The following is a 48,963-nucleotide window of genomic DNA, read 5'->3' on the forward strand; positions in this document are numbered from 1 at the left end:
TATGTTGCGGCGGAGTTTTTTTTTTTTACACTCCCCCCCGCCCCGCCGCCCCCCCCCCCCCCCCCCGCCCGGGGGGGGCGGGTTTCACCCCCCCCCCCCCGCCCCCCCCCGGCCGTTTTCTGCCTACCGTGCAGCATGCCCACCGACTCCCTGCCCCGCAGCCTCGCCCGGACCCGGCGGTTCACCCTCGGCGCCCCCACCCGGCCGCGACCGAGCACCGACGGCACCACCGTCCTGTTCCTGCGCAGCCGCGGCGGCACCGATCCACTGGACTGCCTCTGGGCCCTGGACACCGCCACCGGCGCGGAACGGGTGGTCGCCGACCCGGCCGCCCTCGGCGCCGACAGCGGCATCACCGCGTACGACACCGACGCCACCGGTCGGCTCGCCGCCTTCACCCTGGGCGGTGCCCTGTGGATCGCCGGCACCACGGCCGACACCACGGCCGACACCACGGCCCCCGCCGACGGCCCCGCCGAGGCCGCCGTCCGCGCCGTCCCGACCGCCGCCCCCGGCCCGCCACAGGACCCCCGTCCGGACCCGACCGGCCGCCGGATCGCCTACGTCACGGCCGGCGCCCTGCGGGTGGTCTCCGTCGACGGCACCGACGACCGGGCACTCGCCGAACCCGAGGCCGAGGACGTCTCCTACGGCCTCGCCGAGTACGTCGCCGCCGAGGAGATGTACCGCACCCGCGGCCACTGGTGGTCCCCCGACGGCACCGCGCTGCTCGTCGCCCGGGTCGACGAACGCCCGGTCACCCGGGTCTTCGTGGCCGACCCCTCCGACCCGCACCGCCCGCCGCGCGCCCTGCGCTACCCACTGGCCGGCACCGCCAACGCCGACGTCTCGCTGTGGCTGCTCGGCCTCGACGGCAGCCGCACCGAGGTCCGCTGGGACCGCACCGCCTTCGAGTACCTCACCGCCGCCGGCTGGGACGCCCACGGCCCGTACGCCGCCGTGCAGAGCCGAGACCAGCGCACCGTCCGCACCCTGGCGGTCGGACCGGACGGCACCACCCGGGTGCTCGCCGAGCAGCGCGACGAGCACTGGGTCGAACTCCTCCCCGGCCTGCCGGCCCGCACCGCCGCCGGCGCGCTGGTCGGCTCCGCCGACCTGGCCGACACCCGGCACCTGACCGTCGACGGCGAGCCGGTCACCCCGGCCGGGCTGCAGCTGCGCGAGGTGCTCGGCACCGACGGCGAGCAGGTGCTGTTCACCGCCTCCGACGAGCCCACCGAGACCCACCTCTGGACGTACCGGCCGGACACCGGCCTCCGTCGGCTGAGCAGCGGCCCCGGTCTGCACACCGGCGTACGGAACGGCGGCACGCTGGTACTCACCACCCGGGCCGACGGCCACCCCGCCGGTCGCAGCACCGTCCTGCGCGAGGGCCGTCCGGAGCTCCCGCTCGTCTCGCACGCCCGGCCGCCCGCGTCCGCCGCCCGGCCCGAACTGCTCCGGCTCGGCCCGCGCGAACTGCGCGCCTCGCTCTTCCTGCCCACCGGCCACCGCCCCGGCGCCGGCCCGCTGCCCGTCCTGCTCGACCCGTACGGCGGGCCCGCGATGCAGAAGGCCACCTCCGGCGGCCTCTGGTGGGACCTGGTCTCGCAGTGGTTCGCCGACCAGGGCTTCGCGGTCCTCGTCGTGGACGGCCGCGGCACCCCCGGGCGCGGGCCGCGCTGGGAGAAGGCGGTGTACGGCGACAAGGCCGGCCCGGTGCTGGAGGACCAGATCGAGGGCCTGCGGGAGACCGACCGGCTACGGCCCGGGCTGCTCGACACCGGCCGGGTCGGCATCCGCGGCTGGTCCTTCGGGGGGTACCTCGCCGCCTACGCCGTCCTGCACCGCCCGGACGTCTTCCACGCGGCCTCGGCCGGGGCCGCCCCCACCGACTGGCGCACCTACGACACCCACTGGCAGGAACGCTTCCTCGGCCACCCCGACGAGCACCCCGCGCACTACGACGAGGGTTCGCTGATCACCGCGGCGCCCGGCCTGCGCCGGCCGCTGCTGCTGGTCCAGGGCCTCGCCGACGACAACGTCTTCCCCGCGCACGCCCTGCGGCTCTCCCGGGCCCTGCTCGCCGCGGGCCGCCCGCACGAGGTCCTCCCGCTCGCCGCCACCGGGCACCGGCCGGGCGACGAGTCGGTGGTGGAGAACCTGCTGGGCCACGAACTGGACTTCCTGCGGCGCTCCCTGGGCCCCGCGCCGCGGACGCCGGCGTAGCGGGAAGCACCTGCCCGGCCGGACGCGAAGACATGGCGGGAGGCTCCCGCAGACCGTCGGTCAGACCTCGCGGACACCCGCGCGCCAGACCGCGGCCGTCAGCGGCACGCCCGGCCGGTAGGCCAGGTGGACGTGCGAGGGCGCGTCGAGCAGCAGCAGGTCGGCCCGGGCGCCGGGGGCGACCACGCCGACGTCGGTGCGGCGCAGCGCGCGGGCGCCGCCCGCGGTGGCCGCCCAGACCGCCTCGTCCGGCGTCATCCCCATCTCCCGCACCGCGACCGCGATGCAGAATGCCATCGAACTCGTGAAGCTGGAACCCGGGTTGCAGTCGGTGGACAGCGCCACCACGGCCCCCGCGTCCAGCAGCCGACGCCCGCTCGGGTACTCGGCCCGGGTGGAGAACTCCGCCCCCGGCAGCAGGGTCGCGACCGTCCCCGAGCCGGCCAGCGCCGCCACGTCCTCGTCCGTGAGGTGGGTGCAGTGGTCCGCCGAGGCGGCCCCCAGCTCGACGGCGAGCTGCACGCCGGGACCGTACGTGAGCTGGTTGGCGTGCACCCGCGGGGTGAGCCCGCGCTCGATGCCGGCGGTCAGGACCGCCCGTGCCTGGTCGCCGTCGAAGGCGCCCTTCTCGCAGAAGACGTCCACCCACCGGGCGTGCGGGGCGCAGGCGTCCAGCATCTCGCCGGTGACCAGGTCGACGTACCCGGCCGGGTCCTCGGCGTACTCGGGGGCGACCACGTGCGCGCCCAGGTAGGTGGTCTCCGGGGTGTGCCGGGAGGCGATCCGCAGGGCCCGGGCCTCGTCCTCCACCGTCAGCCCGTAGCCGGACTTGCACTCGATGGTGGTGGTGCCCTGGCGCAGCGCCTCCCGGACGAACCGGTCCAGGTTGGCGTCCAGTTCGGCGTCGGTCGCGGCCCGGGTGGCCGCCACCGTGGTGCGGATCCCGCCCGCCGTGTACGCCTGCCCGGACATCCGGGCGTTGAACTCGGCGGTGCGGTCCCCCGCGAACACCAGGTGGGCGTGCGAGTCGACGAAGCCGGGCAGCAGGGCCCGGCCCGCGGCGTCGACGCGCTCGTCCGCGGCCGGGGCCCGGTCCGCCGGGCCGACCCACGCGACGGTGGCGCCGTCCAGCACCACGGCCGCGTCGGTCAGCAGGCCGAGCGGCCCGGTGCCCCGCCCGGGGTCGTTGGTGACCAGGCTGCCGATGCCCGTGATCAAGGTGCTCAAGACAAGGCCTTCCGATGGGGGTTGGACGGGGGTTCCCGCGGCGGGCGGGGGTCCCGCCGCGGGGGTCGGCGGGGTCAGCAGTCCAGCGCGCCGATGGCGGACCGCAGCGCGCCCGGGACGTCGGCCACCAGCTGGTGCGCACCGTCCCGGACGACGTGCCGGCCGCCGACCACGACGTGCCGCACGTCCGCCGCCGAGGCCGCGAAGACCGCGATCTCGGCGCCGAGCCGGGGCGGCGGGCCCGCGGTGCGGACCGAGTCCAGCGCGATCACCGTGAAGTCGGCGAGCGCCCCGGCCTCGATCCGCCCGGCCTCCGGCCAGCCGAGCGAGGCGTGCCCGTCCTCGGTGCCGGCCCGCAGCAGGGCGCCCGCCGTCCAGTGGCCGCGGGTGCGGGTGCGCAGCCGCTCGTCCAGCTCCAGGGCGCGGGCCTCCTCGAACGGGTCGATGACCGCGTGGCTGTCGCTGCCCAGGGTGATCGGGCAGCCCGCCGAGGCGAGCCGGCGGGCCGGGCCGATGCCGTCCGCGAGGTCCCGCTCGGTGGTGGGGCACATGCAGACGGTCGTGGAGGAGTCGGTGAGGAGCTTGACGTCCTCGTCGGTGAGGTGGGTGGCGTGCACGGCCGAGGTGAGCGGGCCGAGCGCGCCGTGCTCGGCGAGCAGCCGGGTCGGGGTGACGCCGTGTGCGGCGAGGCAGGCGTCGTTCTCGGCGGTCTGCTCCGAGAGGTGGACGTGCAGCGGCGCCCCGCGCGTCCGCGACCACTGCGCGACGGTGCCCAGCTGCTCGGCCGGGACGGCCCGGACGGAGTGGATGGCGGCGCCGATCCGGGCGTGCTCGCGCGGCTTGAGCGCGTCCGCCCGCTCGGCCCAGGCCTGCGCGTCGCCGTCGCTGAACCGCTGTTGCGGCCTGGTCGGCTCGGCGCCGAAGCCGGCGGACAGGTAGCAGGTGTCCAGCAGGGTGATCCGGATGCCGGCCCGGGCGGCGGCCTCGATCAGCGCCTCGCCCATCGCGTTCGGGTCGGTGTAGCGGGCGCCGCCGGGCGCGTGGTGCAGGTAGTGGAACTCGCCGACGGCGGTGATCCCGGCCAGCGCCATCTCGGCGTAGACGGCGGTGGCGAGCTCCAGGTAGCTGTCCGGGTCGAGCACGCCGGCGAACCGGTACATGGTGTCGCGCCAGGTCCAGAAGGTGCCGGAGCCGACCTGCACGTGCCCGCGCAGCGCCCGGTGGAAGGCGTGCGAGTGGGCGTTCGCCTGGCCGGGCAGCAGCAGCCCTTCGAGGCGGACGGCGCCGGACGGGCAGGGCCCGCTGTCCGGCGTCACCGCGGTGATCAGGCCGCCGGGGCCGGTGGCGATCAGCACGTCCCGCTCGACCACCGGCCCGTTGGGGTGCGGCAGCCAGGCGTAGGGCGCCCAGTAGCTCACTGCGGTCACTGACACGCCAGGTCCTCCAGTACGTCGGCGAGGGCGGTGACCCCGGCCAGGCAGTCGGCCACCTCGGCGTGTTCGGCCGGGGAGTGCGAGACGCCGCTGGGGTTGCGCACGAACAGCATGGCGGTCGGGATCGCGGAGGCCAGGATCCCGGCGTCGTGTCCCGCGCCGGTGGGCAGCACCGGGGCGTCCAGGAGCTTGGCGAGCCGGTCGCGCAGCGGACCGTCGAACTCCACCACCGGGGTGTAGGACTCGCGGGTCAGCTCGACCCGGACGCCGTCGCGCTCGCCGCGCTCGGCGGCGGCCCGCTCGATCTCGGCGACCAGTTCGGTGAGCGTGCGCTCGTCGGCCGCCCGGGAGTCGAGCCAGCCGCGGACCAGCGAGGCGATCGCGTTGGTGCCGTTGGGCTCGACCGCGACCTTGCCGAAGGTGGCGAGCGCGCCCGCGTGCTTCGCCTTCTTGCGGGCGGCGAGCACGGTGTTGGCGTAGGTCAGCATCGGGTCGCGGCGGTCCTCGATCCGGGTGGTGCCGGCGTGGTTGGCCTCCCCGTGGAAGTCGAACCGCCAGCGGCCGTGCGGCCAGATCGCGCCGGCCACGCCGACCGGCTGCCCCTCGGCGAGGTAGCGGCCCTGCTCGACGTGGAGTTCGACGAAGGCGCCGACCCGGGCCAGCCGGTCGTCGTCCGCGCCGATGGCGGTCGGGTCGTAGCCGGCCTTCTCCATCGCGTCGGGCAGCCGGACGCCGGTGGCGTCGCGCAGGTCGTACGCGGCCTCGCGGGAGAGCACCCCGGCGGTCAGCCGGGAGCCGATGCAGGCCACGCCGAACCGGGCGCCCTCCTCGTCGCCGAAGTTGACGATCGCCAGCGGCCGGGTGAACTCGGTTCCCCGGGCGCGGAGTTCGTCCAGCGCGGCGAAGGAGGAGACCACCCCGAGCGGGCCGTCGAAGGCGCCGCCGTCCGGGACGGAGTCCAGGTGCGAGCCGGTGACGACGGCCCCGCCGGCCTGCGGGTCGCCCAGCCAGGCCCACTGGTTGCCGTTGCGGTCCAGCTCGTAGGTCAGGCCGCGGCTGCGGGCCTGCTGCTCGAACCAGGCGCGGCACTCCGCGTCTGCGGAGTTCCAGGCGAAGCGGCGGTAGCCGCCGGAGGCGGCGGAGCGGCCCACGGGGAGCAGCTCCGCCCACATCTCTTCGAACGAAGGTGCTGTCACAGCTCACCCATCGGGACGCGCACCCCGCGCTCGGCGGCGACCTCGTCGGCGCGGTCGTAGCCGGCGTCCACGTGCCGGATGACGCCCATGCCCGGGTCGTTGGTGAGCACCCGGCGGATCTTCTCCCCGGCCAGCGCGGTGCCGTCGGCGACGGTGACCTGGCCGGCGTGGATGGAGCGGCCGATGCCGACGCCGCCGCCGTGGTGGATGGAGACCCAGGAGGCGCCGGAGGCGACGTTGACCATGGCGTTGAGCAGCGGCCAGTCGGCGATCGCGTCGGAGCCGTCCAGCATCGCCTCGGTCTCCCGGTACGGGGAGGCGACCGAGCCGCAGTCGAGGTGGTCGCGGCCGATGACGAGCGGCGCGGACAGCTCGCCGGAGGCGACCATGTCGTTGAAGCGCTCGCCGGCCTTGTCGCGCTCGCCGTAGCCGAGCCAGCAGATGCGCGCGGGCAGGCCCTGGAAGTGCACCTTCTCCTGGGCCATCTTGATCCAGCGGTGCAGCGACTCGTTCTCCGGGAAGAGGTCGAGCACGGCCTTGTCGGTCTTGTGGATGTCCTGCGGGTCGCCGGACAGGGCCGCCCAGCGGAACGGGCCCTTGCCCTCGCAGAACAGCGGGCGGATGTAGGCGGGGACGAAGCCGGGGAAGGCGAAGGCGCGGTCGTAGCCGGCCAGCTGGGCCTCACCGCGGATCGAGTTGCCGTAGTCGAAGACCTCGGCGCCGCGGTCCAGGAAGCCGACCATGGCCTCGACGTGCTTGGCCATCGACTCGCGCGAGCGGGTGGTGAACTCGGCGGGCTTCTCGGCCGCGTAGGTGGCCATGTCGTCGAAGGAGACGCCGATCGGCAGGTAGCTCAGCGGGTCGTGGGCGCTGGTCTGGTCGGTGACGATGTCGATCGGCGCGTCCATCGCGAGCAGCTGCGGGAAGAGCTCGGCGGCGTTGCCCAGCAGGCCGATGGACAGCGGCTGCTTCTTGTCGCGGGCGGCGGTGGCCAGCTCCAGCGCGTGGCTGAGGTCCTTGGCCTCGACGTCCAGGTAGCGGTGCTCGATCCGGCGGGAGATCCGGGACGGGTCGCAGTCGATGCAGATCGCCACGCCGCCGTTCATGGTGACGGCCAGCGGCTGGGCGCCGCCCATCCCGCCGAGGCCCGCGGTGAGGGTGATGGTGCCCTCCAGCGTGCCGTTGTAGCGCTTGTTGGCGACGGCGGCGAAGGTCTCGTAGGTGCCCTGGAGGATGCCCTGGGTGCCGATGTAGATCCAGGAGCCGGCGGTCATCTGGCCGTACATGGTGAGCCCGAGGCTCTCCAGCCGGCGGAACTCCTCCCAGTTGGCCCAGTCGCCGACCAGGTTGGAGTTGGCGATGAGCACGCGCGGCGCCCACTCGTGGGTCTGCATCACGCCGACCGGGCGGCCGGACTGGACCAGCATGGTCTCGTCCTGCTTCAGGCCCTGCAGCGTCTTCACCATGGCGTCGAAGGAGCGCCAGTCCCGCGCGGCCTTGCCGGTGCCGCCGTACACGACCAGCTTCGACGGGTGCTCGGCCACCTCGGGGTCGAGGTTGTTCATCAGCATCCGCAGGGCGGCCTCCTGCTGCCACCCCTGCGTCGTGAGCGCCGTTCCGCGCGCCGCGCGAACCTCGCGCGGACCGCTCGCCTGCTGCACCATAGTCCCGGCCTCCCTGCGGATGGATTCATTCAAGCCTTGCTCGACTGAATATAACTAAACAACGGGCTTTCGACCAGACCCCGAAACCGATCGGTCCCATCCGATCAACCGTGCCGCCGACCGGCTCCGGGCGCTAGCCTGAACCCGGCGAACACCAGCCACTCGGCCCAGTACCAGGGAGCGGAGGGCACCATGCCGGCCATCACCGTGCGGCCCGGCAGACTCCGGGACGCGGCGGAGCAGATCGAGCAGAGCACGGGGCTTCGCGTCCAGATCATCGGAGGAGCCCTGGTGATGTCCCCGCCGCCTCGCGGCAAGCACGCGGGAACCGTGCGACGGCTGCGCATCCAGCTGGATCCGAAGCTGCCGGCCGACCTCGGCTCCTACGAGGTGTCGTCCATCGGCATGCCGGGCAACGACGAGGACTACGTCACCCCCGACCTGATCGTCCTCCCGGTGGACTGGGATCAGGACGACGAGTGGTTGTCCGACCCGCACGAGGTCGCCCTGGCCGTCGAGGTGATCTCCAACTCGGAAGGCGTGAGGAGCGTCGCCACGAAGACCGACTGGTACGCCGTCGCCGGCGTGGCCCTCCTCCTCGCCATGGACCCGCGCAAGGGCACCTGGACGCTCTACACCCACCCCCGCGACGGCGCCTACCAGGGCGTGCTGCACGGCAAGTACGGCGAGCACGTCCCGCTGCCCTCGCCGCTGCCCTCCGAGTTGGACACCTCCGAGCTTCCGCTGTACGCGCCCCGGAGCTGAGTCAGGCCGCCGCGCCGCCGTCCCAGTCGATGCCGATCTCGGCGAGCCAGCGGCGGTCGTCCGCGTCCGGCGTCGGCGGGGACGGCGGCCGGGGGACGTCCTGGACGGGACCGAGGCCGTACTTCTCGGCGGCCGCGGCGGCGCGGGCGTCGGGTTCGATGACGCCGACGTGGACGGCGGACTCGTCGCCCGGGTCGAGGACGGTCAGTTCGGGATCGGGCAGCCGCCGCAGGGTGACGCGGCGTCCGCAGGCGGGGCAGGACCATTCGTCGGCACCCGAGGACAGCCGGGCGACGAACTTCATCTCGTGGATCACGCGCATGGGCGGCACCCCCTGCAGTAGGGGATGCCCGGGTTCGTGACGACTATTCCCGGCCACGCCCGGTCCGGGCCGCACCGGTTCCGGCCCGCCGCTACTCCAGGAACAGGCCGCGCGCCGTCGCCGACTGCTCGATCGCCTCCAACCGGGCCTCGGCGCCCGGGATTTCGTCGCACATCGCCTGCAGCAGCACCCGGCCGAGCATCATCGGCGCGCACGCGGTGTCGAAGACCAGGCCGGTGCCGACGGCGGCCGGCAGCATCAGGTCGGACAGCTTGGCGACCGGCGCGAAGGCGCTGTCGGCGACGGTCAGCACCGTCAGCCCGCACTCGCGGGCCACCGCCAGAGCGTCCATCAGCTCCCGCGGGTAGCGCGGCAGCGCGAAGCAGAGCAGCGCGCTGGCCCCGGCCGCGGTGGCCTGTTCCAGACGGTCGGCGAGCATGCTGCCGCCCTCGTCCAGCAGCCGGATGTCCGGGTGCACCTTGGCGGCGAAGTAGGCGAAGCCACGGGCCTGCGCCGAGGCGGCCCGCAGGCCGAGCACCGGCAGCGGGCGGGAGGCGGCGAGCAGCCGGGCGGCCCGGATGATCGGTTCCGGGTCGGCGAGGAGCTCGGCGAGGTGGCGCAGGTGGGCGATCTCCGCGAGCACGGCCTGCTGGTGCTCGTTGCGCACCGCGTCGTCCGGGGTCTCCGGCGCGGCGGGCTCTCCCCCGCCGAGCTCGCGCAGCTGCCTGCGCAGCGCCGGGTAGCCGTCGTACCCGAGCGCGACCGCGAACCGGGTGACGGACGGCTGGCTGACGCCCGCGAGTTCGGCGACCTCGACGCTGGACAGGAACGGGGCCTCGGTGGCGTGCCGCACCAGCGAGTGCGCGATCCGGCGCTGGGTCGGAGTCAGCCGGTGACCCTCGAACAGCTGGAGCAGCCGGGCGGAGGGGCCGACGCTGCCGGTCTCGTCGAGGGCGGTCATCAGCGGTACCTCCGGGTGCGAGCGGTTCGGACGACGACTGTGCAGCAGCGGGCCCCGCCTGGCAAAGACGTCTCGTACGGCGGAACGCTCCGTGAGACGTCCCGAGGATCGGACGGAAAAGATCGGTATGCGGACAGTCGGAGAAGGGGCGGAGTGCGGCCGAATTACGGCCGGAGGAGAGTCGCGCCCCGGTCCGCGGACGGCCGGGGCGCGCTCGCGGGGCGCCCGGCGGGTGACGGCCCGTCGGCCGCCCCGCACGGCTCGGGGTAACCCTGATTTGTCCCTGAGCCCGCCCGGATTCCCCCCGCGAACGGATGGACCGGGCGCCCCGTCGGCGCCACGCTGTACTCCATGGACACTCGCCAGGACGATCTGCGGCGCGACCTCGACGCCACCCTGCAGGCCCGCAAGGAGCTCGGCAAGGAGTACGAGGACGAGCTCGTCGACTCCTTCATGAAGCGTCTCGACGCCCGCCTGGACGCGCGGGTCGAGCGCTCCGTGGCCCAGCAGATGGACGACCAGGAGCCGCGCGGGTACCACGACCGCCACCAGCGGTCCCGCCGCCTGGGCTGGGGCAAGCGCTCCGGCAACGGGCTCGCGGTGGTGTCGATGGCCTTCGGCATCCCGCTGACCGCGATCGCCACCAACCCGGCGAACGGCGGCTTCGGCGGCCTGCTGGTCTGCTGGGCGGGCATCGTCGGGGTCAACTTCGCCGCCGCGTTCGGCGAGCGCCGCAACCGCGCGGACCGCCGGCCGCGGGGCGACTGGGACTGAGCCCCGGCCACCCCGCGCCCGGGACGGGTCAGGCCAGCGGGCCGGTGACCTGCTCGACCGCGCGCACCAGCTCGCCGGAGGCGACCAGCGCCGCGGCCGCCTCCAGGTCCGGCGAGAGGAAGCGGTCGCGGCCGGCGCCGCCGACCCCCGCCTCCCGGGCGACGGCCAGCGCGGCCGCGCTGGCCGGGGCGATCCGGCCGGCCGAGTCGGCCTGCTGACGGATCTCCAGCGCGCGGGCGGCGGCGGTGAGCTCGACGGCGAGGATCCGGCCGAGGTTCTCGACGGCCTGGCGCAGCTTGCGCGCGGCCGACCAGCCCATCGACACGTGGTCCTCCTGCATCGCGGAGGACGGGATCGAGTCGACCGAGGCCGGGACGGCGAGCCGCTTGTTCTCGCTGACCAGCGCCGCCTGGGTGTACTGGGCGATCATCAGGCCGGAGTCCACGCCCGGGTCGTCCGCGAGGAAGGCCGGCAGGCCGTGCGAGCGGGCCTTGTCGAGCAGCCGGTCGGTGCGGCGCTCGGAGATCGAGCCCAGGTCGGCGGCGGCGATGGCGAGGAAGTCCAGCACGTACGCGACCGGGGCGCCGTGGAAGTTGCCGTTGGACTCGACGCGGCCGTCCGGCAGCACCACCGGGTTGTCCACCGAGGCGGCCAGCTCGCGGGAGGCGACCAGCTGGGCGTGGGCCAGGGTGTCCCGGCCGGCGCCGGCCACCTGCGGGGCGCAGCGGATCGAGTAGGCGTCCTGGACTCGCGGCGCGTCGTCCTGGTGGTGGCCGGTGAGGCCGGAGTCCTTGAGGACGGCCAGCATGTTGGCGGCGCTCAGCGCCTGGCCCGGGTGCGGGCGGATCGGGGCGTGCAGCTCGGGGGCGAGCACCTTGTCGGTGCCGAGCAGCGCCTCCAGGGTCATCGCGGCGGTGATGTCGGCGGTGGTGAACAGGCGCTGCAGGTCGGCGATGGCCATCACCAGCATGCCGAGCATGCCGTCGGTGCCGTTGATGAGGGCCAGGCCCTCCTTCTCCAGCAGCTCGACCGGCTCGATCCCGGCGGCGGCGAGCAGCTCGGCGGCGGGCTTCTCCACGCCGTCCGGGCCGGTGGCGGTGCCCTCGCCCATCAGGACCAGCGCGCAGTGCGACAGCGGCGCGAGGTCGCCGGAGCAGCCGAGCGAGCCGAACTCGCGGACCACCGGGGTGATGCCCGCGTTGAGCAGGGCGGCCATGGTCTGCGCGACCAGCGGGCGCACGCCGGTGCGGCCGGAGGCCAGCGTCTTCATCCGCAGGAAGACCAGCGCGCGGACCACCTCGCGCTCGACGGCCGGCCCCATGCCGGCGGCGTGCGAGCGCACCAGCGACCGCTGCAGCTGCGCGCGCAGCTCGGGGCTGATGTGCCGGACGGCGAGCGCGCCGAAGCCGGTCGACACGCCGTAGACGGGACGCGGCTCGGCCGCGAGGGCGTCGATCCGCGCACGGGCGGCCGCCATCTCGGCCTGCGCGTCGGGACCGATCTCGACCCGGGCGTTGCCCCGGGCGACGGCCAGAACGTCCTCGGCACTGACGTCGGCCTTGCCGACCAGGACCAGCGGAGCGTCGGGGGCCACAGCACTGTGCATATCCATATACACCATCACATCAGGTGAATGGAGATATGACAACAGGTGTTCGTCATCCGGATTCTCCGCCGTCCGGATCCGGGCCGCACGCCGTGACCCCCGCCCGCCCCGCCTCGGCCGGACGGGGCCCGGGCAGGCCCGGGCCGGGCTCAGGCCTACAGCTCCGCCTCGATCAGGTCCACCGCCCGGGCGGCGCCCCCCTCGGCCCGGCCGGCGGCGGACAGCTCCCGCAGCCGCTCCGCCACCGCCGGGTCGCCGACCAGCTCCAGCAGGCCGTGCGCAGCGCCTGCGGGGTCGCCACGCCGGTGTCCAGACGGCGGGCGACGCCGAGACCGACCAGGGCGTCGGCGTTGGCGAACCGGTCGGTGGCCTGCGGCACCGCGATCATCGGCACCGCGTGGAACAGGCCCTCGCTGGAGCCGCCCATGCCCGCGTGGGTGACGAACGCGTCCGCCTGGGCGAGCACCGACAGCTGCGGCACCCAGCGGTGCACCTCGACGGTGTCCGGCACTTCGCCGAGTTCGGCCGGGTCGGTGTGCGCGCCGATCTGCAGCACCGTGTGCCAGCCCGGCAGGTCGCCGAAGGCCTGGACGCAGGCCCGGTAGAACGCCGGCTGGTGGGTGAACGCCGAACCCGGCGACACCAGCAGCACCTTCTCCGCACCGGCCGGCCGCTCCCACCGCCCCTGGTGGGCCCGGTCGCCGAAGCAGGGCCCGACGAAGTCGATCCGCTGCTCGTCGACCCGGTCGGCGTTGGGCTGCAGGGCGCGCGGGACCAGCGCGATCGCCCGCTCCGGGCGGTTCTTGAAGGCGTCGACGTCGCGCTGGACCGTGCCGGCCCCGGCCAGCCAGTCGGCGAAGCGGCGGTAGTACTCGGCGCCGCCCGGTCCGGACCGGACCGCCTCGAACATCTCGGCCAGGTCCTGCTCGAAGCCCTCCCAGCCGACGAAGGTGGGCGACAGCTGCACGACCGGCACTCCCAGCCGCTCACCGAGGGCCCGGCCCGCGAAGCCGGCGATGTCGCAGAGCACCAGGTCGGGCCGGTCGTCGGCGAGATCCTCAACGACCCCGCGCTGCACGCCGAGTACCGCACCCGTCTGCTGGACCCGTTGCTGGAGATCACCCGCGACCGCCTGCGCGGCGCCCGCGAGGCCGGCCGGATCGCCCCCGACGCCGACCTCGGCCTGGCCGTCGAACTCCTCTACGGCCCGCTCTACTACCGCTGGCAGTACCGGCTCGGCCCGCTCACCCACGACCACGCGGACCGCCTGGTCGACGCCGTGCTGCGGGCCCTCAACCCGCCTGGGACCGCGAACGCCTGACCCAGAGCACGATCAGGACGGTGGCCAGCAGGCCGACCAGCAGGAGCGTGGCCAGCCAGCCGAGAAGGCCGTGGAAGAACCCGTGGAAGAAGCCGTGCTTCGCCTTCTTCTTCAGCTTCGACTTGGACGCCGACGTGGACGCCGACTTCGACTTGGATCCGGCGACCTGGCTGATCCGGTGCACCCGCGCGCCGTCCCGCACCTGCGGCGCCCGGTCCGGTGCCGTCCGCACCACCGGCGCCGCCGACGCCGGGGCGGCCACCGCCACCCCGCCGCCGAACACCAGTACCCCGGCCACCGCCGCACCCGTCAACCGTCTGCCCACGACCCCGCCCCCGTTCCCGTTACCGCTCGACCGGCCATCCACCATGCCACCGCCCCACCCGCCGGGGGCACCCCCCGGCCGCCGACCGCGACCCACCCGCGACATCCCGGTCACCGAATCGGCACACGGCCCGGCCGGGCCGCCCGGACAGCGTCCGGCGGCCCGCCCCTCGCCCCTCCGGGCCGGCCCCGAACGAGCCGCCCCCGAGTGAGTGCGGCAAGAGCATGGCAGACGAACACGGCGGCCGCGCACGCCGGGTGGGCCCCGCGGACGCCCCGGAGCGGTCCCTCAGACCACCGGCGGGGAGGCCGCGCCCGCGAGGGCGACGGCGACCAGGGCACGCATGGCGGAGGCGGCCTGGCCGAGCGGCAGGGTGGCGTCGTCGGCGAAGAGTTCGACGAGCCAGCCGCCGGCCGGGTTCTGGCCCCCGGCGGCGACCATGCCGCGGTAGCCGGAGACGACGAGCATGGCCTCCTCCGCCGGGTCGTTGCCGGCTGCGCCGGCCCGCAGGGCGAAGGCGCCGCCGCGGGCGGCACGGCGGGTCATCGGGTAGTGGCGCAGGTCGAAGACCGCGTCGGGGGCCTCGATCTGGGCGCGCTGGGTCTCGGCGCGGGTGCTGCTGGGGCCGCTGGTCATCCGGTAGACGGCGTGCTGGGCGGTGCGCATGAGGTGGGAGCCGGGCGGGACGTAGGAGACCCACCAGCCGACGGCGTCGAGCAGCCGGGCCGAGGTCTCGGCGACGACGACGAGCTTGGCGAGGGTGTCGGCTGGGTGGACGGCCCGGGCAGTGGCGGCCTGGTCGAGGGCGGTGAGGACGGCGGTGAGCAGCTGGCCCGGGTCGGCACTGTGGGCGGCGCCGCGGAAGCGCCGCCGGTCGCCCGAACCGGCCCGTCCGTTCGGCCCGCGCCGCCCGTCGGCCCGGTGGTGCGGGTCGGCGGCGTCGGCGAGCAGCACGGTCGGGTCGGGCGAGAAGCCGGGGCCGTGGCTGCGCCCGGCGACCACGGGGTGGGCGGCGCGGGCCGCCTTGGCCCGGTACTGGGCGGCGTCGGCGAGCCGGAAGAGCCGGTCGGGGGTGGTGACGGGCCCGATCGAGTCCCCGGTGGAGGCGACGCCGCAGGCGACGCCCTCGCCCTCGGACAGGGCGAGCGCCCGGGCGCACAGCTCCTCGGCGGCGGCGACCACCTCGTCGGCCTTGTGGCCCTCCACGAGCAGGCAGAACTCGTCGCCGCCGAGCCGGGCGGCGAGGCTGCCGGGGAGCTTGGCGGCGGCCAGCGACAGCTGGTGGGCGAACCGTTCCAGCAGCCGGTCGCCCATCTCGTGGCCGAGCTGGTCGTTGACCCGTTTCAGTCCGTTGACGTCGCAGACGACCAGCGAGACGACGGTGTTGTCCCGGTTGTGGGTTTCGAGCGCGCTGTCCAGCCGGGCATCGACGGCGCGCCGGTTGGCGAGGCCGGTGAGCGGGTCGGAGAAGGCGAGTTTGCGCAGGTCGGCGAGGCGTTCGGTCTGGGCGAGTCCGGCCGAGACCTGGGCGGCGAGCAGGGTGGCGTAGTCGGCGTCGGCCTCGGTGAACTCGGGCACCCCGACGGACCGGGCGAGGTACAGCTCGCCCCAGGCCTGCCCGTGCAGCACGATCGGCGCGACCACGCAGCAGGCCCGCCCGCGCCGGCGCAGCGCCGCGGCGCGCTCCCGGCAGTACGCGCCGGCGGTCGGGTGCACGTGGCCGGCGTGCGGTTCGCTGTTCTCGGCGCTCTGCAGCCAGGCACGCGGCAGGCGCCCGGTGGTCCAGCGTTCCTCCAGGTACGTGACGATCTCGGGGAAGTCGGCGACGGGGTAGGACTCGTCCTCGGGCAGTTCCTCCTCGCCGGGGGCGAGGTCGCCGTGGTTGACCAGGACCCGCAGGCGGCCGGATTCGCGGTCCCAGACCGAGACGGCGGCCATGGTGGCGCCGAGGGCCTCGGTGGCCCGGCCGGCGGCGGCCCGGACGGCCTCCAGCGGGGTGAGCGCGCCGGCCATGTCCTGGGCGAGCTCGACCACGGACTGCAGTCGCAGGTCGGGCAGCGGGTCGCGGTGCGGCGAGCCGCCACAGTCGCAGCCGCGGTCCGTCATGATCGCCTCACTGCTCACCGGCTCGCCTCGCTCCCGTGCTCGGTCCTGCCGGACCCCCGTCGCCCGGTCGCACCCAACCGGCCGCTTGCACCAAGACTATGGCGATTTCGGTTGGTTATGCCCCGTTTGCCCGGATGGACCACCCTCGGGCCGTACGGGTTTCAACCGTTCGACACGGGGAACCCCGCTGCCGGAGCGTGCCCGCCGAACCGCCCGAAGCCGAACTCCTGCGGCCGAACCGCCCGCGGCCGCCACGGTGCTACTCGGCCTTCAGCCGCCGGGTGAGCAGCCACGGCTCGACCAGCCCGAGCCCCCGCACCGGCCGCCGCCACATCGGCTGCAGGTGGAACCGGGCGCCGGCGTCCGGCCCCGGCATCGGCAGCCCGGAGGCGGGCATCCCGGCGGCGGCCGACAGCGCCTCGGCCAGTCCCGGGCCCTCCGAGTCGGCCGGGGCGACACTGCCGTTCTGCTCCAGCGCGGCGGCGAACTCGCCGTCGATCAGCACCGCGTCCTTGGGCGCGATCGAGGTGAGCCGGCTGGCCAGGTTGACGGTGGTGCCGAAGACGTCGCCCATCCGAGAGGTGACCGTGCCGAAGGCCATGCCGACCCGCAGCGGCGGGATCGCGTCGTCCCCGGCGAGCGCCTCGATCAGGCTGAGCGCGATCTCGGCGGCGGTCGCCGGGTCCTCGGAGACGTAGAGGATCTCGTCGCCGAGGGTCTTGATCACCCGTCCGCCCTGCCCGGCGATCAGGTCGGAGCAGGTGTTCTCGAAGGTCTCGACGAGTTCGCCGAGTTCCTCCTCCTCCAGCCGCCGGGACAGCCGGGTGAAGCCGACCAGGTCGGCGAAGCCGACGGCGAGCCGCCCGCTGGTGATCTCGTGGTCCTCGGCGGCCTGCACCACCCGCCCGGTGACGGCGGCCAGCTGGCGGCGCCAGACGTACACCAGGAACTGCTCCAGTTCCGGCAGCAGCAGCTCGACCAGCGGGTACGCGACGTCGGCGCGGGTCAGTCCGGGCTCGACGGACTGGGTGAGGTTCTCCAGGAAGGTGTCCATCTGCCAGCCGGCCAGCCGGGCCGTGGTCTGGCCGGTGGAACGGGCGACCTGGATCGCCATCGACTCGCTCAGCAGCCCGGACTCGACCAGGCCGGCCAGCCGGCGCAGCGCGATCACGTCGCCGTCGGTGAGCGCCCGGGACTGGCCGATGTCGGGGAAGCCCATGGCCCGCCAGAACCGGGTGGCCAGCTCCATCGGGACGTCGGCGGCGCGCGCGGCCTGGTACGGCGTGTAACGGCGCGGCGCGTCCAGGATCAGGCGTTCCAGTTCGAGCGCGACCGTGGGGTCGGCGCTGCCCGCCGTCGTGCCGCTGCTGCCGTCCTCTGCCACCGGTCCGTCCCCGTGCGGTCGCCGCACTCGCCTCGTGTCCTACCTGTCCGGGCGCACCGTCCGCCACCCGGGCGGACAGTGGCGCGCCTCACACCGCTGCCAGGTGGAATGTTCGCACGGAATCGCCGGATCCGGGGCATCCGCCCGGGTCAAGGAGAGGTGAAGCCTGCCGTTCAGCGGGGTTCGGGGCGCACGTGGACGACGTCGCCCGCACCGACCGCCCGGCGTGCGCCGTCGGGCGTGCGGACCACCAGCCGGCCGTCGCCGTCCACCGCCACCGCCTCGCCGGACAGCTCGGTGTCGCCGGGCAGGTGGACCTTCACCTGACGGCCGAGCGTGGTGCAGCGGTCCACGTAGGCGCGCAGCAGGTCGCTGGCGTGCGGGTCGCCGGCGGCGGCCGTCCACTCGCGGTACAGCCCGGCGAGTTCGCGCAGCAGGGCCCGCAGCAGGGTGCCCCGGTCGGTGGTGGTGGCGCCGGCCAGCGCGAGCGAGGCGGCGGTGGGGACGGGCAGCTCGTCGGCCCGCAGCGAGACGTTGAGGCCGAGGCCGACGACCACCGCGCCGCCGGACAGCTCGGTGAGGATGCCGCCGATCTTGCGCTCCGCGCCGTCCACCTCCACCTGCAGGTCGTTGGGCCACTTCAGCCCGACCTTGACCTCGGCGACCCGGCCGAGCGTGCTCGCCGCGGCCACCCCGACCAGGATCGGAAGCCAGCCGTAGCGCTCGACCGGCACCTCCTCGGGGCGCAGCAGGACGGACAGGAACAGCCCGGAGCGGGCCGGGGCGGTCCACCGGCGGTCCAGCCGCCCGCGCGCGGCGTTCTGTGCCTCGGCCACCAGCACCGCGCCCTGGGCGGCGCCGGCCCTGGCCCGGGCGGCGAGGTCGCTGTTGGTGGAGCCGGTCTCGGTGACGACGTCGAGGGAGGTCCACAGCCCGCCCGGGACGAGCAGGTCGTGGCGCAGCGCCTCCTCGTCCAGCGGCGGACGGTCCAGATCGGTCCAGGGGGACGGTCCGGTGCGGCCGAAGCCGCGCAGTCCGCTGCGTCGAGGGGTGTCGGGTGCGGTCATGGGGGAAACCCTAGATCGTGGGCGCGGCCGCGGGGCGTAGGCCGCCCCATCGTCCCGCAGAACGCGCCCCGATAAAACTGTGTCGATGGCCATAACGCCAGGACGTGCCGGATCGCCCTCCGCGCTGGCTACGCTACCCAGCGGTAGTTCGTAGCGCCGCCCTGCCCTCATGCGCGGGCCCACCACCCGGCCCGCGCGCACTCGAACAGGTCGCGGCCAAGGATCAGGGAGAGCCACCGGATGACCGAGGCGCCGTACGACCCCCACACGACCGCGGGCAAGCTCGCCGACCTGCGACGCAGGCTGGACGAAGCCGTGCACTCCGGCTCGTCCAAGGCCGTGGAGAAGCAGCACGCCAAGGGCAAGCTGACCGCCCGCGAGCGGGTCGTCGAGCTGCTGGACGAGGACTCCTTCGTGGAGTTCGACGAGTTCGCCCGGCACCGCTCGACCAACTTCGGCCAGGAGAGGAACCGCCCGTACGGCGACGGCGTGGTGACCGGCTACGGCACCGTCGACGGCCGTCAGGTCGCGGTCTTCGCCCAGGACTTCACCGTCTTCGGCGGCTCCCTGGGCGAGGTCTTCGGCGAGAAGATCGTCAAGGTGATGGACTTCGCGCTGAAGACCGGCTGCCCGGTCATCGGCATCAACGACTCCGGCGGCGCCCGGATCCAGGAGGGCGTGGTCTCGCTCGGCCTGTACGGCGAGATCTTCCGCCGCAACGTGCACGCCTCGGGCGTCATCCCGCAGATCTCGCTGATCATGGGCCCCTGCGCGGGCGGCGCGGTGTACTCCCCGGCGATCACCGACTTCGTGGTGATGGCGGACCGGACCTCGCACATGTTCATCACCGGCCCGGACGTGATCAAGACCGTCACCGGTGAGGACGTCGGCATGGAGGAGCTGGGCGGCGCGCGCACCCACAACACCAAGTCCGGCAACGCGCACTACCTGGCCGCGGACGAGAAGGAGGCCGTCGAGTACGTCAAGAGCCTGCTCTCGTACCTGCCCTCCAACAACCTGAGCGACGCGCCGTCGTACCCGGAGCAGGCCGACCTGACGGTCACCGACGAGGACCTCGAACTCGACACGATCGTGCCGGACTCGGCGAACCAGCCGTACGACATGCGCAAGGTGATCGAGCACGTCGTCGACGACGGCGAGTTCCTGGAGACCCAGCCGCTGTACGCCGGCAACATCATCACCGGTTTCGGCCGGGTCGAGGGCCAGTCGGTCGGCATCGTCGGCAACCAGCCGATGGACCTGGCCGGCTGCCTGGACATCAACGCCAGCGAGAAGGCCGCCCGCTTCATCCGCACCTGCGACTCGTTCAACATCCCGGTGCTGACCTTCGTGGACGTGCCCGGCTTCCTGCCCGGCACCGAGCAGGAGTGGGACGGCATCATCCGCCGCGGCGCCAAGCTGATCTACGCCTACGCCGAGGCCACCGTCCCGCTGATCACCGTGATCACCCGCAAGGCCTTCGGCGGCGCGTACGACGTCATGGGCTCCAAGCACCTCGGCGCCGACCTCAACCTGGCCTGGCCGACCGCCCAGATCGCCGTGATGGGCGCGCAGGGCGCGGTCAACATCCTGCACCGCCGGGAGATCGCCGAGGCCGAGGCGGCCGGCAACGCCGAGGCGAAGCGGGCCGAGCTGATCGCCTCGTACGAGGACACCCTGCTGAACCCGTACCTGGCGGCCGAGCGCGGCTACGTCGACGCGGTCATCGCGCCGAGCGAGACCCGTCGGCACATCGTCCGGGGCCTGCGGGCGCTGCGCGGCAAGCGCGAGGTGCTGCCGCCGAAGAAGCACGGCAACATCCCCCTGTAGACCCGTCCCCGTCGGGAGAGAACCAGCCATGTCCCCGATCCACGTGCTGCACGGGCAGCCGACCCCCGAGGAGCTGGCCACCGTTCTGGCGGTGGTCCAGGCCCGGGCCGCCGCCGCGCAGGCCGCCGCCGAGGCGGCGCGCCGGGCCGGCGACGGCCCGGCATCCCCCTGGAACGACCGCTCCCGCCTGCTCCGCCCCGCCGTCCACCCGGGCCTCAACGCCTGGCGGACGTCCGGCTGGGCACGCTGAGGCGTCCGGAGCGGGACGTCGGCCCGGCCAGCGTCCCGCTCCGTGCTGCACCCGCCCGTACCCGCCCGCACCGGCCGGGCGCCACTGGGCTGCGTCCGGCCGGACCACCGGGGGCGCCCGGCCCGGATCGCCCGAAACCTGAGTACGGATACTCAGGCGCCCGGGCCCGGGCCCGGCGCACTCTGGACGGGTGCTCTGGTCAGACCCCCGCGACGAGCCCTCGCCCGAGGCCCGTCGGATGCAGGAACGGATGCAGCGGGCCGGCCGGGTGCTCGGCGCCCTGGTACTGGTCGGCTCCGTCCTGCTCATGATCGCCCGGATGTTCACCTGAACGGCGGACAGCGGCACCCCCTACTCTGGTGGGCATGACCGACCAGCGCGCCCTCGTCCTCGCCTCCGCCTCCCCCGCCCGCCTCGGGCTGCTGCGCCAGGCGGGTCTCGACCCGCGCGTGGTGGTCAGCGGCGTCGACGAGGACGCGATCAGCGCCGCCTCCCCCGCCGAGCTCGCGCTCGTGCTGGCCGAGGCCAAGGCGAAGGCCGTCGCCGCCGAACTCACCGGCGGCGAGCTGGTGGTCGGCTGCGACTCCGTCCTGGAGCTGGACGGGCAGGCGCTCGGCAAGCCCGCCGACGCCACCGAGGCGCTGGCCCGCTGGCAGTCGATGCGCGGCCGCGCCGGGGTCCTGCGCACCGGCCACTGCGTGATCGACACGGTGACGGGCCGACAGTCCTCGGCCACCGCCTCCACCACCGTCCGCTTCGGCACGCCGGACGACGAGGAGATCGCCGCGTACGTGGCCTCCGGCGAACCGCTGCACGTGGCCGGGGCGTTCACCCTCGACGGCCGCTCGGCGCCGTTCATCGACGGCATCGACGGCGACCCGGGCAACGTCATCGGCCTCTCCCTGCCGCTGCTGCGCCGGCTGCTCGCCGACCTCGACGTCCGGCTGGTCGACCTCTGGGCCTGACGACCCGGCCGATCCGTGACCCAAGTGACCTCCCGCTCCCGACAGTTGTGCCTCTAAGCTGACCGCCGTCCACACGGGGGAGGGAACACGGCGATGACCGACAGCGTGCTCAACGTGGTGCTGGGTCTGGTGGCCAGCGCCATCAGTGCCGGCCTCGGCTGGCTCGCCCAGGCCGTGCGGCGCCGCCGCAGGGTCGAGCGGGTGCGGGAGTTCCTCGGGCTGCCCGCCGACAGCGAGTGCCTGATCGTGGTGCCGCGCAGCGTCGGCACGGGCTCGCACGCGCACACCGTGACCCGCCGGGACGCCTACGCCCTGATGTGGCTGGCCGGGCTGGTCGAGGAGTGCGGGGCGCGGCCCGAACTGGTCGCGCACGACGCCGCGCACCGGGGTCTGGGCACCAAGACCGAGCTCTGCCTGGGCGGCCCGGTCAGCAACGAGCGGATGGCCGCCCACCTGGCCTGGGGACTGCCGGGCGTGCTGGTCACCTCCGGCCCCGGCCCGGGCAGCAACGTGCTCGTGGTGGGCGACCGCGACTTCACCGCCGACCACGACCAGTCGCACACCCTGCTGGCCCGGATCGCCACCCCGGACGGCGGCCGCCCGGTGTTCCTGATCGCCGGCCAGACCGGCACCGCCAACCAGGCCGGCGTGCGCTACCTGGTGTCCCACCACCGCGAACTCGCCCGCCGGCACGGCCGCAACGGCACCTTCGCGATGGTCCTGCGGGTGGTCAATCCGGAGGCGTACGGGCCGGACATGGTGGAGCTGGTGGCCGACGTCACCGCCGAGGCGCTGCAGCGGCCCGGCGCCCGCTCCGGCGCCGCTTGAGCCGTCCGCGCGAGAGTGTGGCCCATGCCACCGTCCCGCCGCGCCGCGGCCCCGTCACCCGCCGTGGCCCCCGCCCTTCCGGGCACACCCGCCGCGACCTGCGGAGTCTTCGTACCGGCCGGTACGGGGGCCGGAAAATCCATCACCGAGCGTGTGGGATAGTTCACAACCCGGGGCTACTCGCCGGTACTGCCCAGGAATCCATAAACTCAACGAGGTTCAAGAAGGGAGCCACAGTGCGCAAGGTGCTCATCGCCAACCGCGGGGAAATCGCCGTCCGCGTCGCCCGGGCCTGCTCGGACGCCGGTATCGCCAGCGTCGCCGTCTACGCCGAGCCGGACCGGGATGCGCTGCACGTCCGCGCGGCCGACGAGGCTTACGCGCTGGGCGGTGACACCCCCGCTACCAGCTACCTGGACATCGCCAAGGTCCTCAAAGCGGCCGCCGACTCCGGTGCGGACGCCGTCCACCCCGGCTACGGGTTCCTGTCGGAGAACGCCGACTTCGCCCAGGCCGTCCTCGACGCGGGTCTGATCTGGATCGGCCCGCCGCCGCAGGCCATCCGCGACCTCGGCGACAAGGTGACCGCCCGGCACGTGGCGCAGCGCGCCGGTGCCCCGCTGGTCGCCGGTACGCCGGACCCGGTCTCGGGCGCCGACGAGGTCGTCGTCTTCGCCCGGGAGCACGGCCTGCCGGTCGCCATCAAGGCGGCCTTCGGCGGCGGCGGCCGCGGCCTCAAGGTCGCCCGCACCCTGGAGGAGATCCCGGAGCTGTACGAGTCCGCCGTCCGCGAGGCGGTCGCCGCCTTCGGTCGCGGCGAGTGCTTCGTCGAGCGCTACCTGGACAACCCGCGGCACGTCGAGACCCAGTGCCTCGCCGACAAGCACGGCAACGTGGTGGTCGTGTCCACCCGTGACTGCTCGCTGCAGCGCCGCCACCAGAAGCTGGTCGAGGAGGCGCCCGCGCCGTTCCTGACCCCCGAGCAGAACGCCGAGCTGTACCGGGCGTCCAAGGCCATCCTGAAGGAGGCCGGCTACGAGGGCGCCGGGACCTGCGAGTTCCTGGTCGCGCTGGACGGCACGATCTCCTTCCTGGAGGTCAACACCCGTCTGCAGGTCGAGCACCCGGTCACCGAGGAGGTCACCGGCCTGGACCTGGTCCGGGAGATGTTCCGGATCGCCGACGGCGAGGAGCTCGGCTACGGCGACCCCGAGGTCCGCGGTCACTCCTTCGAGTTCCGCATCAACGGCGAGGACCCGGGCCGGGGCTTCCTGCCCGCGCCCGGCACCGTGACCCTGTTCGCCCCGCCGTCCGGCCCGGGCGTGCGCCTGGACTCCGGCGTGGAGACCGGCTCGGTCATCGGCCCGGCCTGGGACTCCCTGCTGGCCAAGCTGGTCGTCACCGGCCGTGACCGCAAGCAGGCCCTGGAGCGGGCCCGCCGCGCGCTGAGCGAGTTCAAGGTGGAGGGCATGGCCACCGCCATCCCGTTCCACCAGGCGGTCGTCACCGACCCGGCGTTCGCGCCGGAGGTGCACGGCAGCGACGGACCGTTCACCGTCTTCACCCGGTGGATCGAGACCGAGTTCGACAACACCATCCCGCCGTTCGCCGGTGCCGCCGGTGAGGGCGAGGAGGCCGAGGGCCGGGAGACCGTCGTCGTCGAGGTCGGCGGCAAGCGGATCGAGGTCTCGCTGCCGTCCTCGCTGGGCGTCGCCGCGGCCCCGGCGGCCGGTGCGACGGGCACCGCCAAGGCCAAGCGCCGGGTGGGCGCCAAGAAGGCCGGGTCGGCCGTCAGCGGCGACACCCTGGCCTCGCCGATGCAGGGCACCATCGTCAAGGTCGCCGTCGAGGAGGGCCAGGTCGTCGCCGAGGGCGAGCTGATCGTGGTCCTGGAGGCGATGAAGATGGAGCAGCCGCTGAACGCCCACAGGGCGGGCACCGTCGTCGGCCTCAAGGCCGAGGTGGGCGCCAGCGTCAGCAGCGGTGCCGCGCTCTGCGAGATCAAGGACTGACCCCGCCGGGGCCGGCTCCGATCAGGGACCGTTCCTGATCGGGGCCCGGCCCGCCCGGCGGGCACCGACCGGTCCGTACGCCCTCCGGGGCGTGCGGGCCGGTCGTCTTCGTGCGCGGCCGCGCACGGGCCGCTCAGCGCCCGCGCGGCAGGCCCAGCTCGGCCAGCCGCGCCGGCATCCCGCCGGGGCCGACCGGGCCGCCGTGGGCGCCGGGGCGGCGCTGGCCGGGCAGCGGCGCGCCGCCGGGGGGCGGGCCGGTGCGGCGGGCCATCGGACCGGGCTGGGTCTGGTGCACGGGGCCGCTGCCGGTGCCGTGCACCGGGGCGTCGCCGCTCGGGGCCGCCCCGATCGGCGCCAAGTCGATCTGCACCCCGCAGTCGGCCAGGGCGTCCAGCTCGCGGGCGGTGCCGTCGTCCGCGGTGGCCTGCTCGTCGGTGACCAGCCGGGTGATCGTCTCGGTGGCGACGGTCTGGAACATGCCGGCCGCGCCGAGCTTGGTGTGGTCGGCGAGGACGATGACCTCGGCGGCCGCCAGCACCATGGCCCGGTCCACGCTCGCGGACAGCATGTTCGCGGTCGACAGGCCGCGGTCGGCCGTCAGCCCGCTCCCGGAGATGAAGGCCTTGGTGACCCTCAGCCCCTGCAGCGACTGCTCCGCGCCGCTGCCCACCAGCGCGTAGTTGGAGCCGCGCAGGGTGCCGCCGGTCATCACCACCTCGACCCGGTTGGCGTGCGCCAGTGCCTGGGCGACCAGCAGCGAGTTGGTGACCACCGTCAGACCGGGCACCCGTGCCAGCCGGCGGGCCAGCTCCTGGGTGGTGGTGCCGGCGCCGACCACCACCGCGTCGCCCTCCTCCACCAGGCCGGCGGCGAGGTCCGCGATGGCGCTCTTCTCCGCCGCCGACAGGTGGGTCTTCTGCGGGTAACCGGGTTCGCGGCTGAAGCCGCCGGGGAGCACCGCGCCGCCGTGCCGGCGGTCGAGGAGCCCTTCTGCCTCCAGCGCCCGCACGTCACGGCGCACGGTCACTTCGGAGGTCTGGACGACGCGGGCCAACTCCCGGAGCGAGACCGCTCCGTTGGCGCGCACCATTTCGAGGATCAACTGGCGACGTTCTGCAGCAAACACAGAACCGACGGTAACCTGCGTGACCGTCTGCTTTCAGGCGTTTGCAGCTAGTAGCGGGAATTGCTCACGCACGAGCGGCGCGTGACCGTACAATTCGCGCCGTCAATAGCCCGGGGCTGCGCCCGCCGTCCGGGTGACGGTCGATCATGCGCGAAGGGCGGCCGCCGGTCGGCAGCCGCCCCTCAACTGCGCGCCGGACGCTCAGGATTCGCCGTCGGCCCGCTTGCGGATGTGCAGCTGCCGGGCGGCCTCGGCGGTCGAGCCGGAGACGGACGGGTAGACGGTGAAGGCGCTGGCCACCTGTTCGACCGTCAGATTGGCGTCCACCGCGAGCGAGATCGGGTGGATCAGCTCGCTGGCCCGCGGGGCGACGACCACGCCGCCGACCACGATGCCGGTGCCCGGACGGCAGAACAGCTTCACGAAGCCGTCCCGGATGCCCTGCATCTTCGCCCGCGGGTTGCCGCGCAGCGGGAGCTTGACCACGACGGCGTCCATCTTGCCGCACTCCACGTCGGCCGCCGTGTAGCCGACGGTGGCGATCTCCGGGTCGGTGAAGACGTTGGATGCCACGGTCTTGAGGTTCAGCGGCTGCACCGCGTCGCCGAGCGCGTGGTACATCGCGATCCGGCCCTGCATGGCCGCCACCGAGGCGAGCATGAAGACGCCGGTGCAGTCGCCGGCCGCGTACACGCCGGGGGCGGTGGTGCGGGAGACCCGGTCGACCTGGATCTGGCCCCAGTCGTTGAGCTTGATCCCGGCCTCCTCCAGGCCCATCTCGGAGGTGTTGGGGATCGAGCCGACCGCCATCAGGCAGTGCGTGCCCTCGATCACCTTGCCGTCGGCCAGGGTCACCTCGACCCGGTCGCCGATCCTCTTCACCGACTCGGCGCGCGAACGGCCCATCACGTTCATGCCGCGGCGCCGGAAGACGTCCTCCAGCACCTCGGCGGCGTCCGGGTCCTCGCCCGGCAGCACGCGGTCGCGGCTGGAGACCAGGGTGACCTTGGAGCCGACCGCCTGGTACGCGCCGGCGAACTCGGCGCCGGTCACGCCGGAGCCGACCACGATCAGCTCGCGGGGCAGCTCCTCCAGGTCGTACACCTGGGTCCAGGTCAGGATCCGCTCGCCGTCCGGCTGGGCGTCCGGCAGCTCGCGCGGGTGGGCGCCGGTGGCGATCAGCACCGCGTCGGCGCGCAGCGCGTGCACGGTGCCGTCGGGCGCGTCCACCAGGACCTCGCGCGAGCCGTCCGCGGCCTGCCCGCCGGTGCCGAGCCGGCCGCGGCCGCGCAGGACGGTGACGCCGGCGCGGGTCACCGACTGGGTGATGTCGTGGGACTGCGCGATCGCCAGTCGCTTCACACGGCGGTTGACCTTGCCCAGGTCCACGCCGATGACCCGGGCGGCCTGCTCCAGCGGCGGGGTGTCGTCCGCGACCAGGATGCCGAGTTCCTCGTACGAGCTGTCGAAGGTGGTCATCACCTCCGCGGTCGCGATCAGCGTCTTCGACGGAACGCAGTCCGTGAGCACCGCCGATCCACCCAGACCGTCGCGGTCGACGACGGTCACCTCCGCGCCGAGCTGTGCGGCGACCAGGGCCGCCTCGTAGCCGCCGGGTCCGCCACCGATGATCACGATCCGAGTCACGCTCACCATTGTCCCGTACGCCGGGAGCGCCGCCACGCCGGGGTCCGGGCTCCGCCCGTTCGCCCGGTCGCCCCGGTCCGCGCGCCACCCCGGCTACGCTGGCCCCCATGCCCCTTTACGCCGCGTATGCCACCAACCTCGATGCCCGGCAGATGACCCGCCGAGCCCCGCACTCCCCGCTGCGCGGCACGGGGTGGCTGGACGGCTGGCGGCTCACCTTCGGCGGCGAGCAGCTCGGCTGGGAGGGCTCGCTGGCCACCGTCGTCGAGGACGAGAAGGACCAGGTCTTCGTCTCGCTGTACGACGTCTCGCCGGTGGACGAGGAGGGCCTGGACCGCTGGGAGGGCGTCCAGCTCGGCATCTACCGCAAGATCAAGCTGCGCGCGCAGACCCTGGACGGCTCCATCCCGGTCTGGACGTACGTGCTCAACGACTACGAGGGCGGCCTGCCCGCGGCCCGCTACCTCGGCCTGGTCGCCGACGCCGCCGAGAGCGCCGGCGCCCCGCACGACTACGTCATGGACCTGCGCCGCCGCCCCTGCTGACCGGGCGGGCCCGTCAGGGCCGCGGGCCCCAGCTGCGCGCCGTCTCCGCCAGGACGCCGGCCACCACCGCGCGCCGGGCCGGCTCGGTGCGCAGCCCGTTGCCCAGCTCGACGTGCAGCCACGGCACCCCGACACCGGCCGCGAACCGGCCCTCGACGTTCGTGGTGCCGCCCAGCTGCCCGCACTTCTCCCGCCAGGCCCGGCAGACCGCGTACCCGGACCGCCCCAGCGAGGCGGCGGTGAGTTCGGCGGCCGGGCCGGCCTGGCCCGCACCGCCGGAGACCACCGCGTCCTGCCCGGGCAGGCTGCCCTCGTCGAAGCCGTGCACCTGGATGCCGGGCAGCCCGCGCCCGGTGAGCGCCTCGACCACGGCCGCGAAGACGGTGTCGGTGCGGTGCGCGACGTCCGAGGAGCCGTCGGCCCCGGCCCGGCGGTGCGCCCCGGCGAGCACCAGCACACCGCCCGGCGCGGCCCGGAACAGTTCCACGCCGAGCGCCTCGGTGCGGGCGTCCGACACCGGGTGCGGCACCTGCACGGACCAGTTCGTCCGGGCCGAGAGGTCCAGGTAGACCCGGCCCCAGCCGCGGCTCCCGGCGGTGGCGGTGATGTCGGCGATCTCGGCGACCCGGCGGCCGGTCGCGGCCTCGGTGAACTCGGTGAGCCGGTAGCCGGCCCGGGCCAGCGCCTTCCCGGCCTGCTCGGACTGCCCGTCCAGCGCGCCGAGCACGCCGTCGGCCACCGCCCGGCGCTGGGCCGCGTCCGGCGCGGTGTACGGACCGTCGGCCGCGAAGTCGGCGGTGTAGTCGTCCACCCGGGACGCCAGGTCCACCGGGGCCGGTCCGGAGGGCAGGGGGCGGACCGCCCGCGGGGGTTCGGCCCGGCCGCGCGCGGCCAGGGTCAGCACCCCGGCGAGCGCCGCCAGCACCAGTAGCGCCGCCACCGGCAGCAGCAGCGAGCGTCGCGAACCCCGAGTCTCCATGGCGGTCGAACCTACCGCGTCGACCACCACCGCCATGATCCACGCCGGGTCCGGCGGAATCGAGATGCAAGGGACATCGGATCGAAGCCGATATGTGACAACTTTTGCGAAACCTTTTCGTACGCTGTTCCGGCTTGACCAATTCTTGATCATTGCTTGACCGGGAAGGCCGGCTGCCGACCCCGGGAGCCGCCACGGCGAGCCCGGAGGAGAACGAGGCCCCCGTGAGCACGGCACCCACCCCGCCGCGGCAGCACCGCTACCGCCGCCGGGCCGACATGCCGCTGCTCGGAGGCATCCGCCCGCCCATCGCGCTGCTGCTGGTCCTGCTGGTCGCGGTCGCCGCGATCACCGCCCTGGCCGTCGGCGGACTGCGCGTCGACGACACCCCGCAGGCCGTCCGCGAGTCCCACCAGTACGCCGCCGAGGACACCGCCGCCTCACTGCGCGCCGGACTGCACGAGAGCGCCACCGACCTGCGCCGGGCCGCCGCCCGCTACGAGAACGCGCCCGCCGAGCCCTCCGCCGTGCTGACCGCGCTCGGCCAGGCGTACCACAAGTGGCGCGGCACGGTGGTGGTCCGCCCCGACACCGGCCGGCTGCTGGCCGCCCGCGGCGAGACCGTCCCGCTGGCCGGTCTGGACCTCGCCAAGGTCACCGACACCGCGCCCGCGCCCGTCCTGGTGCCCTCCACCGCCGGCACCCGGCTGCTCACCTTCGCACTGGTCACCACCAAGGCCGACGGCCGCGCCCTGCTGGTCGCCTCCGACAACCTGCGGCTGCCCGGCATCGCCACCCGCAAGGAACAGACCATCCAGGTCCTCGACGCCACCGGCGCCGTCCTGGACACCACCGGCGCCGCGCTCCCCGCCGAGGGCGACCGCAAGCTGGTCACCACCGCCCGCGAGCGCGCCGCCCGGCAGCACCCCGCCCCCGGCGAGACGGCCTCCGGCAGCCTGGCCGGCGCCGCGGACGCCAACGGCGAGCGCCGGGTCGCCGGCTGGGCCGCCGTCGCCGCCCCCGGCGGGCACGACCAGGCCGCCCCGCTCGGCCTGACCGTGGTCTCCACCAGCACCGTCGACGGCAAGCCCGGCAGGCTGCGCCACCCCATGCTCGGCCTGGCCGCCGCCGGCGCCCTGCTCGTCCTGGCCCTGCTGCTCGCCTGGTACCTGGTCCGCAGCCTGCAGCGCCCGCTGCTGGGCCTGTTCCTGGAATCCCGCCGGCTCACCCGCGGCGACCGGCCGGACCAACCCGTGCGCGGCCCGAAGCGGGGCGAGACCGGCCGGATCGCCCGCGCCCTGGAGGAACTGCGCCACCAGCTCCTCGACCCGTCCCGTCCGCCCGCCGCCGCCCCCGCCCGCGGGCGCCGCCCCGGCACCGCCCTGCCGCTCGCGCTCTGCGCCGTCCTGGTGCTCGGCTGGTCCGGCCCGCTGCTGTTCCTCGGCGGCAACGACCCGACCGTACGGGTGCCCACCCAGGTCGTGGCCGGCCAGCGCGACCGCACCGACACCGCCGCCGACCGGATCCGCCAGGCGCTCAACGAGGGCTACGCGGACCTGCGTTCGGTCGCCCCCGCGCTCTCCGAGGCCTCCGTCGGCAAGGCCGAGACCCTGCTGCGCGACACCCTCGCCGAGCACGACCGCTACCGCTCGCTGTACGTCCTCGGCGCCGACGGCGGCGTCCTCGCCCACGCCGGCGAGACCCCGCACCGCACCGGCCCGGAGGCCCTCGGCCCGAGCGGCGTCCTGCTGCTCAACAGCTCCGGCAAGGAGCCCCGGATCGCCGCCCGCGCGGCCCTCACCGCCGCCCCGGCCGACGCCGAGGCGGAGGGTGCCCCGGAGCCGAAGGGGCCCGTCCTGGTCGGCGAGTTCAAGACCGACTTCCTCGGCGGTCTGCTGACCCGGCCCGGCCTCGGCCGGGTCTGGCTGGTCGACGGCCGGCAGCGGGTGCTCGCCGCCAACGAGGGCTACAGCTCCTTCGGCGAACTGCCGGACGGCCGGGCCCGGACGGTCCTCGCCGACGCCGGGAAGTCCGCCACCGCCGACGTGCTCCGCGACGGCGGCGACCCCTCCCTGCTCGCCGCCGCCCCGCTCGGCGGCAACGGCAGCGTCGCCAAGCTCGGCTGGTCCGTGGTCACCGCCCATCCGGTGGCCTGGCTGCACCTCGACCAGAACCGGGCCGACCGCCGCGCGGTGCTGGCCGGCATGCTCGGCCTGGCCGCCGCCGCGCTCTGCCTCGGCTGGCTGTTCATCGCCGTCGGCCTGCCGCTGCGCCGCCTCGCCGCGAGCGCCGAGGCGCTGGCCGCCGGGGACCGCCGCACCGTGCTCTACCCCGTCCACCACGACGAGGTCGGCGCCGTCGCCCGCAGCCTGGAGCTGGTCCGGCAGGAACTGGTGCGCGCCGAGCTCGCCGAGCGCGCCGTCCGCCGGACTCCCGAAACCGCCCGCTGAGCCCCCGCCCGAAGGATCTCCCGTGCTCTTCCTCTACGTCGTGCTGCTGGTGTGCTGCACCGTGCTGCTGGTGGCCGGCATCGTCGAACAGCGGCGGCACTTCACCGCGCTGGAGCAGATCCCGACCCGGGTCCTGGTCAACGGCATCCGCGGCAAGAGCTCGATCACCCGGCTGTGCGCGGGCGCGCTGCGCGGCGGCGGGCTGGTGACGGTCGCCAAGACCACCGGCACCGCGGCCCGGTTCATCCACCCGGACGCCACCGAGGAACCGGTCTACCGCAAGTTCGGCATCGCCAACGTGGTGGAGCAGATCGGCATCGTCCGCCGCGCCGCCACCTACCGGCCGGACGCCCTGGTGATCGAGTGCATGGCCGTCATGCCGGCGCTCCAGGAGGTCAACCAGACCAAGCTGATCCGCTCCACCATCGGCGTGCTCTGCAACGTCCGCGAGGACCACCTGGCCGAGATGGGCCCGACCCTGGACGACGTCGCCCGCTCGCTGTCGCGCTCGATGCCGGTCGGCGGGGTGTGCGTCACCGCCGAGCAGGAGCGCGCCCACATCCTGCGCGAGGAGGCGGCCAGGCGGGACTGCCGGCTGATCGTGGTGGACCCGGAGACGGTCACCGACGAGGAGCTGCGCGGGTTCAGCTGGTTCACCTTCAAGGAGAACGTGGCGATCGCCCTCGCCGTCGCCGAACTCCTCGGCGTGGAGCGGCAGACCGCCCTGCAGGGCATGTGGGCGGCCCCGCCGGACCCGGGCGTGCTGTCGGTCGACCGCTACCGCACCGCCGACGGCAAGCGGCTGCGCTTCGCCAACGTCTTCGCCGCCAACGACCCCGAGTCGACGCTGATGAACGTCCGCCAGCTGGAGGACCTCGGCGCGATCCACCGCCCGCTCAACGTGGTGATCAACTGCCGCCCGGACCGGGTCGAGCGCAACGGCCAGATGGGCCAGATCGTCCCGGACCTCGACCCGGACACGGTCTTCCTGATCGGCCACCCCACCAGGAGCGCCCGCGACGGCATCCCGGCCGGCTGGTCGGGCCGGGTGGTCGACCTCGGCGGCGACAAGCGCGACCCGGAGCGGCTCACCGCCGAGCTGCTGGCCGCACTCGGGCCGGACTCATCGCTGGTGGCCGTCGGCAACATCCACGGCCAGGGCGAGCTGTTCCTGGACGAGCTGGCCCGGCTCGAACCCGACGAGTCGCCGGACGGGCCGGGCGTACCGGAGTACGCGTACCACGAGCCCGAACCGCTCTACCCGGAGCCGGACCACCCCGGACCCGCGCACCACGCCGATCCGTTCCACCCCACCGGGACCGCACCGTACGCCGATCCGGACCCGTACGCCGATCCGGGCCCGTACCCGGGCCGGGTCCCGCACCCCGGCCGGGCCCCGTACGGCGGGCAGGCGCCGTACCCCGGCCACGCACCGCACGCCCGACAGGCTCCCCACGCCGAGCCGGTGTACCGCCCCGAGCCGCTCCCCGACTCCTGGTACGACCCCCACCACCGCACCGCCGCGCCCTACGGAGACCAGCAGTGATCCCCACCGAGCTCACCCCCGAGATCGCCGCCATCGGCATCGCGCTCGGCCTGGTCTTCTCCCTGGTCTGCTACCTGACCACCAACCTCTCCCCCGGCGGCATGATCACCCCCGGCTGGCTGGCCCTCACCCTGGTCGAGTCCCTCCAGCGGGTGGCCATCGTGATCGGCGTGACGGTGCTGACCTACCTCGCCATCCGGGTGGTCCAGAAGCTGGTGATCCTCTACGGCAAGCGGCTGTTCGCCGCCGTGGTGCTGATCGGCGTGCTGCTGCAGGCCACCGTGATGCTGGTCCTGCAGCGCGAACTGCCCACCCTGTACGCCAACCAGACCCTCGGCTTCATCGTCCCCGGCCTGATCGCCTACCAGCTGGTCCGCCAGCCCCGGGCGGCCACCCTGATGGCCACCGGCACGGTGACGCTCGCCAACTACGTCGTCCTCACCGCCGGCGTCCTGCTCGGCGCCCTGCCCGGCACCTGATCCCGAGGGGAACCCCCATGCCAGTGACCCGCACGTCCCTGCTCAGCGGCGGCCTCGCCGTGACCCTGCTGGCCGCCGGCGGCTACCTCACCGTCCAGCTGCGGGACCGCGACCGGCAGCCGTCGGCCGGCAGCAACGCGCCGCTGATCACCGCCGCCGTGCCGGGCCCCGCCGCCGGGACCCCGGCCGGCACGGCCCCGCCCGCCCGGTACCGCTACGAGCGGCTGGCCGGGCCGGACCACACGGTGGTCCGGGACGACCGCGGCGGGGTGGTCGCCACGCTGAGCGACGGCGCCCGCACCGCCGTCCTGGCCGGCCCCAGCCGCACCTTCGCCGAGCCGGTCACCACCGCCGCCACGGTGGTGACCGACAGTTGGGTCCGGCTGATGCCGCAGCCCTGGAAGGCGGGCGCCGAGCAGGAGGCCTGGTTCCGCACCTGGTTCCAGCAGTCGCTCGGCTCCACCGCCGACGACGTCCTGGCGGCGGCCACCCAGTACGTGGCCGGGGCGCCCGCCGAGAAGGACGCCAAGGGCGTGCGCTTCAAGGGCGACGCCTCCTTCGGCCCGCTCAATCCGAACGGTTCGGCCGGCAACGACCTGCGCCTGGAGCAGACCGACTTCTTCGACTACCTCGGCGTTCCGTACACGTTCGCCGACAAGGTGACCCGGCAGCCCGACAGGACCCGCTTCGGTTCCTTCGACTGCTCGGGGTTCGTCCGGATGGTGTACGGATACCGATCCGGCTACCCGCTGCTCTCCAGGGACGCGGCCGGCCCCGGCCTGCCCCGCACCGCCAACGGCCTGGCCCGGGTCGGCCCCGGTGTCCCGGTGATCCCGCTGGCGACCGCCGCCGGCTCGGACACCACCCTGCGCCCGGTCTCGATCGACCCGCTGCAACCCGGCGACCTGGTGTTCTTCGAGATCGACGCCCGCACCGGCGCCCGGCTCGACCACACCGGCATCTACCTGGGCCTGGACACCGACGGCCACCCCCGCTACATCTCCAGCCGGGAGGAGGCGGACGGCCCGACCTTCGGCGACAAGGGCGGCACGGCCCGGCTCGACGACAACGGCATGTACGCGAAGGGGCTGCGCAGCGCGAAACGGCTCTGAACCGCGCGGGGTCCGCGCGGACGGGGAACGCCGGGTGTCCGGAAAGCGGGGTGCCCGGAAATCCGGGGCGGCCGCGAGGGCGGGACGCGCGGAACGCCCGGTGCGTGGAATGCCCGCTGTGTGGGAAGCGACAAAGCAGGTCACCCGGACGGCGCCACCGAGCTGTGCTTTCGGGTCAACCGGGTAACGATCCGGCATGCCGCGCCAGATTTTCTACGCGCGTAGCCGATTCCCGTCTATCCTCGGACCCGTGAACGCTTCTCCTCAGTCGGTCGTCTCCGCCGACCCCTACGCCGCCGCCCAGGCCGCCGCCGAGCGCCTGCGCGAGCTGACCGGTGCCGAGCGGCACGACGTCGCCCTGGTGATGGGCTCCGGCTGGGTGCCGGCCGCCGACGCCCTGGGCGAGACCGTGGCCGAGTTCCCGGTCACCGACCTGCCCGGCTTCCCCGCCCCCGCCGTCGCCGGTCACGCCGGCACGATCCGCTCGGTGAAGATCGGCGACAAGCGCGCCCTGATCTTCCTCGGCCGCAACCACTACTACGAGGGCCACGGCGTGGCCACCGTCGTCCACGGCGTGCGCACCGCCGCCGCGGCCGGCTGCGGCATCATCGTGCTGACCAACGGCTGCGGCGGCCTGCGCCAGGGCTGGACCCCCGGCCAGCCGGTCCTGATCAGCGACCACATCAACCTGACGGCGGACTCGCCGATCGTCGGCGCCAACTTCGTCGACCTCACCGACCTGTACTCCAAGCGCCTGCGCGCGCTCTGCCGCGAGGTCGACCCGTCCCTGGACGAGGCCGTCTACGTGCAGTTCCGCGGCCCGCACTACGAGACCCCGGCCGAGGTCAACATGGCCCGGGTCATCGGCGGCGAGCTGGTCGGCATGTCCACCACCCTGGAGGCCATCGCCGCCCGCGAGGCCGGCTCCGAGGTGCTCGGCATCTCCCTGGTCACCAACCTGGCCGCCGGCATGACCGGCGAGCCGCTCAACCACGAAGAGGTGCTGGAGGCCGGCAAGGCCTCCGCCGAGCGCATGGGCGAGCTGCTGGCGAAGGTCCTTGAGCGGATCTGACGCCCACCAGGCGCAGAATGCATGAGTGACGGGGCCCACGGGCGGCGTGATCCGCTGATCACGCCTCCCGTGGGCCCCGTCCGCGTGCTCGACCCCTTCCTTGCGGAACCCCGGTCTCAGCGAACCCTCCGGTCTCAGCGAACCCTCCGGCCGACACACCGACGCACTTCCCGATGGAGCTGGCAGCCATGACGCAGGCACCCACCACCGACCTCCTCGCCCGGGCCCGGGCCTGGCTGGCCGAGGACCCCGACCCGCAGACCCGCGAGGAGCTCAGCGCCCTGCTGGCCCGGGCCGAGGGCCCCGAGGCCGAGTCGGACAGCAAGCTCGCCTGGTCCGAGCTCGCCGAGCGCTTCGCCGACCGCCTGCAGTTCGGCACCGCCGGACTGCGCGGTGAGATCGGCGCCGGGCCGATGCGGATGAACCGCTCCGTGGTGATCCGGGCCGCCGCCGGCCTGGTCGCGTACGTCAAGGAGCAGGGCCTCGGCGACCTGGTCGTCATCGGCTACGACGCCCGCCACAAGTCGTACGACTTCGCCCGCGACACCGCCGCCGTGGTGGTCGGCGCCGGCCTGCGCGCCGCGCTGCTGCCGCGCCCGCTGCCGACCCCGGTGCTCGCCTTCGCCGTCCGCAACCTGGGCGCGGCCGCCGGCGTCACCGTCACCGCCAGCCACAACCCGCCGCAGGACAACGGCTACAAGGTCTACCTGGGCGACGGCTCGCAGATCGTCCCGCCGGCCGACGCCGGGATCGCCGCCGAGATCGACGCGATCGGCTCGCTGGACGAGGTCCCGCGCGCCGAGGACGGCTGGGAGGTGCTCGGCGAGGACGTCGTCGACGCCTACCTGACCCGCGCCGTGTCCATCGTGGACCCGCACAGCCCGCGCGACCTCGACGTCGTCTACACCCCGATGCACGGCGTCGGCCGCGACACCCTGGTCGCCGCCTTCCGCCGGGCCGGCTTCCCCGCGCCGACCGTCGTCGCCGAGCAGGCCGAGCCCGACCCGGACTTCCCGACCGTGGCCTTCCCCAACCCGGAGGAGCCGGGGGCGATGGACCTCGCCTTCAGCACCGCCGCCTCGGTCGGCCCCGACATCGTGATCGCCAACGACCCGGACGCCGACCGCTGCGCGGTGGCCGTCCCCACCAGCGGCAACGCGGCCGGCAGCGGCAACGGCACGGCCGGCTGGCGGATGCTGCGCGGCGACGAGGTCGGAGCGCTGCTCGGCGCGGCCCTGGTCTCCAAGAAGGCCGAGGGCACCTTCGCCACCACCATCGTCTCCGCCACACTGCTCGGACGGATCGCCGAGGCGGCGGGCCTGGGCTACGCCGAGACGCTGACCGGCTTCAAGTGGATCTCCCGCGCCGAGGGCCTGCGCTACGGCTACGAGGAGGCGCTCGGCTACTGCGTCGACCCGCAGGGCGTCCGCGACAAGGACGGCATCACCGCCGCCCTGCTGGTCGCCGAGCTCGCCGCCACCCTGAAGAAGTCCGGCCGCACGCTGTCCGACCTGCTGGACGACCTGGCGCTGGAGCACGGCCTGCACGCCACCGACCAGCTGTCCGTCCGGGTGCAGGACCTCTCGCTGATCGCCGACGCCATGCGCCGCCTGCGCGAGCAGCCCCCGACCGTCCTGGCCGGCCTGACCGTCACCCGCGCCGACGACCTCAGCGAGGGCTCCGCCGACCTGCCGCCCACCGACGGCCTGCGCTACTACCTGGCCGGCGAGGCCGTCCGCTCGGCCCGCATCGTGGTCCGCCCCTCCGGCACCGAGCCCAAGCTCAAGTGCTACCTGGAGGTCGTCCTCCCGGTCGCCACCGCCGCCGACCTCGCGGCCACCCGCGACCGCGCCGCCGCGCTGCTGGACGCCGTCAAGCGGGACCTGGCCGCAGCCGCCGGCATCTGACCGCCACGCCGAACGGGCCCGCCGGAAAGCTTCCGGCGGGCCCGTTCGCGCGTGGGGCGGGCGGCGTCAGGCCGCGATGACGGAGATCAGGGCGACCAGCCCCACCAGGGTGGGGACGATCACCCACCAGCACCAGCGGACCGTCACCGGACCGGCGGCCTCGGGACGGCTGGCGTTGCGCTCGGCCATCTCCTGCAGCACGTCGGTCACCTGGTCGGACCAGGCACGGGTGGGGTCCGAGGAGCCCTGGACGACCGGGTTGGTCCGGGCCGCGAGGCCCAGCCCCAGCCCGGTGCGGGAGGCGTGCTCGGCGTTGCCGCGGCTCTGGGCGCGGGTGGCGCGCTTGCGCTGGCGCAGCGACACCGGCACCGCCCAGACCTGGTACTTCCTGCCGCCCGCGAGCAGTTCGACCGAGTACCCCGCGCGCAGCGCGTCCACCGAGGCCCAGGGCGCGATGACGGTCCGCCACGGGTTGCGCACCACCAGCCGGTCGCCGGAGGCCCGCACCACCGGGCGCAGCGTGTAGGCGATCACCGGGAAGGCGAACACCGGCACCGCGGCGAGCGCGACGTACGGGGTCTTGCCGGTGCCGGTCACCGCCGCGTCGCCGATCAGCCAGGCGGCGACGGCGAGCAGGAACACGCCGGAGATCACGCCGGGGACGGAGCGGTACACGCGGTCCGCGTACTCGGGTTCCCCGCCGGGGGCGGCCTTGCCCTGGTGGGGCGTGCCGTCGGAATCGGTCATGCCGTCGATTCTGCCCCATGCCCCTCGTACGGAGGTCTCGGTCCGGCCACGAATGGCGGGTGCCCTGGCGGCCCACTACGCGCGTAGATATGCTGGTCTGGTGACTATGTCCACTGTTGCAGCCAATGCCCCCGGCGTTGCGGGCAGCGGTCTTCAGGACGTTGCGGCGTCCGAGGCCTCGCTCCGCCGCTTTCTGCACGGCCTGCCCGGCGTCGACCAGGTCGGCCTGGAGGCGCGTGCCGCCACTCTCGGTACCCGCTCGATCAAGACCACGGCGAAGGCGTACGCCATCGACCTGGCGATCTCCATGATCGACCTGACCACGCTGGAAGGCGCGGACACGGTCGGCAAGGTGCGCGCGCTGTGCGCCAAGGGCAGGACCCCCGACCCGACCGACCCCACCACCCCCCGCGTCGCCGCCATCTGTGTCTACCCGGACATGGTCGCCACCGCGAAGGACGCCCTGAAGGGGACCGACATCCAGGTCGCCTCGGTGGCCACCGCCTTCCCGGCCGGCCGCGTGGCCCTCCCGGTCAAGCTCGCCGACACCGCCGACGCGGTGGCCGCGGGCGCCGACGAGATCGACATGGTGATCGACCGCGGCGCCTTCCTCTCCGGCCGCTACTTCGACGTCTACAACGAGATCGTCGCCGTCAAGGAGGCGTGCAAGCGCGCCGACGGCAGCTACGCCCACCTCAAGGTCATCTTCGAGACCGGCGAACTGCAGACCTACGACAACGTCCGCCGGGTCTCCTGGCTGGCGATGCTGGCCGGCGCCGACTTCATCAAGACCTCCACCGGCAAGGTCGCCGTCAACGCGACCCCGCCGGTCACCCTGCTGATGCTGGAGGCGGTCCGCGACTTCCGCGCGGCCACCGGCGTCCAGGTCGGCGTGAAGCCCGCCGGTGGCATCAAGACCACCAAGGACGCCATGAAGTACCTGGTGATGGTCAACGAGACCCTCGGCGACGACTGGCTGACCCCGCACTGGTTCCGCTTCGGTGCCTCCAGCCTGCTCAACGACCTGCTGATGCAGCGCCAGAAGCTGGCCACCGGCCGCTACTCCGGCCCCGACTACGTGACGGTGGACTGATCACCATGGCCAAGAAGAAGAACATCGAGGAGCCCGCGGCCAAGCCCGCCGGAGGCCTCTTCGCCTACGCCCCGGCCCCCGAGTCCCCCGCCGCCGCGGGCGACATCGCCACCTCCTACGGCCACTTCATCGGCGGCGAGTTCGTCGACTCCTCCGGCAGCGAGGCCCTGAAGACGGTCAACCCGGCCACCGAGCAGGTGCTCGCCGAGTTCGCCCAGGGCACCGACGAGGACGTGGACCGCGCCGTCGCCGCCGCCCGCAGGGCCTTCGCCGACTGGTCGGCGCTGCCGGGCAGCGAGCGCGCCAAGTACCTGTTCCGGATCGCCCGGATCATCCAGGAGCGCGGCCGCGAGCTGGCCGTGCTGGAGTCGATCGACAACGGCAAGCCGATCCGCGAGACCCGCGACTTCGACATCCCGACCGTCGCCGCGTGGTTCTTCTACTACGCGGGCTGGGCGGACAAGCTGGACTACGCGGGCTTCGGCGCCAACCCGCGCCCGCTCGGCGTGGCCGGCCAGGTCATCCCGTGGAACTTCCCGCTGATGATGCTGGCCTGGAAGATCGCGCCCGCGCTGGCGACCGGCAACACGGTCGTCCTGAAGCCGGCCGAGACCACGCCGCTGACCGCGCTGCGCTTCGCCGACATCTGCCGCCAGGCCGGTCTGCCGAAGGGCGTCGTCAACATCGTCACCGGCGACGGCCGCACCGGCGCCGCGCTGACCGCGCACCCCGACGTCAACAAGGTCGCCTTCACCGGCTCCACCCCGGTCGGCCGGGCCATCGCCAAGCAGCTGGCCGGCAGCCGCAAGAAGCTGTCGCTGGAGCTGGGCGGCAAGGCCGCCAACATCGTCTTCGACGACGCGCCGATCGACCAGGCGGTCGAGGGCATCGTCAACGGCATCTTCTTCAACCAGGGCCACGTCTGCTGCGCGGGCTCGCGCCTGCTGGTCCAGGAGTCGATCCAGGACGAGCTGCTGGACGCCCTGAAGCGCCGGATGTCCACCCTGCGGGTCGGCGACCCGCTGGACAAGAACACCGACATCGGTGCGATCAACTCGGCCGCGCAACTGGCCCGGATCACCGAGCTGACCGACGCCGGCGAGGCCGAGGGCGCGGACCGCTGGTCCCCCGAGTGCGAACTCCCGGGCAACGGCTTCTGGTTCAAGCCGACCATCTTCACCGGCGTCAGCCAGGCCCACCGGATCGCCCAGGAGGAGATCTTCGGCCCGGTGCTGTCGGTGCTGACCTTCCGCACCCCCGACGAGGCGGTCGCGAAGGCCAACAACACCCCGTTCGGCCTCTCCGCCGGCGTCTGGACGGAGAAGGGCTCGCGGATCCTCTGGACCGCGAACAGGCTCAAGGCCGGTGTGGTCTGGGCCAACACCTTCAACAAGTTCGACCCGACCTCGCCGTTCGGCGGTTACAAGGAGTCGGGCTACGGCCGCGAGGGTGGCCGCCACGGTCTGGAGGCCTACCTCGATGTCTGACACGACCTTCGCGCGTCCTGACGCCCCGGTGCGGATCCAGGTGAGCAAGACCTACAAGCTGTACGTCGGCGGGAAGTTCCCGCGCTCGGAGAGCGGGCGGGTGTACGAGGTGACGGACTCCAAGGGCGAGTGGCTCGCCAACGCGCCGCTGGGCACCCGCAAGGACACCCGTGACGCGGTCCTCGCCGCCCGCGCCGCCGTCAAGGGCTGGGCCGGCACCACCGCGTACAACCGCGGCCAGGTGCTGTACCGGGTGGCCGAGATGCTGCAGGGCCGGCGCGAGCAGTTCGCCGCCGAGGTGGCCCTCTCCGAGGGCATCGGCCCGAAGAAGGCCGCCGCGCTGGTGGACGTCGCGATCGACCGCTGGGTCTGGTACGCGGGCTGGACCGACAAGGTCGCCCAGATCGCGGGCGGCGCCAACCCGGTCGCCGGTCCCTACTTCAACCTGTCGACCCCCGAGCCGACCGGCGTGGTCGGGATCGTCGCCCCGCAGGCCGGGTACGGGCACTCGCTGCTCGGCCTGGTCTCGGTGATCGCCCCGGCGATCGCCACCGGCAACACGGTCGTGGTCGCGGCCGCCGCGGACGCCCCGCTGCCCGCGCTGTCGCTGGGCGAGGTGCTCGCCACCTCGGACGTCCCGGGCGGCGTGGTCAACATCCTCTCGGGCCGGACCGCGGACATCGCCCCCACCCTGGCCTCGCACCAGGACGTCAACGCGGTGGACCTCACCGGGGCCATCGCCGCCGACGGTCCCGGCGCGGCGCAGGCGCTGGAAGCCGCCGCCGCGGATACCCTGAAGCGGGTGGTCCGTCCGGAGCTGGACCCGTTCGCCCAGGACTGGACCAGTGCGCCCGGTACGGACCGGCTACTCTCGTTCCTCGAAACGAAGACGGTGTGGCACCCGATGGGTATCTGACCCACCCGCCCTCCGGGGCGACAACTCCACAGACTGGCCGTCCCCAGTGCCCTCTCCCCCCCAGGGCCCGGACGGTCATTGGACGGACCCGCGCCTCTCCCCCCCTGGCGCGGGTCCGTCGCTTTCCGCCGCCGTTCCCGTCGACTTTCGTCACCCCCGCCGCCGACTTTCGCCGCTCCCGCGCGCCCGGCCGGCCCGGCCAGAATCACCGGGGACGGGGACGATCGGGGGGAACCATGGGCGAGTTCATCGGCGAGCTGGTCGCACTGTTCGCGGACGGCTTCCTCCGCAGGTACCACGTGGCCCGCAGCAGGCGCCGACTGGCCGCCGGGCGGCCGGTCCGGGTGCCCTGCTCGGTCCGCTCCGGCCCGGGGCGCGGGTACGTCAACGGCAGCCTGCGGATCACGCCGGGGACCGCCGGCGTGGCCTTCGTCTCCCGGGAGGCCGGGCGGCTCGACCTGCCCACCGGGGGCACCTTCCACGAGCCCGAGCCCGACACCTGGCACAGCCAGGACTGGGCCGCCACCGCCTACCGGCCGCCCGGCGCCGGAGACCCGGTCCACCTCCAGGTCGACACCCGCTACCTGCCGCTGGTACACGCCGCCCTCGCCGGCCCGTAGTCGCGGTCGCCGACGCGGTGACGGGCCGCAACCACCGCCGCCTCCGTGGCAGAAGGTCGGTGCCGACCGGTTTCGGCAACGGGCCCCGATGCGTCAGACTGGTGTCCCGTGAGTGACTCCCCCATGAACCCCGCCCCCGGCGCGCACGCCCGGGTGATCCTGCTCTCCGGGCCCTCCGGGTCGGGGAAGTCCTCGCTCGCCGAGCGCAGCGGCCTGCCGGTCCTCCAGCTCGACGACTTCTACAAGGACGGGGACGACCCCACGCTGCCGCGGCTGCCGGACGGCGCCGTCGACTGGGACTCCCCGCTCGCCTGGCACCGCGACCAGGCCCTCGCCGCCATCCGCGCCCTGCACGACCGCGGCCGCACCGACGTCCCGGTGTACTCGATCCCGGACAACGGCCGGATCGGCACCCGCGCCCTGGAGCTCGGCGGCGTCGGCGCGTTCATCGCGGAGGGCATCTTCGCCGCCGAGATCACCGCCGCGTGTGCCGAGGAGGGCCTGCTCGGCGACGCCCTGTGCCTGCGCAACGGCGCGCTCACCACGGCCTGGCGCCGGCTGCGCCGGGACGTCCGGGAGGGCCGCAAGTCGCTGCCGGTGCTGCTGCGCCGGGGCTGGCGGCTGATGCGCGCCGAGCGTTCCATCGTGGGCCGGCAGGTCGCGCTCGGCTCGTACGCGTGCGCCGGGCCGGAGGCCGAGCGGCGAATCCGTACCGCGGCCCGCCCGACGGAGCTCTCCGCGGCTTGAGCCGGGCCGTTCCCGGCGTCCCCGCGGCCGAGGCCCGGCGGGTCCGGACGGCACGACGACGGGCCCGGTGCGTCTCCCCCGCACCGGGCCCGTCGCCTTCCCCGAACGATCCTCGGTTCTCCCACGGGCACGCTCCCCCGAGCCGCTGCCCCCGGACCGTCCGACCGTCCGTTCCCGTCCCCCGACGGGAGTCCCTCGTTACGCGACCAGCTCGCCGAACGCCCGGACGGTGTCGCCCGACTTGTTCAGGTGCTCGTCGTCGCGCAGCCGGCGCAGGGCGCGCCAGATGCTGCTCTTGACCGTACCGACGCTGATCCCCAGCACGTCGGCGATCTCCGGGTCCGTCTTGCCCTCGTAGTAGCGCAGCACCAGCATGGTCCGCTGGTTCTCCGGCAGCTTCGCCAGCGCCTGCCAGAGCACGGTGCGCAGCTCGGTGCCGCCCATCGCGTCGGTGTCGCCCGCCGTCTCCGGCAGCTCCTCGGTCGGGTACTCGTTGACCTTGCGGCGCCGCCAGGCGGAGATGTGCAGGTTGGTCATGGTGCGGCGGAGGTAGCCCCCGACCGCCGCCTTGTCGGTGATCCGGCCCCAGGCCCGGTAGGTGCTGAAGAGCGCGCTCTGCAGCAGGTCCTCGGCCTCGTAGCGGTCACCGGTGAGGTGGTAGGCCGTGGCGTACAGGGAGGCGCGGCGCTCGCGCACGTACGCGGTGAACTCCGTGATGTGGTCCTCCGCGGCGGCCGAGTGCTCCCCCTGCGCGCCTCCCTGTCCGGCCTCGGTGGTGCGGGCCGCAGCGGGGTTCAGCCGCAGCAGCGTCGCACCGGCGGCCTCGCGACCGGACGGTTCCCCCGAACCGACCGTCCGCAGACCGTTCCCCCCGGTACCCCGGTTCCCCCCCGGGGTGTCCTTGCCCTCGACGCGGACGGGGAGGATGCCCCGCAGCGTGAGGGTGTTGGCGGAGTCGGCCGAACTCCCCAGCCGGCCGATCCCGTACAGCTCCCCCGTCCTGGCGCCGCCGCTCACCCGGCGGGCGACGGGGTTTCCACCGGTGCTGTGCGCGCACCCCCGTACGGTCACGGCACCGGAGTTCTCGTCGGTCCTGACCTCGTACCGGGTCCGGTGGGTCGTGGCTGACGAACGCGCGGTGCGGACAGCCGGGTTGGTCCGGGTCTGAAGCATGGCGTTCATCGTGCGCCCCCTGGGTCGGTACGAGCGGTTCCGGTAGCCGCCCTCCAGCCGGCCCTTTCGGCCCGCTGTCCTGCGGCGACATGGAAAATCCTGCCCGCCGGTTGTGATGGCGCTGTCCGCCGACTGTCACAGGGGTGTCACAGGCGGGGGCCTTTCGTCCCGGTCCGCCTCCCTCCGTACCTGACGCCGGTGGCGGTCCTTCCGGTTCCCGAGCGGCCGGTGAGCGATCCGGGGGGTGATTCGGGGCTGCGGGTGGGCCAAAATGGGGCCGTGCCTTTCCTCCTATTGATCGAGGACGACGACGCCATCCGGACCGGCCTCGAACTCGCCCTCACCCGCCAGGGCCACCGCGTGGCCACCGCTGCCTCCGGCGAGGACGGCTTGAGGCTCTTCAAGGAGCAGCGGCCCGACCTGATCGTGCTGGACGTGATGCTGCCCGGGATCGACGGCTTCGAGGTGTGCCGCCGGATCCGGCGCACCGACCAGCTGCCGATCATCCTGCTGACCGCGCGTTCGGACGACATCGACGTGGTGGTGGGTCTGGAATCCGGCGCGGACGACTACGTGGTGAAGCCGGTGCAGCCGCGCGTGCTGGACGCCCGGATCCGGGCGGTGCTGCGACGCGGCGAGCGGGAGAGCTCGGACTCCTCCGCGTACGGCACCGTGGTGATCGACCGCGCGGCGATGACCGTCACCAAGGACGGGCAGGACCTCCAGCTCACCCCGACCGAACTGCGACTGCTGCTCGAACTCAGCCGCCGCCCCGGGCAGGCGCTCTCCCGCCAGCAGCTGCTGCGGCTGGTGTGGGAGCACGACTACCTGGGCGACTCCCGCCTGGTGGACGCCTGCGTGCAGCGGCTGCGGGCCAAGGTCGAGGACGTGCCGTCCGCGCCGACGCTGATCCGCACCGTGCGCGGGGTGGGCTACCGGCTGGACCCGCCGGCCTGACCCCTCCGCCCCGGCCCCGCCCCGTCCGACTCCTGAACTCCCGTATCACGACAGGCTCCTGTGACTGACCATCAGACGACTGCCCGGCGCTTCCCGGCGAGCCGGTGGCGCCGGCTGCGTTCCCTGCGGGTACGGCTGATCGCGGTGTTCGCGGCGGTCGCGCTGCTCGCCGCCGTCTCGGCCTCCGGCATCGCGTACTGGCTGAACCGCGACGCGGTGCTCAAGCGGGCCCAGGACACCGCGCTGAACGACTTCCGGGTCTCACTCAGCCGCAACGTCTCCGAGCTGCCGCTGAACGCCGGCTGCCCGGAACTGGCCGCGCTGGCGTCCAACGTCGCCAGCTCCGGCCTGAATTACGACGTGGTGGTGATCGACCCGGCGCACCCGGAGTGCCCCTCGGCGTCCTCCGACCCGACGCACTTCACGCTGGCCGACGTGCCGACCGCGCTGCAGTCCACGGTCGCCAAGCCGCGGGAGGTCACCGAGAACAACCCGTACCCGTACCACCTGTACTGGCAGCGGCAGAACCTGGAGGGCCGGCCGTTCCTGATCGGCGGCACCAAGGTGGTGCCGAACGGCCCGACGGCGTACATGTTCAAGTCCCTGGAGAACGAGCGGGCCGACCTCAACACGCTGGGCTGGTCGCTGGCCGTCGCCACCCTGCTGGCCCTGATCGGCTCGGCGCTGCTCGCCCAGGCCGCCTCGGCCACCGTGCTGCGGCCGGTCAAGCGGCTCGGCGACGCGGCCCGGCGGCTCGGCGAGGGACACCTGGACACCCGGCTGGAAGTCGAGGGCTCGGACGAACTCGCCGACCTGGCCCGGACGTTCAACATGGCCGCGGAATCGCTGCACGAGCAGGTCGAGGAGCTGAGCGCGCGCGAGGCGCAGAGCCGGCGGTTCGTCGCCGACATGTCGCACGAGCTGCGCACCCCGCTGACCGCGATGACCGCCGTCACCGACATCCTGGAGGACGAGGCCGAGTCGCTGGACCCGATGATCGAGCCGGCCGTCCGGCTCGTGGTCAGCGAGACCCGGCGGCTGTCCGACCTGGTCGAGAACCTGATGGAGGTGACCCGTTTCGACGCCGGCACCGCCAAGCTGGTCGCCGACGAGGTCGACATCGCGGACCTGATCATGTCCTGCATCGACGGGCGGGCCTGGTACGACGCGGTCGAACTGGACGCCCCGCGCGGCATCCTGGCCGTGGTCGACCCGCGCCGGCTCGACGTGGTGTTCGCCAACCTCATCGGCAACGCGCTCAAGCACGGCGGCTCGCCGGTGCGGGTCAGGGTCCGGCAGAGCGACGACTCGGTCGTGGTCGAGGTCTCCGACAGCGGCCCGGGCATCCCCGAGGACGTGCTGCCGCACGTCTTCGACCGGTTCTACAAGGCGGACCGGGGGCGGGCCCGCTCGGAGGGCAGCGGTCTGGGGCTGTCGATCGCGATGGCCAACGCCCAGATACACGGGGGGACGATCACGGCGGCGAACGGGGAGGTCGGCGCGGTGTTCACCCTGACGCTGCCGTCGGCCCCACCGCCCCCGCCGGCCGCGGGCGGGGCCGAGCGCGGCCCCGCGCGCGACGCCGCACAGGACAAGGACGCCACGTGACCGCCCCCGCCCGCACCACCCTGCGCCGCACCGCCGGCGTGCTGCTCCTGCTCGCACTGGCCTCCGGCTGCGGCATCCGGCCGACGGCCGTACCGGTCGACGCCGGGGCCCCGGCCAGCCGGACGGCCTGCCCGACCGCCCCGCGCGTACCGACCGCGCTGGCCACCCCGCCCGGCCCCGCGCCGGCCGTGACCCCTGCCCGCGGCGCCGCCAAGGGCGCCGTGAGCCCGAGCCCGTCGCCCGCCGCGGTGACACCGGGCAGCCCGCCGCCGGACAACGTGTTCAGCGCCGTGCCGACGGCCTCCCCGTGCAAGTAGCGGGGGCGCCGGGGGCGCGTCCGGGAATGTTCACGCCCGGTGTGGAACCGCCGTGCCACCGGCTCACGTCCTTCCCCCCGTGCAGCGAGATGGCACCAGGACACGCGACGAGCGTTCCGGCGCGGGGACCGAGAGCAGGCCGGCGGCGGGCGTCCACCGTCCCCTCCGGCTGACCGGACTGGCGGGCCTGGCCTGCCACCTGGCACTGGTGCTCTGGCTGGTGCTGAGACCGCTGCCGGTGGCCTGGGTGTACGACGCCAATCTGACGCCGCTGGCCTCGCTCCGCTCCTCCACCGGCTGGCAGGTGGTCGGCGAACTCCTGCTGCTGGCCCCGCTCGGCGTCCTGCTGCCGCTGGCCGGCGGCCGGCTCCGAGCCCCCTGGCTGCCGTCCTTCCTGCGCACCACCGGCGTCTCCGCGCTGCTGGCGACCGGGCTGGAGTTCCTCTCCTCCTGGACGCCCGGGCACGTCCTCAACGTGGACCACATCCTGTTCGCCGTGATCGGCGTGGCCGCCGCCCACCTCGCGCTGGTCCCCGGTCTGCGGCACCTGCTGCGGGGGCGGCGGCCGCGGGTGCCCCGGGTGTCCGTGCTGACCGTCCCGCCGGTGGCCGCCGTCGGCCGGGTGGCGGCCGTCGCACCCGTCCCCCGGCCGCGCGCCTACGCGGAGCCGACGCCGCCCGGCCGCTGAGCCCGCCCCGGCACCACCCGGCCACCGACCTCGACCAGCCCTCCGGGGCGCGGCCCGGTCAGCAGCTGCGAACCCGCGCCCTGGGTGACGGTCAGCGCCCGGCCGAGCCGCGCGGTCAGCAGCAGGGCGGCCGCGCCGGTCGCCTCGTCCTCGTCGATCCCGTCCCCCCGCCCGGGGAACGCCCGGGCCCGGACGGTGCCCGCCGCCTCGTCCTGCCAGGCCCAGGCGTAGACCCACTCCCCGGGCGGCGGCACCTCCAGCGCCTCCACCTCGGCCGCCGAACCGTACTGCCGCAGCGTCCGCGGCGGGGCCCATTCCGGCCGGGCCTCGATCAGCGTCAGCCCGCCCGCGCGCCGTACGCCCACCTCACCGGCGGCCGTCACCAGCCGGTCCAGGCCGAGCAGCCAGGCGACGCCCACGCACGGGTGCCCGGCGAAGGGCAGACGCAGCGTCGGGGTGTGGATGTCGATCTCCCCGCGCTCCGGGTCGTCGACGAACACCGTCTCGCTGAAGCCGAGTTCGCGCGCGAGCCGTCGGCGGTCCGCGCGCTCCGGCACAGCGGCGCCGGCGCGCACGACGCCGAGCTCGTTCCCGTGCCGCCCGTCCGGTCCGCAAAAGACCCGCAGCACCTCATAGTCAGTCATTTCCCACCTCGTCAATTGCCGCTCCGGCAGAGCGCAACGACACCGTGACGTAAAGGCCGCGACGAATGTCAGCCGCCTCCAGTACTGTGCGCTCTCGTCCCCAAACGGTTCCGCCGTTGTTTCTTCCCTCCCACAGGAAATCCCCCGTGAACAATCTCGACTTCAGCGCCGAACCGCTGTTCTCCTGGTACGCCGTCCTGCTGGCGCTCAGCGGCGTGATCATGCTGGTCCTCGGAGCCGTCGCCGGCGGGCTGAAGGCCGGTCTGCGGATCCTCAACGTGCTCATCGGCCTCGGCTTCCTGGGGTACGCCTACTACCTCGTGTTCGTCTTCGAGGGCGGCACGTACTACATCTTCTTCAAGGTCTTCATCCTGCCGGTCGCGATGATCGTCTACTCGGTGAAGGCGATCGTCGAGCGCAGCAACGCCAAGCAGCAGGCGGCCGCCGCGCAGGCCGCCGGGTTCAACCCGAACGCCCCGCAGGCCCCGTTCGACCCGAACGCCCCGCAGGCGCCGTACAACCCGAACGCCCCGCAGGCGCCGTACAACCCGAACGCCCCGCAGCCGGGCGCTCCCGTGCCGCCGCACGCGGGCGCTCCCGTCCCGCCGGCCGCCGCGCCGCACCAGCCGGGTGTCCCGCCGCAGCCGGTGGCGGACAACCCGTACGCGCAGCCCGCCCCGCCGGCCCAGCCCCAGCCGCCGCACCAGGCCGGCTGAGCGGGCCGCACCGCCCCACGAACGCCGGAAGGCCCGTCCGTCACCGCTGCCGAGCGGTGACGGGGGGGGCGGGCCGGGGGGGGGGGGGGAGCGCCCCGGGCGGGGACCCCGCCGGGGGCGGC

43 protein-coding genes and 2 pseudogenes are annotated in these 48,963 nt (G+C 74.2%); 27 read left to right on the forward strand and 18 right to left on the reverse strand.

Translation table 11 applies throughout. The features are described from left to right. Positions 1 to 135 precede the first annotated feature (135 nt). Positions 136 to 2,229, forward strand: coding sequence for a prolyl oligopeptidase family serine peptidase (locus tag ACFV0O_RS21265; RefSeq protein WP_380343946.1), 2,094 nt, complete (start codon positions 136 to 138; stop codon positions 2,227 to 2,229). Positions 2,230 to 2,289: 60 nt separating this feature from the next. Here ACFV0O_RS21265 and hutI read toward each other — a convergent pair whose 3' ends face one another. The 4 genes from hutI to hutU all read right to left on the reverse strand — a co-directional run bounded on the left by hutI (position 2,290) and on the right by hutU (position 7,749). After that, positions 2,290 to 3,456, reverse strand: coding sequence for an imidazolonepropionase (hutI, locus tag ACFV0O_RS21270; protein ID WP_380343949.1), 1,167 nt, complete (start codon positions 3,454 to 3,456; stop codon positions 2,290 to 2,292). A 74-nt stretch (positions 3,457 to 3,530) separates the two neighbouring features. Beyond that, positions 3,531 to 4,883 (reverse strand): formimidoylglutamate deiminase, encoded by a 1,353-nt coding sequence (locus tag ACFV0O_RS21275; protein ID WP_380344032.1) that lies wholly within the window; start codon positions 4,881 to 4,883, stop codon positions 3,531 to 3,533. Further along, positions 4,880 to 6,061, reverse strand: coding sequence for an allantoate amidohydrolase (locus tag ACFV0O_RS21280; RefSeq protein WP_380344034.1), 1,182 nt, complete (start codon positions 6,059 to 6,061; stop codon positions 4,880 to 4,882). The genes ACFV0O_RS21275 and ACFV0O_RS21280 overlap by 4 nt, the downstream gene beginning before the upstream one ends. A 20-nt stretch (positions 6,062 to 6,081) precedes the next feature. Further along, a complete protein-coding gene (gene hutU / locus ACFV0O_RS21285; protein WP_380343952.1) occupies positions 6,082 to 7,749 on the reverse strand; it encodes a urocanate hydratase in 1,668 nt (555 codons plus the stop codon). 192 nt (positions 7,750 to 7,941) lie between these two features. Here hutU and ACFV0O_RS21290 point away from each other — a divergent pair, with 192 nt between their 5' ends. Beyond that, on the forward strand, positions 7,942 to 8,514 hold the full coding sequence (locus ACFV0O_RS21290) for a Uma2 family endonuclease (protein ID WP_380343955.1): 573 nt from the start codon (positions 7,942 to 7,944) through the stop codon (positions 8,512 to 8,514). Between the two features lies 1 nt (position 8,515). Here ACFV0O_RS21290 and ACFV0O_RS21295 read toward each other — a convergent pair whose 3' ends face one another. Further along, entirely contained in the window at positions 8,516 to 8,836 is a 321-nt protein-coding gene (locus tag ACFV0O_RS21295) for a hypothetical protein (protein WP_360265358.1), read from the reverse strand. A 91-nt stretch (positions 8,837 to 8,927) separates the two neighbouring features. Beyond that, positions 8,928 to 9,797, reverse strand: coding sequence for a MurR/RpiR family transcriptional regulator (locus tag ACFV0O_RS21300; protein WP_380343958.1), 870 nt, complete (start codon positions 9,795 to 9,797; stop codon positions 8,928 to 8,930). A gap of 351 nt (positions 9,798 to 10,148) precedes the next feature. Here ACFV0O_RS21300 and ACFV0O_RS21305 point away from each other — a divergent pair, with 351 nt between their 5' ends. Further along, a complete protein-coding gene (locus ACFV0O_RS21305; RefSeq protein ID WP_380343961.1) occupies positions 10,149 to 10,571 on the forward strand; it encodes a hypothetical protein in 423 nt (140 codons plus the stop codon). Positions 10,572 to 10,599: 28 nt separating this feature from the next. Here ACFV0O_RS21305 and hutH read toward each other — a convergent pair whose 3' ends face one another. Next, positions 10,600 to 12,177, reverse strand: a complete 1,578-nt coding sequence (gene hutH, locus ACFV0O_RS21310) for a histidine ammonia-lyase (RefSeq protein WP_360265344.1) — start codon at positions 12,175 to 12,177, stop codon at positions 10,600 to 10,602. 155 nt (positions 12,178 to 12,332) lie between these two features. After that, a pseudogene (locus ACFV0O_RS21315) lies at positions 12,333 to 13,222 on the reverse strand (macrolide family glycosyltransferase); the annotation flags it as partial. Between the two features lie 27 nt (positions 13,223 to 13,249). On the opposite strand from ACFV0O_RS21315, the gene ACFV0O_RS21320 reads away from it, so the two are divergent. Further along, positions 13,250 to 13,498 carry a TetR-like C-terminal domain-containing protein gene (locus ACFV0O_RS21320; RefSeq protein WP_380344037.1) on the forward strand — a complete coding sequence of 83 codons (249 nt, stop codon included), beginning with the start codon at positions 13,250 to 13,252 and terminating at the stop codon, positions 13,496 to 13,498. Here the strand turns inward: ACFV0O_RS21320 and ACFV0O_RS21325 are convergent. The 4 genes and pseudogenes from ACFV0O_RS21325 to ACFV0O_RS21340 form a co-directional block, all read right to left on the reverse strand. Then, the gene (locus ACFV0O_RS21325; RefSeq protein ID WP_380343965.1) at positions 13,470 to 13,823 is read right to left on the reverse strand and encodes a hypothetical protein; all 354 of its coding nucleotides are present in this window, start codon (positions 13,821 to 13,823) and stop codon (positions 13,470 to 13,472) included. The genes ACFV0O_RS21320 and ACFV0O_RS21325 overlap by 29 nt on opposite strands. 879 nt (positions 13,824 to 14,702) lie before the next feature. Beyond that, positions 14,703 to 15,836 (reverse strand): annotated as a pseudogene (locus tag ACFV0O_RS21330) (diguanylate cyclase domain-containing protein); the annotation flags it as partial. Between the two features lie 352 nt (positions 15,837 to 16,188). Further along, complete coding sequence (locus ACFV0O_RS21335; protein ID WP_380343968.1) at positions 16,189 to 17,313, reverse strand: adenylate/guanylate cyclase domain-containing protein; 1,125 nt, start codon at positions 17,311 to 17,313, stop codon at positions 16,189 to 16,191. 173 nt (positions 17,314 to 17,486) lie between these two features. Next, positions 17,487 to 18,380, reverse strand: a complete 894-nt coding sequence (locus ACFV0O_RS21340; protein WP_380343970.1) for a biotin--[acetyl-CoA-carboxylase] ligase — start codon at positions 18,378 to 18,380, stop codon at positions 17,487 to 17,489. 240 nt (positions 18,381 to 18,620) lie between these two features. On the opposite strand from ACFV0O_RS21340, the gene ACFV0O_RS21345 reads away from it, so the two are divergent. The 6 genes from ACFV0O_RS21345 to ACFV0O_RS21370 all read left to right on the forward strand — a co-directional run bounded on the left by ACFV0O_RS21345 (position 18,621) and on the right by ACFV0O_RS21370 (position 24,265). Further along, positions 18,621 to 20,210 (forward strand): acyl-CoA carboxylase subunit beta, encoded by a 1,590-nt coding sequence (locus tag ACFV0O_RS21345; RefSeq protein WP_360265284.1) that lies wholly within the window; start codon positions 18,621 to 18,623, stop codon positions 20,208 to 20,210. A gap of 28 nt (positions 20,211 to 20,238) precedes the next feature. Then, positions 20,239 to 20,460, forward strand: coding sequence for an acyl-CoA carboxylase subunit epsilon (locus ACFV0O_RS21350; RefSeq protein WP_380343973.1), 222 nt, complete (start codon positions 20,239 to 20,241; stop codon positions 20,458 to 20,460). Positions 20,461 to 20,650: 190 nt separating this feature from the next. Then, positions 20,651 to 20,791 carry a morphogenic membrane protein MmpB gene (mmpB, locus tag ACFV0O_RS21355; RefSeq protein ID WP_360265290.1) on the forward strand — a complete coding sequence of 47 codons (141 nt, stop codon included), beginning with the start codon at positions 20,651 to 20,653 and terminating at the stop codon, positions 20,789 to 20,791. Between the two features lie 34 nt (positions 20,792 to 20,825). Beyond that, the gene (locus ACFV0O_RS21360) at positions 20,826 to 21,425 is read left to right on the forward strand and encodes a nucleoside triphosphate pyrophosphatase (protein ID WP_380343976.1); all 600 of its coding nucleotides are present in this window, start codon (positions 20,826 to 20,828) and stop codon (positions 21,423 to 21,425) included. 93 nt (positions 21,426 to 21,518) lie between these two features. Then, positions 21,519 to 22,253, forward strand: coding sequence for a hypothetical protein (locus tag ACFV0O_RS21365; RefSeq protein WP_380343979.1), 735 nt, complete (start codon positions 21,519 to 21,521; stop codon positions 22,251 to 22,253). 236 nt (positions 22,254 to 22,489) lie between these two features. Continuing rightward, positions 22,490 to 24,265 (forward strand): acetyl/propionyl/methylcrotonyl-CoA carboxylase subunit alpha, encoded by a 1,776-nt coding sequence (locus ACFV0O_RS21370; protein ID WP_380343980.1) that lies wholly within the window; start codon positions 22,490 to 22,492, stop codon positions 24,263 to 24,265. A gap of 133 nt (positions 24,266 to 24,398) precedes the next feature. On the opposite strand, the gene ACFV0O_RS21375 is transcribed toward ACFV0O_RS21370, so the two are convergent. Both ACFV0O_RS21375 and ACFV0O_RS21380 read right to left on the reverse strand, forming a co-directional pair. Then, positions 24,399 to 25,355 (reverse strand): DeoR/GlpR family DNA-binding transcription regulator, encoded by a 957-nt coding sequence (locus ACFV0O_RS21375; RefSeq protein WP_380344039.1) that lies wholly within the window; start codon positions 25,353 to 25,355, stop codon positions 24,399 to 24,401. A 237-nt stretch (positions 25,356 to 25,592) separates the two neighbouring features. Further along, positions 25,593 to 27,047 carry an NAD(P)H-quinone dehydrogenase gene (locus ACFV0O_RS21380; protein WP_380343983.1) on the reverse strand — a complete coding sequence of 485 codons (1,455 nt, stop codon included), beginning with the start codon at positions 27,045 to 27,047 and terminating at the stop codon, positions 25,593 to 25,595. Between the two features lie 98 nt (positions 27,048 to 27,145). Here ACFV0O_RS21380 and ACFV0O_RS21385 point away from each other — a divergent pair, with 98 nt between their 5' ends. Beyond that, a complete protein-coding gene (locus tag ACFV0O_RS21385) occupies positions 27,146 to 27,583 on the forward strand; it encodes a gamma-glutamylcyclotransferase (RefSeq protein WP_360265308.1) in 438 nt (145 codons plus the stop codon). Positions 27,584 to 27,596: 13 nt separating this feature from the next. Here the strand turns inward: ACFV0O_RS21385 and ACFV0O_RS21390 are convergent, their stop codons facing one another. Next, on the reverse strand, positions 27,597 to 28,562 hold the full coding sequence (locus ACFV0O_RS21390) for a hypothetical protein (protein ID WP_380343986.1): 966 nt from the start codon (positions 28,560 to 28,562) through the stop codon (positions 27,597 to 27,599). A 224-nt stretch (positions 28,563 to 28,786) separates the two neighbouring features. Between ACFV0O_RS21390 and ACFV0O_RS21395 the strand changes: the two genes are divergently transcribed. The 6 genes from ACFV0O_RS21395 to ACFV0O_RS21420 all read left to right on the forward strand — a co-directional run bounded on the left by ACFV0O_RS21395 (position 28,787) and on the right by ACFV0O_RS21420 (position 37,128). Continuing rightward, positions 28,787 to 31,012 (forward strand): HAMP domain-containing protein, encoded by a 2,226-nt coding sequence (locus ACFV0O_RS21395; protein ID WP_380343989.1) that lies wholly within the window; start codon positions 28,787 to 28,789, stop codon positions 31,010 to 31,012. A 22-nt stretch (positions 31,013 to 31,034) separates the two neighbouring features. Beyond that, the gene (pgsB, locus tag ACFV0O_RS21400) at positions 31,035 to 32,558 is read left to right on the forward strand and encodes a poly-gamma-glutamate synthase PgsB (RefSeq protein WP_380343991.1); all 1,524 of its coding nucleotides are present in this window, start codon (positions 31,035 to 31,037) and stop codon (positions 32,556 to 32,558) included. Continuing rightward, the gene (locus ACFV0O_RS21405; RefSeq protein ID WP_380343994.1) at positions 32,555 to 33,037 is read left to right on the forward strand and encodes a poly-gamma-glutamate biosynthesis protein PgsC/CapC; all 483 of its coding nucleotides are present in this window, start codon (positions 32,555 to 32,557) and stop codon (positions 33,035 to 33,037) included. The genes pgsB and ACFV0O_RS21405 overlap by 4 nt, the downstream gene beginning before the upstream one ends. A 17-nt stretch (positions 33,038 to 33,054) precedes the next feature. Continuing rightward, entirely contained in the window at positions 33,055 to 34,149 is a 1,095-nt protein-coding gene (locus ACFV0O_RS21410; protein WP_380343997.1) for a C40 family peptidase, read from the forward strand. Between the two features lie 250 nt (positions 34,150 to 34,399). Further along, positions 34,400 to 35,221, forward strand: coding sequence for a purine-nucleoside phosphorylase (locus tag ACFV0O_RS21415; protein WP_360265310.1), 822 nt, complete (start codon positions 34,400 to 34,402; stop codon positions 35,219 to 35,221). A 188-nt stretch (positions 35,222 to 35,409) separates the two neighbouring features. Further along, complete coding sequence (locus ACFV0O_RS21420) at positions 35,410 to 37,128, forward strand: phospho-sugar mutase (protein ID WP_380344001.1); 1,719 nt, start codon at positions 35,410 to 35,412, stop codon at positions 37,126 to 37,128. A gap of 66 nt (positions 37,129 to 37,194) precedes the next feature. Here the strand turns inward: ACFV0O_RS21420 and ACFV0O_RS21425 are convergent, their stop codons facing one another. Continuing rightward, positions 37,195 to 37,875 carry a PH domain-containing protein gene (locus tag ACFV0O_RS21425; protein WP_380344004.1) on the reverse strand — a complete coding sequence of 227 codons (681 nt, stop codon included), beginning with the start codon at positions 37,873 to 37,875 and terminating at the stop codon, positions 37,195 to 37,197. 106 nt (positions 37,876 to 37,981) lie between these two features. Between ACFV0O_RS21425 and deoC the strand changes: the two genes are divergently transcribed. The 5 genes from deoC (at position 37,982) to ACFV0O_RS21450 (ending at position 42,738) form a co-directional block, all read left to right on the forward strand. Continuing rightward, positions 37,982 to 38,968: a deoxyribose-phosphate aldolase gene (deoC, locus tag ACFV0O_RS21430; RefSeq protein WP_360265349.1), complete on the forward strand. Its 987-nt coding sequence runs from the start codon at positions 37,982 to 37,984 to the stop codon at positions 38,966 to 38,968. Between the two features lie 5 nt (positions 38,969 to 38,973). Continuing rightward, the gene (locus ACFV0O_RS21435; protein WP_380344007.1) at positions 38,974 to 40,455 is read left to right on the forward strand and encodes an aldehyde dehydrogenase family protein; all 1,482 of its coding nucleotides are present in this window, start codon (positions 38,974 to 38,976) and stop codon (positions 40,453 to 40,455) included. Continuing rightward, positions 40,448 to 41,371 (forward strand): aldehyde dehydrogenase family protein, encoded by a 924-nt coding sequence (locus tag ACFV0O_RS21440; RefSeq protein WP_380344009.1) that lies wholly within the window; start codon positions 40,448 to 40,450, stop codon positions 41,369 to 41,371. The genes ACFV0O_RS21435 and ACFV0O_RS21440 overlap by 8 nt, the downstream gene beginning before the upstream one ends. Before the next feature lie 236 nt (positions 41,372 to 41,607). Continuing rightward, positions 41,608 to 41,991: a hypothetical protein gene (locus tag ACFV0O_RS21445; RefSeq protein WP_380344012.1), complete on the forward strand. Its 384-nt coding sequence runs from the start codon at positions 41,608 to 41,610 to the stop codon at positions 41,989 to 41,991. Between the two features lie 108 nt (positions 41,992 to 42,099). Further along, positions 42,100 to 42,738, forward strand: coding sequence for an ATP-binding protein (locus ACFV0O_RS21450; protein WP_380344015.1), 639 nt, complete (start codon positions 42,100 to 42,102; stop codon positions 42,736 to 42,738). 198 nt (positions 42,739 to 42,936) lie between these two features. Here the strand turns inward: ACFV0O_RS21450 and ACFV0O_RS21455 are convergent, their stop codons facing one another. Further along, positions 42,937 to 43,599: a SigE family RNA polymerase sigma factor gene (locus tag ACFV0O_RS21455; RefSeq protein ID WP_360265355.1), complete on the reverse strand. Its 663-nt coding sequence runs from the start codon at positions 43,597 to 43,599 to the stop codon at positions 42,937 to 42,939. A gap of 591 nt (positions 43,600 to 44,190) precedes the next feature. Between ACFV0O_RS21455 and ACFV0O_RS21460 the strand changes: the two genes are divergently transcribed. The 4 genes from ACFV0O_RS21460 (at position 44,191) to ACFV0O_RS21475 (ending at position 47,481) form a co-directional block, all read left to right on the forward strand. Beyond that, entirely contained in the window at positions 44,191 to 44,868 is a 678-nt protein-coding gene (locus ACFV0O_RS21460) for a response regulator transcription factor (protein WP_063349065.1), read from the forward strand. Positions 44,869 to 44,928: 60 nt separating this feature from the next. Further along, a complete protein-coding gene (locus ACFV0O_RS21465; protein ID WP_380344018.1) occupies positions 44,929 to 46,476 on the forward strand; it encodes an ATP-binding protein in 1,548 nt (515 codons plus the stop codon). Continuing rightward, positions 46,473 to 46,793: a hypothetical protein gene (locus tag ACFV0O_RS21470; RefSeq protein WP_380344020.1), complete on the forward strand. Its 321-nt coding sequence runs from the start codon at positions 46,473 to 46,475 to the stop codon at positions 46,791 to 46,793. The genes ACFV0O_RS21465 and ACFV0O_RS21470 overlap by 4 nt, the downstream gene beginning before the upstream one ends. A gap of 79 nt (positions 46,794 to 46,872) precedes the next feature. Next, positions 46,873 to 47,481 (forward strand): VanZ family protein, encoded by a 609-nt coding sequence (locus ACFV0O_RS21475; RefSeq protein WP_360265331.1) that lies wholly within the window; start codon positions 46,873 to 46,875, stop codon positions 47,479 to 47,481. Here ACFV0O_RS21475 and ACFV0O_RS21480 read toward each other — a convergent pair. Then, the gene (locus ACFV0O_RS21480; protein WP_380344024.1) at positions 47,451 to 48,125 is read right to left on the reverse strand and encodes a PhzF family phenazine biosynthesis protein; all 675 of its coding nucleotides are present in this window, start codon (positions 48,123 to 48,125) and stop codon (positions 47,451 to 47,453) included. The genes ACFV0O_RS21475 and ACFV0O_RS21480 overlap by 31 nt on opposite strands. A gap of 146 nt (positions 48,126 to 48,271) precedes the next feature. Here ACFV0O_RS21480 and ACFV0O_RS21485 point away from each other — a divergent pair, with 146 nt between their 5' ends. Next, positions 48,272 to 48,841 carry a hypothetical protein gene (locus tag ACFV0O_RS21485; RefSeq protein ID WP_380344026.1) on the forward strand — a complete coding sequence of 190 codons (570 nt, stop codon included), beginning with the start codon at positions 48,272 to 48,274 and terminating at the stop codon, positions 48,839 to 48,841. Positions 48,842 to 48,963 lie beyond the last annotated feature (122 nt).

It is taken from the genome of Kitasatospora sp. NPDC059577 (genome assembly GCF_042735475.1).
In the GTDB taxonomy this organism is placed as follows: Bacteria; Actinomycetota; Actinomycetes; order Streptomycetales; family Streptomycetaceae; genus Kitasatospora.

What these genes read in the sequence shown, in the direction of transcription:
- ACFV0O_RS21265 (WP_380343946.1), top strand. Translation starts at nt 136, where the DNA reads ATGCCCACCGACTCCCTGCCCCGCAGCCTCGCCCGGACCCGGCGGTTC.
- ACFV0O_RS21280 (WP_380344034.1), bottom strand. Translation starts at nt 6,061, where the DNA reads ATGTGGGCGGAGCTGCTCCCCGTGGGCCGCTCCGCCGCCTCCGGCGGC.
- hutU (WP_380343952.1), bottom strand. Translation starts at nt 7,749, where the DNA reads ATGGTGCAGCAGGCGAGCGGTCCGCGCGAGGTTCGCGCGGCGCGCGGA.
- ACFV0O_RS21290 (WP_380343955.1), top strand. Translation starts at nt 7,942, where the DNA reads ATGCCGGCCATCACCGTGCGGCCCGGCAGACTCCGGGACGCGGCGGAG.
- ACFV0O_RS21295 (WP_360265358.1), bottom strand. Translation starts at nt 8,836, where the DNA reads ATGCGCGTGATCCACGAGATGAAGTTCGTCGCCCGGCTGTCCTCGGGT.
- ACFV0O_RS21300 (WP_380343958.1), bottom strand. Translation starts at nt 9,797, where the DNA reads ATGACCGCCCTCGACGAGACCGGCAGCGTCGGCCCCTCCGCCCGGCTG.
- ACFV0O_RS21305 (WP_380343961.1), top strand. Translation starts at nt 10,149, where the DNA reads ATGGACACTCGCCAGGACGATCTGCGGCGCGACCTCGACGCCACCCTG.
- hutH (WP_360265344.1), bottom strand. Translation starts at nt 12,177, where the DNA reads ATGCACAGTGCTGTGGCCCCCGACGCTCCGCTGGTCCTGGTCGGCAAG.
- ACFV0O_RS21340 (WP_380343970.1), bottom strand. Translation starts at nt 18,380, where the DNA reads ATGACCGCACCCGACACCCCTCGACGCAGCGGACTGCGCGGCTTCGGC.
- ACFV0O_RS21345 (WP_360265284.1), top strand. Translation starts at nt 18,621, where the DNA reads ATGACCGAGGCGCCGTACGACCCCCACACGACCGCGGGCAAGCTCGCC.
- ACFV0O_RS21350 (WP_380343973.1), top strand. Translation starts at nt 20,239, where the DNA reads ATGTCCCCGATCCACGTGCTGCACGGGCAGCCGACCCCCGAGGAGCTG.
- ACFV0O_RS21360 (WP_380343976.1), top strand. Translation starts at nt 20,826, where the DNA reads ATGACCGACCAGCGCGCCCTCGTCCTCGCCTCCGCCTCCCCCGCCCGC.
- ACFV0O_RS21365 (WP_380343979.1), top strand. Translation starts at nt 21,519, where the DNA reads ATGACCGACAGCGTGCTCAACGTGGTGCTGGGTCTGGTGGCCAGCGCC.
- ACFV0O_RS21375 (WP_380344039.1), bottom strand. Translation starts at nt 25,355, where the DNA reads ATGGTGCGCGCCAACGGAGCGGTCTCGCTCCGGGAGTTGGCCCGCGTC.
- ACFV0O_RS21380 (WP_380343983.1), bottom strand. Translation starts at nt 27,047, where the DNA reads ATGGTGAGCGTGACTCGGATCGTGATCATCGGTGGCGGACCCGGCGGC.
- ACFV0O_RS21385 (WP_360265308.1), top strand. Translation starts at nt 27,146, where the DNA reads ATGCCCCTTTACGCCGCGTATGCCACCAACCTCGATGCCCGGCAGATG.
- ACFV0O_RS21390 (WP_380343986.1), bottom strand. Translation starts at nt 28,562, where the DNA reads ATGGAGACTCGGGGTTCGCGACGCTCGCTGCTGCTGCCGGTGGCGGCG.
- ACFV0O_RS21410 (WP_380343997.1), top strand. Translation starts at nt 33,055, where the DNA reads ATGCCAGTGACCCGCACGTCCCTGCTCAGCGGCGGCCTCGCCGTGACC.
- ACFV0O_RS21420 (WP_380344001.1), top strand. Translation starts at nt 35,410, where the DNA reads ATGACGCAGGCACCCACCACCGACCTCCTCGCCCGGGCCCGGGCCTGG.
- ACFV0O_RS21425 (WP_380344004.1), bottom strand. Translation starts at nt 37,875, where the DNA reads ATGACCGATTCCGACGGCACGCCCCACCAGGGCAAGGCCGCCCCCGGC.
- deoC (WP_360265349.1), top strand. Translation starts at nt 37,982, where the DNA reads ATGTCCACTGTTGCAGCCAATGCCCCCGGCGTTGCGGGCAGCGGTCTT.
- ACFV0O_RS21435 (WP_380344007.1), top strand. Translation starts at nt 38,974, where the DNA reads ATGGCCAAGAAGAAGAACATCGAGGAGCCCGCGGCCAAGCCCGCCGGA.
- ACFV0O_RS21440 (WP_380344009.1), top strand. Translation starts at nt 40,448, where the DNA reads ATGTCTGACACGACCTTCGCGCGTCCTGACGCCCCGGTGCGGATCCAG.
- ACFV0O_RS21445 (WP_380344012.1), top strand. Translation starts at nt 41,608, where the DNA reads ATGGGCGAGTTCATCGGCGAGCTGGTCGCACTGTTCGCGGACGGCTTC.
- ACFV0O_RS21480 (WP_380344024.1), bottom strand. Translation starts at nt 48,125, where the DNA reads ATGACTGACTATGAGGTGCTGCGGGTCTTTTGCGGACCGGACGGGCGG.